The organism is Verrucomicrobiaceae bacterium (genome assembly GCA_016713035.1).
Classification (GTDB): Bacteria; Verrucomicrobiota; Verrucomicrobiia; order Verrucomicrobiales; family Verrucomicrobiaceae; genus Prosthecobacter.
Genome location: JADJPW010000002.1, coordinates 575,978 through 633,648, shown reverse-complemented (window position 1 = coordinate 633,648; position 57,671 = coordinate 575,978). Strand labels below are relative to the sequence as shown.

General features: G+C 57.2%; 54 protein-coding genes (2 of these 54 running past the window's edge). 28 read left to right on the top strand and 26 right to left on the bottom strand.

The window, feature by feature from the left end; all coding sequences use genetic code 11:
- The 4 genes in view from IPK32_09755 to IPK32_09740 are tightly spaced (each overlapping or abutting the next) and all read left to right on the top strand, a layout consistent with a single transcriptional unit that may run on beyond the window.
- On the top strand, window positions 1-290 hold the 3' portion of the coding sequence (locus IPK32_09755) for a hypothetical protein (protein ID MBK8092239.1). It extends 31 nt beyond the left edge of the window; only the last 290 of its 321 coding nucleotides appear in the window; its start codon lies beyond the left edge, outside the window; it ends in the stop codon at window positions 288-290.
- The gene (locus IPK32_09750; protein MBK8092238.1) at window positions 259-441 is read left to right on the top strand and encodes a hypothetical protein; all 183 of its coding nucleotides are present in this window, start codon (window positions 259-261) and stop codon (window positions 439-441) included. The genes IPK32_09755 and IPK32_09750 overlap by 32 nt, the downstream gene beginning before the upstream one ends.
- On the top strand, window positions 438-902 hold the full coding sequence (locus tag IPK32_09745) for a hypothetical protein (GenBank protein MBK8092237.1): 465 nt from the start codon (window positions 438-440) through the stop codon (window positions 900-902). The genes IPK32_09750 and IPK32_09745 overlap by 4 nt, the downstream gene beginning before the upstream one ends.
- Window positions 875-1,429, top strand: coding sequence for a hypothetical protein (locus tag IPK32_09740; GenBank protein ID MBK8092236.1), 555 nt, complete (start codon window positions 875-877; stop codon window positions 1,427-1,429). Before IPK32_09745 ends, IPK32_09740 begins: the two co-directional genes overlap by 28 nt.
- Window positions 1,430-1,492: 63 nt before the next feature.
- On the opposite strand, the gene IPK32_09735 is transcribed toward IPK32_09740, so the two are convergent.
- Complete coding sequence (locus IPK32_09735) at window positions 1,493-2,695, bottom strand: ATP-binding protein (GenBank protein ID MBK8092235.1); 1,203 nt, start codon at window positions 2,693-2,695, stop codon at window positions 1,493-1,495.
- A 248-nt stretch (window positions 2,696-2,943) separates the two neighbouring features.
- On the opposite strand from IPK32_09735, the gene IPK32_09730 reads away from it, so the two are divergent.
- On the top strand, window positions 2,944-4,215 hold the full coding sequence (locus IPK32_09730) for a DUF87 domain-containing protein (protein MBK8092234.1): 1,272 nt from the start codon (window positions 2,944-2,946) through the stop codon (window positions 4,213-4,215).
- A 111-nt stretch (window positions 4,216-4,326) separates the two neighbouring features.
- Here IPK32_09730 and tnpA (IPK32_09725) read toward each other — a convergent pair whose 3' ends face one another.
- From tnpA (IPK32_09725) to IPK32_09715, 3 genes are read right to left on the bottom strand one after another with little or no spacing between them, the layout of a single operon-like run.
- Window positions 4,327-4,767 (bottom strand): IS200/IS605 family transposase, encoded by a 441-nt coding sequence (gene tnpA, locus IPK32_09725; protein ID MBK8092233.1) that lies wholly within the window; start codon window positions 4,765-4,767, stop codon window positions 4,327-4,329.
- A 32-nt stretch (window positions 4,768-4,799) separates the two neighbouring features.
- The gene (locus IPK32_09720; protein MBK8092232.1) at window positions 4,800-5,591 is read right to left on the bottom strand and encodes a hypothetical protein; all 792 of its coding nucleotides are present in this window, start codon (window positions 5,589-5,591) and stop codon (window positions 4,800-4,802) included.
- Window positions 5,588-6,094 (bottom strand): hypothetical protein, encoded by a 507-nt coding sequence (locus IPK32_09715; protein MBK8092231.1) that lies wholly within the window; start codon window positions 6,092-6,094, stop codon window positions 5,588-5,590. The genes IPK32_09720 and IPK32_09715 overlap by 4 nt, the downstream gene beginning before the upstream one ends.
- 371 nt (window positions 6,095-6,465) lie before the next feature.
- Between IPK32_09715 and IPK32_09710 the strand changes: the two genes are divergently transcribed.
- On the top strand, window positions 6,466-7,428 hold the full coding sequence (locus tag IPK32_09710; protein ID MBK8092230.1) for a replication-relaxation family protein: 963 nt from the start codon (window positions 6,466-6,468) through the stop codon (window positions 7,426-7,428).
- Window positions 7,429-7,715: 287 nt separating this feature from the next.
- On the opposite strand, the gene IPK32_09705 is transcribed toward IPK32_09710, so the two are convergent.
- Window positions 7,716-8,081, bottom strand: a complete 366-nt coding sequence (locus tag IPK32_09705) for an SET domain-containing protein (protein ID MBK8092229.1) — start codon at window positions 8,079-8,081, stop codon at window positions 7,716-7,718.
- A gap of 82 nt (window positions 8,082-8,163) precedes the next feature.
- Here IPK32_09705 and IPK32_09700 point away from each other — a divergent pair, with 82 nt between their 5' ends.
- From IPK32_09700 to IPK32_09665, 8 genes are all read left to right on the top strand, one after another.
- Window positions 8,164-8,427 carry a helix-turn-helix transcriptional regulator gene (locus IPK32_09700; GenBank protein MBK8092228.1) on the top strand — a complete coding sequence of 88 codons (264 nt, stop codon included), beginning with the start codon at window positions 8,164-8,166 and terminating at the stop codon, window positions 8,425-8,427.
- A gap of 119 nt (window positions 8,428-8,546) precedes the next feature.
- Entirely contained in the window at window positions 8,547-9,995 is a 1,449-nt protein-coding gene (locus tag IPK32_09695) for a DUF3375 domain-containing protein (GenBank protein ID MBK8092227.1), read from the top strand.
- A gap of 6 nt (window positions 9,996-10,001) precedes the next feature.
- Window positions 10,002-10,634: a DUF4194 domain-containing protein gene (locus tag IPK32_09690; GenBank protein ID MBK8092226.1), complete on the top strand. Its 633-nt coding sequence runs from the start codon at window positions 10,002-10,004 to the stop codon at window positions 10,632-10,634.
- Window positions 10,627-14,013: a hypothetical protein gene (locus tag IPK32_09685; protein MBK8092225.1), complete on the top strand. Its 3,387-nt coding sequence runs from the start codon at window positions 10,627-10,629 to the stop codon at window positions 14,011-14,013. The genes IPK32_09690 and IPK32_09685 overlap by 8 nt, the downstream gene beginning before the upstream one ends.
- On the top strand, window positions 14,010-15,182 hold the full coding sequence (locus IPK32_09680) for a hypothetical protein (GenBank protein MBK8092224.1): 1,173 nt from the start codon (window positions 14,010-14,012) through the stop codon (window positions 15,180-15,182). The genes IPK32_09685 and IPK32_09680 overlap by 4 nt, the downstream gene beginning before the upstream one ends.
- A 99-nt stretch (window positions 15,183-15,281) precedes the next feature.
- Window positions 15,282-16,337 carry a toprim domain-containing protein gene (locus tag IPK32_09675; protein ID MBK8092223.1) on the top strand — a complete coding sequence of 352 codons (1,056 nt, stop codon included), beginning with the start codon at window positions 15,282-15,284 and terminating at the stop codon, window positions 16,335-16,337.
- 4 nt (window positions 16,338-16,341) lie between these two features.
- Window positions 16,342-16,671 (top strand): hypothetical protein, encoded by a 330-nt coding sequence (locus IPK32_09670; protein MBK8092222.1) that lies wholly within the window; start codon window positions 16,342-16,344, stop codon window positions 16,669-16,671.
- Window positions 16,668-16,946 (top strand): hypothetical protein, encoded by a 279-nt coding sequence (locus tag IPK32_09665; protein ID MBK8092221.1) that lies wholly within the window; start codon window positions 16,668-16,670, stop codon window positions 16,944-16,946. The genes IPK32_09670 and IPK32_09665 overlap by 4 nt, the downstream gene beginning before the upstream one ends.
- Before the next feature lie 41 nt (window positions 16,947-16,987).
- Here IPK32_09665 and IPK32_09660 read toward each other — a convergent pair whose 3' ends face one another.
- Entirely contained in the window at window positions 16,988-17,434 is a 447-nt protein-coding gene (locus IPK32_09660; protein MBK8092220.1) for a hypothetical protein, read from the bottom strand.
- A 42-nt stretch (window positions 17,435-17,476) separates the two neighbouring features.
- Entirely contained in the window at window positions 17,477-17,725 is a 249-nt protein-coding gene (locus tag IPK32_09655) for a hypothetical protein (GenBank protein ID MBK8092219.1), read from the bottom strand.
- Window positions 17,726-17,874: 149 nt separating this feature from the next.
- Between IPK32_09655 and IPK32_09650 the strand changes: the two genes are divergently transcribed.
- Window positions 17,875-18,054, top strand: coding sequence for a helix-turn-helix transcriptional regulator (locus tag IPK32_09650; GenBank protein MBK8092218.1), 180 nt, complete (start codon window positions 17,875-17,877; stop codon window positions 18,052-18,054).
- 29 nt (window positions 18,055-18,083) lie between these two features.
- Here the strand turns inward: IPK32_09650 and IPK32_09645 are convergent, their stop codons facing one another.
- From IPK32_09645 to IPK32_09610, 8 genes are all read right to left on the bottom strand, one after another.
- Complete coding sequence (locus tag IPK32_09645) at window positions 18,084-18,578, bottom strand: ATP-binding protein (protein MBK8092217.1); 495 nt, start codon at window positions 18,576-18,578, stop codon at window positions 18,084-18,086.
- Between the two features lie 130 nt (window positions 18,579-18,708).
- A complete protein-coding gene (gene tnpA, locus IPK32_09640; protein ID MBK8092216.1) occupies window positions 18,709-19,143 on the bottom strand; it encodes an IS200/IS605 family transposase in 435 nt (144 codons plus the stop codon).
- 19 nt (window positions 19,144-19,162) lie between these two features.
- Window positions 19,163-20,470, bottom strand: a complete 1,308-nt coding sequence (locus IPK32_09635) for an ATP-binding protein (GenBank protein MBK8092215.1) — start codon at window positions 20,468-20,470, stop codon at window positions 19,163-19,165.
- An 18-nt stretch (window positions 20,471-20,488) separates the two neighbouring features.
- Window positions 20,489-21,523: an SIR2 family protein gene (locus IPK32_09630; GenBank protein ID MBK8092214.1), complete on the bottom strand. Its 1,035-nt coding sequence runs from the start codon at window positions 21,521-21,523 to the stop codon at window positions 20,489-20,491.
- A 7-nt stretch (window positions 21,524-21,530) separates the two neighbouring features.
- A complete protein-coding gene (locus IPK32_09625) occupies window positions 21,531-22,331 on the bottom strand; it encodes a TatD family hydrolase (protein MBK8092213.1) in 801 nt (266 codons plus the stop codon).
- Window positions 22,328-23,686 carry a hypothetical protein gene (locus IPK32_09620; GenBank protein ID MBK8092212.1) on the bottom strand — a complete coding sequence of 453 codons (1,359 nt, stop codon included), beginning with the start codon at window positions 23,684-23,686 and terminating at the stop codon, window positions 22,328-22,330. Before IPK32_09620 ends, IPK32_09625 begins: the two co-directional genes overlap by 4 nt.
- Window positions 23,687-23,690: 4 nt before the next feature.
- Window positions 23,691-24,539, bottom strand: coding sequence for a hypothetical protein (locus IPK32_09615; protein ID MBK8092211.1), 849 nt, complete (start codon window positions 24,537-24,539; stop codon window positions 23,691-23,693).
- A gap of 148 nt (window positions 24,540-24,687) precedes the next feature.
- The gene (locus IPK32_09610; GenBank protein MBK8092210.1) at window positions 24,688-26,472 is read right to left on the bottom strand and encodes an NTPase KAP; all 1,785 of its coding nucleotides are present in this window, start codon (window positions 26,470-26,472) and stop codon (window positions 24,688-24,690) included.
- Window positions 26,473-26,619: 147 nt separating this feature from the next.
- Between IPK32_09610 and IPK32_09605 the strand changes: the two genes are divergently transcribed.
- The 5 genes from IPK32_09605 (at window position 26,620) to IPK32_09585 (ending at window position 32,637) form a co-directional block, all read left to right on the top strand.
- On the top strand, window positions 26,620-27,588 hold the full coding sequence (locus IPK32_09605; GenBank protein MBK8092209.1) for a XamI family restriction endonuclease: 969 nt from the start codon (window positions 26,620-26,622) through the stop codon (window positions 27,586-27,588).
- Window positions 27,589-27,603: 15 nt separating this feature from the next.
- A complete protein-coding gene (locus tag IPK32_09600) occupies window positions 27,604-29,181 on the top strand; it encodes an Eco57I restriction-modification methylase domain-containing protein (protein ID MBK8092208.1) in 1,578 nt (525 codons plus the stop codon).
- 239 nt (window positions 29,182-29,420) lie between these two features.
- Window positions 29,421-31,577, top strand: a complete 2,157-nt coding sequence (locus IPK32_09595; GenBank protein ID MBK8092207.1) for a hypothetical protein — start codon at window positions 29,421-29,423, stop codon at window positions 31,575-31,577.
- Window positions 31,578-31,612: 35 nt separating this feature from the next.
- Window positions 31,613-32,272 carry a hypothetical protein gene (locus tag IPK32_09590; GenBank protein ID MBK8092206.1) on the top strand — a complete coding sequence of 220 codons (660 nt, stop codon included), beginning with the start codon at window positions 31,613-31,615 and terminating at the stop codon, window positions 32,270-32,272.
- 71 nt (window positions 32,273-32,343) lie between these two features.
- A complete protein-coding gene (locus IPK32_09585; protein MBK8092205.1) occupies window positions 32,344-32,637 on the top strand; it encodes a hypothetical protein in 294 nt (97 codons plus the stop codon).
- 211 nt (window positions 32,638-32,848) lie between these two features.
- Here the strand turns inward: IPK32_09585 and IPK32_09580 are convergent, their stop codons facing one another.
- The gene (locus tag IPK32_09580; GenBank protein ID MBK8092204.1) at window positions 32,849-33,952 is read right to left on the bottom strand and encodes an IS4 family transposase; all 1,104 of its coding nucleotides are present in this window, start codon (window positions 33,950-33,952) and stop codon (window positions 32,849-32,851) included.
- Between the two features lie 63 nt (window positions 33,953-34,015).
- Here IPK32_09580 and IPK32_09575 point away from each other — a divergent pair, with 63 nt between their 5' ends.
- Window positions 34,016-34,873 (top strand): IS5 family transposase, encoded by an 858-nt coding sequence (locus IPK32_09575; GenBank protein ID MBK8092203.1) that lies wholly within the window; start codon window positions 34,016-34,018, stop codon window positions 34,871-34,873.
- A 234-nt stretch (window positions 34,874-35,107) separates the two neighbouring features.
- On the opposite strand, the gene IPK32_09570 is transcribed toward IPK32_09575, so the two are convergent.
- Window positions 35,108-36,952 carry a hypothetical protein gene (locus IPK32_09570; protein MBK8092202.1) on the bottom strand — a complete coding sequence of 615 codons (1,845 nt, stop codon included), beginning with the start codon at window positions 36,950-36,952 and terminating at the stop codon, window positions 35,108-35,110.
- Entirely contained in the window at window positions 36,949-38,727 is a 1,779-nt protein-coding gene (locus IPK32_09565) for a hypothetical protein (protein ID MBK8092201.1), read from the bottom strand. Before IPK32_09565 ends, IPK32_09570 begins: the two co-directional genes overlap by 4 nt.
- Window positions 38,728-38,904: 177 nt before the next feature.
- Here IPK32_09565 and IPK32_09560 point away from each other — a divergent pair, with 177 nt between their 5' ends.
- Window positions 38,905-42,057, top strand: a complete 3,153-nt coding sequence (locus IPK32_09560) for a type IV secretion system DNA-binding domain-containing protein (GenBank protein ID MBK8092200.1) — start codon at window positions 38,905-38,907, stop codon at window positions 42,055-42,057.
- Between the two features lie 56 nt (window positions 42,058-42,113).
- Window positions 42,114-43,430 carry a recombinase family protein gene (locus IPK32_09555; GenBank protein MBK8092199.1) on the top strand — a complete coding sequence of 439 codons (1,317 nt, stop codon included), beginning with the start codon at window positions 42,114-42,116 and terminating at the stop codon, window positions 43,428-43,430.
- A gap of 151 nt (window positions 43,431-43,581) precedes the next feature.
- On the opposite strand, the gene IPK32_09550 is transcribed toward IPK32_09555, so the two are convergent.
- The 4 genes from IPK32_09550 to IPK32_09535 all read right to left on the bottom strand — a co-directional run bounded on the left by IPK32_09550 (window position 43,582) and on the right by IPK32_09535 (window position 45,564).
- Complete coding sequence (locus tag IPK32_09550; protein MBK8092198.1) at window positions 43,582-43,941, bottom strand: cupin domain-containing protein; 360 nt, start codon at window positions 43,939-43,941, stop codon at window positions 43,582-43,584.
- Between the two features lie 19 nt (window positions 43,942-43,960).
- Complete coding sequence (locus tag IPK32_09545; GenBank protein ID MBK8092197.1) at window positions 43,961-44,560, bottom strand: hypothetical protein; 600 nt, start codon at window positions 44,558-44,560, stop codon at window positions 43,961-43,963.
- Between the two features lie 140 nt (window positions 44,561-44,700).
- Complete coding sequence (locus tag IPK32_09540) at window positions 44,701-45,084, bottom strand: Hsp20/alpha crystallin family protein (GenBank protein MBK8092196.1); 384 nt, start codon at window positions 45,082-45,084, stop codon at window positions 44,701-44,703.
- 42 nt (window positions 45,085-45,126) lie between these two features.
- On the bottom strand, window positions 45,127-45,564 hold the full coding sequence (locus IPK32_09535; GenBank protein ID MBK8092195.1) for an Hsp20/alpha crystallin family protein: 438 nt from the start codon (window positions 45,562-45,564) through the stop codon (window positions 45,127-45,129).
- A gap of 239 nt (window positions 45,565-45,803) precedes the next feature.
- On the opposite strand from IPK32_09535, the gene cax reads away from it, so the two are divergent.
- On the top strand, window positions 45,804-46,889 hold the full coding sequence (cax, locus tag IPK32_09530; GenBank protein ID MBK8092194.1) for a calcium/proton exchanger: 1,086 nt from the start codon (window positions 45,804-45,806) through the stop codon (window positions 46,887-46,889).
- 4 nt (window positions 46,890-46,893) lie between these two features.
- Here the strand turns inward: cax and IPK32_09525 are convergent, their stop codons facing one another.
- The gene (locus IPK32_09525; protein MBK8092193.1) at window positions 46,894-47,934 is read right to left on the bottom strand and encodes a methyltransferase domain-containing protein; all 1,041 of its coding nucleotides are present in this window, start codon (window positions 47,932-47,934) and stop codon (window positions 46,894-46,896) included.
- 183 nt (window positions 47,935-48,117) lie between these two features.
- Between IPK32_09525 and IPK32_09520 the strand changes: the two genes are divergently transcribed.
- The 3 genes from IPK32_09520 (at window position 48,118) to IPK32_09510 (ending at window position 53,662) form a co-directional block, all read left to right on the top strand.
- Window positions 48,118-48,792 (top strand): hypothetical protein, encoded by a 675-nt coding sequence (locus IPK32_09520; GenBank protein ID MBK8092192.1) that lies wholly within the window; start codon window positions 48,118-48,120, stop codon window positions 48,790-48,792.
- A gap of 77 nt (window positions 48,793-48,869) precedes the next feature.
- Complete coding sequence (locus IPK32_09515) at window positions 48,870-51,290, top strand: c-type cytochrome (protein ID MBK8092191.1); 2,421 nt, start codon at window positions 48,870-48,872, stop codon at window positions 51,288-51,290.
- Window positions 51,291-51,355: 65 nt separating this feature from the next.
- A complete protein-coding gene (locus IPK32_09510) occupies window positions 51,356-53,662 on the top strand; it encodes a tetratricopeptide repeat protein (GenBank protein MBK8092190.1) in 2,307 nt (768 codons plus the stop codon).
- A 14-nt stretch (window positions 53,663-53,676) separates the two neighbouring features.
- Here the strand turns inward: IPK32_09510 and IPK32_09505 are convergent, their stop codons facing one another.
- Both IPK32_09505 and IPK32_09500 read right to left on the bottom strand, forming a co-directional pair.
- Entirely contained in the window at window positions 53,677-54,339 is a 663-nt protein-coding gene (locus tag IPK32_09505) for a hypothetical protein (GenBank protein MBK8092189.1), read from the bottom strand.
- Window positions 54,340-54,401: 62 nt separating this feature from the next.
- Window positions 54,402-55,091, bottom strand: a complete 690-nt coding sequence (locus tag IPK32_09500) for a sigma-70 family RNA polymerase sigma factor (GenBank protein ID MBK8092188.1) — start codon at window positions 55,089-55,091, stop codon at window positions 54,402-54,404.
- A 212-nt stretch (window positions 55,092-55,303) separates the two neighbouring features.
- On the opposite strand from IPK32_09500, the gene zwf reads away from it, so the two are divergent.
- Window positions 55,304-56,845 (top strand): glucose-6-phosphate dehydrogenase, encoded by a 1,542-nt coding sequence (zwf, locus tag IPK32_09495; GenBank protein ID MBK8092187.1) that lies wholly within the window; start codon window positions 55,304-55,306, stop codon window positions 56,843-56,845.
- Between the two features lie 544 nt (window positions 56,846-57,389).
- On the opposite strand, the gene IPK32_09490 is transcribed toward zwf, so the two are convergent.
- Window positions 57,390-57,671 carry the end of a hypothetical protein gene (locus IPK32_09490; GenBank protein ID MBK8092186.1) on the bottom strand. It continues 1,155 nt past the right edge of the window, so 282 of the gene's 1,437 nt are visible here — the last part of the coding sequence; its start codon lies off the right edge, out of view — the gene reads right to left on this strand; the stop codon is at window positions 57,390-57,392.

Here is a 57,671-nt window from a genome sequence, read left to right as displayed (position 1 = left end):
AACATCATCTCTCTGCACGCATCCGCAAAAAACTCGGCGTCGAGCAGTTGCCCGAGGAACTGCGGGCAGAGCCAACGCACCAAGGGCCGCGACGCAAACTTCTCGGTTGGCAACTCATCGCCGGCATGGTCGCCCAAAATCTGCACGCTTGCGGCAGCCTACAGCAGATCATCGGTCGTTATTTTGCTGTGCGCATCAGGCTCCGCGGCGCTAAGCCAGCGTCGTTTGAAGATATCCACCCAAGCTTTCGATGCCTGCATGCGCCACTCCCTGGTGCCGCTAGCCTGTGAGCAGCGGCATCCAGCGTGTTTTTTCGCCGGGCTGCGCTTGGTCGGCATCGACGGTGGGCAGTGGAACCTGCTTAACACCGTGCAGATCAACGCCCAAGTGCCCAAAGCCGCAGTCGTCGTGCGCAGGCAGCCTTTGCCAAGCTCTCCATGAGCACGCTGGTCGAGCTCGGCACCCATGCACCGCTGGCCGTATCGATGTCACTGGGTGCGCTCAATGAGAAATCGCTGGCCGATCCGCTGCTCGCCGCGCTACCAGGCTCGCAGCCTGCTCATCGCCGACCGCTATTACGGGCAGGCTCCGATGCTCAAAGAACTGCAAAAACATTCGCAGCGCACGCAGAGTCACTTTTGGTCCGAGTGCGGCAAAAGCTCTCCGTGCGAGTGCAAAGCGTGCATGCCGATGGCAGTGCGGAGGTGGTGGTGAGTCTGCGCGAGCGTGAGAGCCCATGCGCAGACTCGTCAACAACAGCTCCGTCCAAAGCTGACGAGAAGCAGACACCCGAGGCGAACAAAGCGCGGGGCCGCCCGCGCAAACATCCGCCGATGCGCCAGAGCGAGTTGCCAGTGCGCGAGATCGTGGGCGAGTGCGCAACGCCGCTGGAGAGTGGGTGAAGGTGCGGCTGTGGACGAGCCTGAGCGTGCAGCAGGGCAGTGCGCGTGAGTTGTTGGCGTTGTATGCGAAGCGCTGGGAACAGGAAGTCTTTTACAAAGAACTCAAGCTCGTGCTTCACGGAGGGCATTTGCTCAGCGCACAACGCACCGAGACAGCACAGCAAGAACTCGCCGCGCTCCTCATCGCCAGCTCACTGGTGGCTGAGGAGCGACTAGCCTGCGCACAGAGCAGTGAGGATGAAGAAGTCCGGCAGGCAGGAGCGCTGCGCATCAGCATGAGCCACTGTTTGGAGCACACCGTAGCGCTGCTACTGGTGCTGGAGGCAGCGCAGGGCCTCATGGACGAGGCGGCACAAGGAGTGCTGGTGCGCCGAGTGCGAGAGCAAATCGCCCAAGCCGCGTTGCCAGCGCGACGAAGACGTAGTTGCCAGCGCAAGGTGCGACAGCCCGTGAGCAAATGGCCACGCCTGCTCTCGACCTCTTCTCTCCAAGCCAGCGACGATCTCATCATCGACCCTTTTGCTTAGCGGCATTGGGTTTAACTGGCGCAACGAAGGGTAGACGACGGGTTCGACTACTGGTGAACGAGGCTATGGGTCATTACCAGCGAGCCATTTGCCAGAGTTGTCGTAGCCGATGCAACCGGGGTAGCCACATGCATTCCAAATCGTGTCAAAGTGCGAACGAAGCAAAGCCGCAGGATGATTGGAGGCTTTGGCCTTTGAATTCAATCTCAAGGTTTCTATCACTGTCGGTGAGGTGTGAAGATGGTCTCGGTTGATCGGATGCGCGTCCATTGAAGTGAATCCGATTGGAGTCTTCATTTGATAGCCACGAACATTGAGAAGAGACAACATGATGAGAATCGGGGCACTCACTCCAACTTTACTCATTGCGTCCAACCAAGACGGCAGACGTTCAATCAGCTTGTTCTCTAGCAGACCAGCCTCGATCAATCGCTTGTCGCCGTGTGCCGCAAGCATTCCGGTATCCACTCCCTCGACAGCGCCATTGCGGAAAAACTGCACGAGGCTTGTGACCTCACGTCTTACTCCGCCGTCCGCAACATAGACTCCATCAAACTCGTGGTATGTGCCCCACCCATCTGAATAAAGTGGTCTCACGGTCGTTCTTCGCTTCTCTATCTCTCTAAGGTTGGCCTCAAAACCTGGATCAAATGCCCTGAATGGCACCATGTGAACGACCACAGCAGCTTCTCCACTCAAATCACATGGCGTGGTGTCGGCAAGGATGTCGGCAACTCGCTGGAGTCTCCAAGACTGAACACGCTCACGGATATTGTCAGCCATTGTGAAGGCCGTTCGAATCTCCCCCACATCCATCAGCCGTTTTCCACCGCCGTGACGAACGTAAAACCTGTGCTCGCCATTGTAGGTAACAAGGTGCGGGACGGCCCACGTCTTGGCAATTCGCAGCACCAGCACCTCGCCGCCGCTGTTAAGTCTCACGGCATGGGACTCTGCGGTGTAGAGCGGAGGTTGGATTCCGGTTCGAACCAAGTCTCGAATCTGAAGCGATACGCGATCATAGTTGAACGCAGGGAGCGCCTTCAATGCGATGGGCTGGCCATCCCTTGCCTCCACGCCAAATACCATGTCTCCACCGCTTGAGTTGGCGAACGAAGCAACTCCGGCAAGGAATTTCTTCTTTTGTTCATCACTTGTGAGATTGAGCAGTTCCTTGTATTCGATCCGATCTCCTTCCAGAACTGGCGTTGAGATGAGACGAAGAAGAACTGATTCGTCGATGTCTTGGAGCGGGGTGTCATTCATCGCTTAACATGATGGTTGGAATGACCCGTATCGCAACCTTGGGTAAGCTAGTGGAGACCTTGGGGGGCAGAGCGTTTTGCATGGTAAAATGCTTCAGGCCAGTTCTTCCCCGAAGCCTAGCGCTTCGGGTATCGGCGGCAGCTTCTCTCCTCCCCGGCTCCTCAACACAGGTTTGCCGGTTGTTTTTGTTGTCGCGCTGATCGCACGGGGCGCGATGGCAGGAATTGGCGAGGGCAGCCGCCTCCGATATGACACACATCTACCTCGGCCAACGCGTTGGTTACGCGGGCGTTCTGCTGCCTTGCTACTTCGACACGGCTCATCTCACGCGACACGTTCACGTTCTTGGCAAGACCGGCATGGGCAAATCGACGCTGCTTCGCGCGATCATGTCGGGTTTGCTGGAGCATTCAGGCTTCTGCCTGCTCGATCCGCACGGCGACCTCGCCCGCTGGGCTTTGGATGTGATACCGCCCCACCGGCTTGGTGACGTGATTTTTTTAGATGCAGCCGACCCCGAGTATGCCCCAGCGCTCAATCTCGTCTCCAGCGCCATTCCAGAGGCTCACAGGCCCCGTGTAGCATCGGCCTTGTTGTCTTCGTTTCGCCATCTCTGGGCCGAAAGCTGGGGTCCACGCCTGGAATACATTCTCTACCACTCTCTCCGCACGCTGCTGGATGCTGGAAACGTGAGCCTGATTGCTCTGCCACGCCTTCTTGTAGATGAGTCCTTCCGATTGTCGATCGTGAAGCAGTGTCGTGATCCGTTCATCCGCTCGTTTTGGAGCACAGAATATGACGCATGGGACAAACGTTTTCGGCAGGAAGCCATCGCTCCCATCCAAAACAAACTCGGACAGCTCGCGGCATTGCCACAGCTCCGCCACATATTCGGCCAGGTTAAGCTGCGAGTGGATTTCGCGGAGGTGTTGCGTGAGGGCCGCATCGTGATCGTAAACCTCGCAAAAGGCAACCTCGGCGAAGATGCCGCACGCATCATCGGCTCACTGCTCGTTTCCAGCCTCTGTTCAGCCGCCATGGAGCGCGGCGCTTCAAACACGAATGAACGCCGAGACTTCACGCTCATTCTCGACGAGGCTCAATCTTTCCTCTCCGATGCGCTTGTCTCAGTGCTCTCCGAGTCACGTAAGTTTGGTCTCGGCATAGTGCTCTGCCATCAATATTTCGCGCAACTTCCTCCAGCCATTCAGACCGCTGTTCTTGGCAACGTCGGCAGCACCTTCGCCTTCCGCGTTTCAGGGGACGATGCGGAGGTGCTCGCGAAGCACTACGGCACCGTTTTTTCACCCTCAGGCTTCATCGAAGCAGCACCATTCACAGCGCTTGTCAGGCCAGTGGATAGCGTGGGCTATCCGTTTCGCCTGCTGATTACATCAGCCAACAATGAGACTCGCTCCAACGCGAACCGCGTCCGAGATCGAAGCCGTCAGCAATACTGCTCCCTCCGCTCGGAGGTAGAGCGCAAGCTGTCCAAGTGGATAATTGATTCATGCTTCTGATGTTTCGATGGTGCGGCTACAAGCGCTTGGGCTTTGTTGAATAGTTCACCTGGGTAGTGCAGCCAGTCAGATACCCCCGGCAAAGCCGGGGGCTTGTAATATGTTAACCGCTCAAAGCGGGTTGTTCTGTGCTTGGGGCCGCCAGTAGGCGGGCTTATCCTCCTGCTCCTGGTTTTGAATGTACGCTCGCACCGCCGCTTCATCTCGACCCACCGTTGAGACGAAGTAGCCCCTCGCCCAAAAGTGTTGCCCCACGAAGTTTCGTCGTCGTCCGCCATATGTCCGTGCCAGATGTATCGCGCTCTTGCCCTTGATGTAGCCTACCACCTGCGACACCGCATACTTCGGCGGTACGCTCAGCAGCATATGCACATGATCCGGCATCAGATGGCCTTCCTCCACGCGGCATTCTTTCTGCTCCGTAAGCGATCTGAATACCGCACCCAAATATGGACGCAGCTCTTTGTAGAGCACTTTGCGCCGACATTTCGGGATAAAGACCACATGATATTTACATTCCCATTTCGTATGATTTAGACTTTGTTGTTCCATTGGATTGCTTGGTTTTGTGTCACTTTGAGCGGTCACACATCACCAGCCATCCGGGGACTCCCGGAACTGTCAAACTCTGGGAGTCCCCCAGCAAAGCTGGGGGTTTTCCTGGATAAATAAGGATCGCCTTCCGTCTCGACAGGGTCCAGTCGGCAGATGACCGGTTGTTCCCCGTGCTTATTGCGGACGGCTTCAAACGCAGGCATGACAACGCCGGAAGTGAATGCGGCATCATTGCCGACAGTGAGAAAGCTCTCGAACAGGACCGCATGTCTCAAGAACAATCGGAAAAGCTCAGGGTAGTAGTTGTCAGCACTGCCGCCATGCTTTTGAAACCATTGCGAACCGTCGTGCCTCACCACGTTTCGTGAGAACGCAGCTTCATCCATCAAAGCATGATGAAACGGCACGATCCCCACACCGTTTCGTGTATGCAGTTCTCGGAGCCGCTTTCCGTCGCTGCCATTCATTTCTGCGATGCTCAGACAGCGGATGCGTTCTCCGCCATTGCGCCCGGTCCCCGAGTGAAAGCGCATCTTCAGCAAGGAGTGCTTGGCTGGATTGAAGTGAACGAACTTATCCTCGTGATACTCCAGCACCAACGGCTTCAGTCCGGCGGAGGTAGCCGCTGTAACAAACCGCTGCATTTCAAAGTTCGGCGTCGCTACTTGGCGGAACAGCACGGCGTGCGAATGAGTGGCGAGCAGACACTCCAGCGCGTTCGCTATGGTCATATTTGCCTCACGGCGTCGCTTTTGCAGTATCTCCACTGCTTCGCGTATCGGTGTGTAAATACACGCCAAGTCTGTGCCAGCCGTCTTCATGACTGGAACCGGTGCCAGACCCCGGCTAAAGCGGCGGACACCACACCCGAGCGCAGCGTCCAGTAGAGGTTGGAAACAAGAACGCTGCCGACGAAGATTCGCCTGTCGCGTGCGGTGAGGCCATCGAACCGGCCACGGCGAAAGTATGCCGTGGTGATAAAGGCGTCCTGAAACACACACAAGGCCACGAACACGAAGGCATCACCCTTCTGCACGGCCCATAGGAGCACTCTCTGCCACCATGTCGGCGAGTCCAGATCAACAAGGCGGGTCAGACTACCAGCCCCGACCCAGTCGATGCGCATCCGCTCATAGAGCAAGAGAGTGGCCCCGCATTGCAGACCAGCGAGGAAAGTCATGACGGCTCCGCCATAGAGCAGCCCAAGCCGATGAACGGCATAAACGTAAAGGAGGTTGTCGAAGCACCAGTTGAAGCTGGCGTAGAGCGCGTGACCACTGAACACAGTAGCAAGTCGCAGCGCCAGCCCTTGACGAGTGGGCAACGGCGACGAAACAGTGTTAGGACAAGACTCAGGCGGGAGGCTCAAGGAGGTGCGGCGTGGTGGTTCAGAGTCCACCTCCCTGGGGAATCACTCCCCCACCGACAGGTGGCAGGGGGTGTTAGAAAGTCGCAACAAGACGACCGCTGTGGTCTTTAGCCACAGCAGAAGCCGTGACCTGAACATGCACCACCGCCACCCCCGACCATTTGGTCGAGTTGGCGGCGTCGCTTTTCGGAGAACGCCTATACCGCTTGTTGATGAGACTTTCTAAGGCCCCAGCACTGGTCTCCCAGCGCCATTGTGAACATAGAGGCCCCGGTTGATCTGCAAGTGCGCTCCCTCTACGAATCCAAAAATGATAAACTGGTTATGTGCAGAAACCGAGGCTGAGGAAGCCACGGTTCATTCGCTCGGATGGTTTTCCGCCGCTTCACCTAACGGAGCGGGATGTCAGCATTCTTCGACTGGTCGAGCGTCATCGTTTTGTGTCCTCCCGTCATGTCACGCAAATGATTGGCGGCAGCGCTCAGCATGTGACTCGGCGGCTCGGACGGCTGTTTCATGTTGGTTTTCTGCACCGGCCACGAGGGCAGCTCTGGCTCCCACGAGGCGGAAATGCACACCTGGTCTGCTGCATCACCTTCTCCGGTCAGGCCATCCTGCGCGAGCGCGGACTGCCGACCTATGCCTCGCCGCCACGCTCACGCGGCGAGACGATGGCGCTCTCGTTATCTCACTTTCTGTGCGTGACAGATGTCATGCTTGCGCTTGAGCGCTCCGCTGTTGCTGAAGGCTCATGCTTTCTTCATCACGATGAATGGCGCACTGAGGATGAGGCTAGACTCTTCCAGATGCGCTGGGGCGCAAATCTGACCTACGATGGCAAGCGAGTCCGCACGGCGGTCCTGCCCGATGGTGCGTTTGCCATCGAGAAGAGTGGCAAAAGATCATATTTCTTCGTCGAGGTTGATCGCGGAACGATGCCCGTTTCGCGCGGCGGTTCGGAGCAAACTTCCTTTCGTCGCAAGGTGCTCGCTTACAAGGCGACTCGTGACACAGGCATTCTCTGGAAGCGTCATGAGGTCAGCGGCTTCCGAGTGCTGGTCATCACCGAACACTCAAGGCGTCTTCGGTCCCTACAAGCGACTACCGCAGACTGCTTCCAGCGTGGCGAGTCGAGCATGTTCTGTTTTGCCCAGACCCAGGCGATGCTGCAAGCGCCACTCAGTTCATGGCAAACATGCTCCGGCAAAGACGCTGTCTTGGTCGACTCCTCACCGACGATTCAGCCCTATCGGCTACAAATTCAAGAGCAGCAAAGAAGCGACTCCTAATGCCAGACCGATGACTTCTCTTGTCGTAAGCTGTTCTCCGAAAAAGACGACACCGCATATCGCCAGACTCACGCTCCAGAAGATGGAGAACGATGTTCCCGATGTCGATAGCTTCACGGTTTTCAGCACGATTACCCAACTGAATCAACATAGGCCGTAGATCAGTGATCCCAGAATAAAGCTGGCGGATGTAAATGGCTGCGGAAGCAAGGCGGCGCGTTTGAGAAAAACGTCTCCTGCCGTGCAGATCACGACCAGCCATCCAATGTGAAGCCAAGCGTTTGTCATCATTTGCTGCGGAATGAGTAGCCCAATTGGTTGTAATCTAAGGTGATCTCCTCGCCGGGCTGAATGTCACGAATAGCCGTGATCACGTCACCGTGATCCAGCGCATTCGGAGTGTCTGAATGATTCATGAATCGGTCATCGTCTCCCGTGAGCAGATAGCAGCCGCAGTGCTTCTCGAATGACGAGTAGTAGAGCGCCTGTTGCTGTGCCGGAGGTGGCAATGCCTGGAGTTGCTCTTCGGTGAATCGCACATCGAACGGAGGGTCGAAGGCCCAGATCACCTCCCCAGCAGCGATAAACTGTCGAGCGAACAAGCCATTCCCGTGGATGGCGGAGGGTTGAGCGGCGGCGTGAACTCGGAGCATAACGTCTGTCTGGAAAACCAGACATTTTGTCTGGTTTTCCAGACAATCACAACGAAAAAGGTCCATATTGTCGGGGGCTTCAATGAAGGCCCCTCGCAACAACATCGTAGGACCCCAGGTCATGCGGATTCGGAACGACAAGAACATGTCGCAAGCCGATCTCGCTGTGGCCTGCCAGTTGATTGGCTGGGATGTTTCCAGAGGCGTGATTGCACGGATCGAGGGACGCTTGAAGTGGGTCTCCGACTCTGAATTGCTGCAACTTGCGAGGGCGCTCAAGGTATCTGTGCCGGAGTTGTTTCCGACGAATACCCAGCGTTGGTTCAAGCCTTCTAAAGAGGGGTGAGAAAACCGATTGGAAGGCTTCGGAGGTCATTCCTCCCTCAATTGGCGACGAAGCAAGTTTCTGCCTGGACACTCGCGCTTCGAGCTTCAAAGTGGAGCGTGCGACTTGAGCAACTACATGTGTTTTTCAAGACATCCCCAGCCGTCTCAATGCTGAGGTCGCCGAATGCTCCCTACGTGATCGCATTTCTGCATCGCTGTTTTAAGGAGTCCGGGAATGTTCAGGTGCCGCTGTCAGAGTTGGCCGTGGCTTTGGGACGCTTTGTTGAAGATGTGCGCGAGAGTGAGGAAGATAACCAAATCCTGCCCGACAAGCCAGAACGCTACTTGGCCGAATGGTGTGCGGATGATAAGCGATGGCTGAGGCGCTTGGTTGCGGTCGGAAAGGATGAGCCGGTTTTTCAGCTCACCCCTCACAGCGAGGCGGTCATCGCGTTCCTTGATCGCGCTTTGGAGCAGGATGTCGGGTTCATTGGCACTGAGTCGAGATTGAAGTTGGTGATTCAAACCCTCTCCGATCTGGTCATGAGCGCCAGCGAGGACCGTCAAGCACGGCTGAACCAGCTCCGGCAACAGAGGGCTGAGATTGATGACCAGATTTCTCGCCTTGAGTCTGAAGACGACATGCCACAGCGACCGGCGGCGATGATCAAGGAAGGCTTCGCAACTGCGTTGAGCATGCTGAAGCAATTGCTCGGCGATTTCCGGGGTGTGGAGGAAAAGTTCCGCGAGATTACTCGTCAAGTTCAGCGTCGTCAGACTGACCCCAGGGAATCGCGAGGCACGCTTCTAGGCTTCGCTTTGGACGAGGAAGACCGGCTCAAGCAAGAGGACCAGGGGGTGAGCTTTCATGAGTTTTTGCGATTCATTTTGCAGCCTGCACAGCAAGAGAGACTCCGTGTGGTCATCGAGGAGTTACGGAAGCTTCGCGAGCTGGACGAGATGCGAGATGGAATGGACGTAGTTCGCCGAATGGTGCCTCTCCTGCTAGCCGAGGCAGAGATCGTGATGCGAACCACCCAACGGTTGTCTGCTACTCTGAGGCGCTTGTTGGATCAGCGCGCAGCGCGTGAGCGTCAGCGGGTGGCGGAGGTGCTTCGCGAGATCCGTGGTCTGGCAGCTCAGTGCGCGGCTATGCCGCCTCAGGGTGAAGAAGTAGAGTTGCGCGTCGATGAGGTTCCGGCCATCTACTCGGCGTTCTCGCGGACCTTTTGGACTCAGCCGTCGCGATTCGATGCACCCGCATTGTCCGCTCACGCAGTCAATGAAGACCGCCGCCGACAGGCATTCGCCGACTACGCAAAACTGTATGGCTTAGACTGGAAAGAAATGCGGTCTCGTGTGAAGACCCTGGTGCAACGTTCAGGCAGCGCGCGCCTCAGCGATGTGATTGCCAATCACCCCGTGAGGGCCGGTGTGATCGAGGTGCTTGGTTATGTCCAGATTGCCCGTGATGACGGACACATTATTCAACCTGAATCAACCGAGATGATCGTTCTACCGGGCTCGCGTCCAGACGCTCCTTCTCGCCTACTGGAAGTTCCATTCGTGCTATTCACCAAAGTTTGACCACTTATGTCGGCCGATGCCCTTCCAGAATTTCATGAGTCAAGCCTAGCTGCGGTGAGGTTGCTCCAAGGCGTCGTGTATAGCGAAGAAGAGAAAGTCTGGGCACCCTTGCTGTCGCATCAGACTCGGCTTGAGAACTACTTTGCCCGGCTGGGACTCACTCTCGTCGTTGATGAGCCGGACGGCTTCGCGTATTTGCGGCAACTGGGAGACGATGATTCCCGCCCGCCGGGTTATGAAATGCTGCCGGTGCTCATTCCTCGAAAGAGCCTTGGCTACCCGCTCACCATCCTTTGCGTGCTGCTGCGGGAAAGCCTCCGCCGCTTTGAGGACGAGGAACTGCATGACGAGCGATGTGTTGTAGAAACAGCGGCGTTGTTTGACGACTGGCGTGGATTCCAGAAACCGAGCAATGACGAGGTCAAACAGCAAAAAGAGTTCACAGCGTTGCTTCGAAAAGCGGAGGACGACCTTGGCTTCATCAAAAAGTATGCGGACGAGCCTGAGAGCTGGGAGGTTCGCCGCATCATCAAGGCACGGCTTCCGGCTCAGGAATTGGAGAACCTGCTCACTCAACTGAAATCCTATCTTGGCAGTGGACCGGGCAGGGACAACACACGTAGCCGCGACGATGGATGAGTATTCCTCCAGCCCACCGCACGAGCCTCCTGGCTACCGGCTGCACCGACTGGAGGTGTTCAATTGGGGCACATTCGATAGCACCGACGGGCAGGTTCATATCGTGGAACCACGGGGCAGCACTACGCTCTTGGTCGGGCGGAATGGATCAGGTAAATCCACTCTCGTCGATTCCTTGCTGACGCTGATCGTGCCGAATCAGATCCGCAACTACAACGTTGCGGCAGGGGCAGGAAAACGGGAGCGCGATGAAAAGACCTACATCAAAGGAGCTTGCGGCAGGCAAACTCGCGAAGGTGATGATGAAGGCGTGCGCGGAGCCGCTGTGAAGTTTCTTCGACCTCAGTCATCACACTATTCTGCATTGCTCGCGGTCTTCAAGAACGCCTCTACTGGCGCTGTTTTCAGCGTTGCCCAGGTGCTCCATGTCAACGCCGAGGGGTCGTCGGACAAGGTGTTCTGCTTCCGCGCTGGTGAGGCATCCATCGTCGGTGACTTGTCGGGCATCACGAGCATGGAGCGGTTGCGGGAGCAGATGCAGAAGCGCGGCTTCGTAGCGACCAAGAGCTATACAGAGTATCAGTCCAGGCTACAGAAGGCGCTACACTTCAAGTCCAAGGCCATCGACATCTTCAATCAGACGGTCGCGGTAAAGGACATCGAAAGTCTGAATGGGTTCATCCGTCAGCACATGCTTGAACAGAAGCCCTGGCGCGAGAAGATCGACGCCCTCCTTCAACACTTCACCCTCCTCAGTGAGGCGCACGGCAAGCTGGTCGAAGTGCGAAATCAGCATCGACTGCTTGGCCCCGTCAAAGAGCGTGGCCAGTCCTACCGGGCGATGGAGCAGAATCATCGATCCGTTAGCCAACGGCACGATGCGTTGGACGCATTTTTTCGCAGTCAGACAGTGGAGCTACTGGAGCCAAGGTTGGTATCACACCGCGAGGAATTTGGGCGGGCCAAAGAGCGCTTCGATCAGCTCACCGGTGATCTCAAGACCGCCGAGGAGTCGGTTCGGCAACTGAAGAATGCGATCGAGCAGGCGGGAGGCGAACGATTGAAACAAATCCCGCTTCTTATCGAGAATCAGCGGCTTCAGGCTAACAACAAGCGAACTGCGGCAACAAACTACTCAGCAACGCTTAACCGGGCCGGACTTCATCGGCTCATAAGCGATGCCAGTCAGTTCGAAGCGACACGCGTTGAGCTTAGAGCGGTCAAAGACAGGGCAGGTGTTGACCTGAAACGCCTTGAGGACGAGGCCACCGAGCTTGGCGTCAAGCAACACAGTGACCGAACGCAATACAAGGCAGATGAAGGGGAGTTGGAGGCTTTGAAGAACCGGCGAACAAACCTGCCAGAAAGCCACGTCTATCTGAGGCATCGCCTCTGCGAGGACCTTCGTCTTTCGCCTAACGATCTGCCATTTGCCGCCGAGTTGATGGCTGTGAAGCAGGAGGAATCCGAGTGGGAATCCTCCATTGAGCTGGTGCTGCGTGGGCTGGGTTTGAGTCTCCTCGTCCCCACTGGGCTTTACCGGCAGGTCAGCGACTACATCAACCGGACCCAGATCAGAGACGCAACTGGGCAGGGCCAGCGATTGGTCTATCTCCACGTGAAAGATGAGAAGCGATCTCCTCAACTCGCGTCCCCACACCAGGATTCGATGCTCCGAAAGCTTCATTTCCGCGAGGGACACCGTTTGCTCCCATGGTTGAAGGCAGAGTTGAACGAACGCTTCGACTATCGCTGCTGCTCAACAATGGACGAGTTTCGACAGGCTCATGGGCTCGCTATGACCCGGGAGCGTCATTTCAGGACGGGGCAGATAAGGCATGAGAAGAATGATCGCAGCCAGGCAGTTTCACGCCGCAACTTCGTGCTTGGATGGGACAACGCAGAGAAGCGTCAGGCGTTGCAGGGCGAGTTGCTACGCCTCGGGCAAGAGATAGACAAGCGTGAGCGCCTCATCGGAGACAAGCGTCGGATGATTGATGAAGCGAGAAACCGCTGTGAGGCATCTGAAGCCGCTCTGAGGTTCAGCAGTTTCGCCGACATCGACTTTGTCCCACATGAGGAGGAGATCACGAAGCTTGAACAAGAAAAGCGTTCGCTCGAAGACAAGAATGATGTGGTCCAGGGCCTCAAGCGGAGGCTTGTTGAGGCAGAAGCTCGAAAGGAAGCAACGGACCGAGATCGCAATGAGGCATTGACGGCATCGAAAGACCTCGAGAAACAAATCCAGGGAGCGGAAACCCTGCTTAGAACGGCGAGAAGAAAACTGGATCAACTGGAGACCGAGGGGCGGCTACAAGCAATGGCCTTGGTGTTCGCTGACATCGAAGCGGAACTCGGCGATACGCTCACTGCCGATACTCTCTTCGATCATGAGAACAGCCTGAGGCGCATCTATGGAGACGCCATCGCACAGCATGAAAATGAGATTGCCCCGCTTCGTAACGCCCTGATCACGGCGATGTCCGCCTTTGTCAGCGAGTTCAAGGACATGAAGCATGAGCTGATGCCGACGCCTGACTACCTCGACAGCTACCTTGCTCTCCGCGAATCCATAGAACGCGAAGGCCTGCCCCAGCAGGAGCAACGCTTTAAGGAGCGACTCAACGAGAAGGTCACGCACGAGATCGGTCTTCTGAACGGCGCACTTCAGTCCGAACAGGGCGACATCGTCTCCAAGATAGACATTCTCAACGAATCACTCCGTGAGCTGGAGTATCGTCGTGGCACTTGGATCAGTCTTGAGGCCCGGCAGATGAGGGATGTCGAGATTCATGATTTTCAGCGTGACATCAAGGAGTGCTTGTCGGGGAGCTTCGAGGGAACTCTGGAAGCGGATGAGGCGCGCTATCTCCGCATTGCCAAGCTCATCGCCAGACTGCGGGATGAACCGCGATGGACCGAGAAGGTGACTGATGTTCGTCGTTGGTTCGATTTCGTGGCGCGTGAGATTGATGCTGACACGGGAGCCGAACGCGAAAGCTACAGCGACAGTGGGGGCAAGTCTGGCGGAGAGAAGGCGAAGCTCGCTTTCACTATCCTGGTCGCGGCCATCGCATACCAGTATGACATTGATCCGAGACAGCCCATCAGTGATAGGTTTCACTTTGTCGTCGTCGATGAGATGTTCTCAAAAGTCGATGATCAGTATTCAGAGCACGCACTGGAGCTATTCAAGAAGTTCGGATTGCAGTTGCTGATCGTTGCGCCCCTCGATGCAAAGGCTCGCATCACCGAGCCCTATGTTGGTTGTTACCTTCATGTGCTCAAGGATGACCGGACCAATCTATCTGAAGTATTCAGCATGAGCGCCGAGGAGTTCAGGGAACTCGCCACCTCAGCGCCTGAAGCTGACCCATGATCTCACCGGACGACATCCGCAAGAAAGCGATCAACCTCTACCCCGCCTACGTGAAAGCCTGGCTGGTCGGGGAGTCATTCTTTCCCTGCGTCATTCGGGGCAGCAAGACATTGAATGTCGATGATCCATCTGGATCAATTGCATCCATCCAATTGCTGCGCGATCAGTCAAAGGCGGTCACCGGTAAAGGATACTCTGTGGAATGGGTCGAACGCGCCTCCCGGAGCCATGGGCGAAACGCTTTTCCACAGCGTGTCATCGTTGAGTCCGAAGCGGACTTTCTCTGGCTCAATGGCAAGCGAGAAGATTTTGCGAGGTTCTCCAAAGCCGTCCTCACTCTCCGAGCGGAATTCCCTGAACTAACTCGCTGGATAGCATCTCACACTGCGAAACTCACCGAACTCGCAGATAGCGCGGAGGGTCTTGTGTCCGTGATGAAATACTTCAAGGCCCATCCAAAACCGGGTATGTTCGCTCGCGAGTTGCCCCTTCCAGTTCCCACGAAGTTCATGGAGTGGAACCAAACAGTATTGCGAGAGATGTTGGATCTGGTGTTGGACCCAACGTCGATTGACGCATCTGAAATGCAGTTTGAGCGACGATACGGACTGCGTTGTGTGCAGCCGCATCTGTTCATTCGCCTACTTGATCACCGATTGATGTCGGAGCTGGGGTTGCCCTTTGACGAGCTGTCGCTCCCCATCGACACCTTGGCCACACTCCCCGCCTCTGACCTGAGGGTTTTCATCGTTGAGAACAAGGTCAATGCTCTGACCCTTCCCATGATGAGCCGCTCCATAGTGCTCGGCGGGCTTGGTGATGGCGTCGTGCTGTTCCGACGCCTCCCTTGGCTTCCTGATTGTGATGTGATCTATTGGGGCGACCTAGACGCCGAGGGATTCGAGGCTCTTTCGTCTATCCGTTCGCATGCGCCTGAGGCAAAGACTATGTTCATGGATGTTCAGACCTTGAAAGTGTGGAGCATTTTGGGCAGCGAAGGCACAGGGAAGCGATCACCCAAGCCATTGCATCTTTCACCCGATGAAGCCGATGCCTACCGAGAGTGTTGCGAGTCCAATCTCAGGATTGAGCAGGAACGTCTTCCGCAAGCCGCAGTGATTGAGGCTCTGGCCGCACGCGGTTGGGGGACATCCTTCGTGATCGCGTAGAGCCATGGTAGAATAGCCCACGAGGAAGCCACACCAGCCGCGAACGGCTGGCCGTGGCTCTTTTTGTTCCAACTCCAAATCCAGGCGTTCCTTCACAATATGAGCACCCTTCATTCCCCACCCTCCAATGCCTTTGTGGACTTCAAGGAGGTGAAGTCCCGTGTCTCCATCATGCAAGTGCTGGAGCGATACGACCTCCCTCGTGTCCTCAAACGCAGCGCGGATCGGCTCTCCGGCCCTTGCCCGTTGCATCAGGGCACCAATCCCACGCAGTTCCGAGTGTCTGTGTCGAAGAACTGTTGGAACTGCTTCGGTTCTTGCGGTCGCGGCGGCAACGTCATCGACTTCGTATCGCTGCGCGAGAAGGTGTCGTTCCGTGATGCCGCTCTGCTTCTGCAAGAGTGGTTTATGCCGGAGAAGGCAGGCGGCATCGTTGCTGAATCTGCGAGTCCGTTGCCACGACCTCACTCATCATCGCCACCCACTTCCCCGCCGTCGCCAACGCAAGCCCCGGCGGCGAGCACCGGCGATGATGACGATGAGGCGGGCGACAACCCGCCTCTCTCATTTGAGCTGAAGTCGTTGAAGCAAGACCATCCGTATCCCGGCTCGCGCGGCATCACGCAGGCGATGGCGCAGAGCTACGGTATCGGCTTTTGCACCAAGGGATGTCTGCGGGGATACGTCGCCATTCCAATTCGGAATCGCGAGGGCAAGATCGTGGCCTACATTGGACGTTGGCCTGGCGATCCACCTGAGGACAAGCCGAAATACAAGCTGCCCAAGGGTTTCAAGAAGAGGCTCGAAGTATTCAACCTCGACCGCGCCTTGAAAGAGCCGAGCGATCACCAGTTGATCATTGTCGAAGGTGTCTTCGATTGCCTTCGCCTCGTGCAGATGGGTTACCCGCGCACCGTCGCGTTGCTTGGCTCATCGCTCTCGCAGCGACAGGAGGCATTGCTTCGCGATGCACCAGGCAAAGGCCAGATCACCTTGTTGTTCGATGCTGACGACGCTGGACGACACGGAGCCTCAGATTCAGCGGCTCGATTGTCGCGCTACGGCACAGTCCGCACCGTGGACATCGGCGAGTATCGGCACCAGCCGGAACACCTGGAGAAGCACGAACTCGAAGCCCTGCTTCGCACCCACTGAAACCATGGACGTTTATTGCTCCACCTGCGGCGAGCCGTGGGATAGCTGGCACCTCTACCAAGACGCCATCTATGAGACCGTCCTGCCCGAGGACGAAGCGTATGAGTGGGGGCGGCTGCCCCGCAAAGAGCGGCTATCCCCACGCTACCGCGCCGCCTTCCAGGAAGCCGGATACCAGTTCGGTCCCACCGTTATGCATCTCATTCGATGCCCCGGATGTCCCGATGATGCCAGGGCCAATGAAGGCCGCACCGCCATCAAGCACGCCATCGAGGAAATGCTGGACGACGACCTTGATGCCATCGCCGCCACCTTCAACGACCACCAACTATGAGCTCAAGAGCACCCCTGTTCCCTCTCGGGAATCTCTACTCGACCCCAGGCGCATTGGCCGTGCTGTCCCACGAAGACATCGCCCGAGCCATTACCCGCCATCAATTTGGCGATTGGGGTGATGTGTGCCCCGAAGACAAGCAAACCAACGACGAATCGCTGCAAACCGGAGCTCGCTTGTTCTCAGTCTATCGAGGGCAGAACGATGCCAAGTTCTGGATCATCACCGAGTCCGACCGCAGCGCCACAACGGTGCTGTTGCCGGAGGAGTATTGACCGACAAACCACAACCGCCACGCACGACGTGGCGGCTTTACTTATCTTAACTGCTTCTCCACAAACACCACGAAATCAGGGTCTTGAAACTCACGTATTTCGGTCCAAACTCTCAGCGGCAGTGGCGCGCTAAAGAACACGCAGACATTCCTCTCCATGCCGTGGGGTTTGAGCAATTCGTCCATCTTCACCGCTCGGTAAACCGTGCTCAGATGAAGAATGAGCGAGCGCATGAAAAGCCGCTCCCGATCAGTTGGAGGCTCCTTGACGAGGTCGCGCCCAGCTTCCTGCACTCCTGCCAGTTCAGGCGCATCCATCACTCGCGACCAAATATCCCGATGCTGTTGCGTCAGGCTGATCATGTTCTCAATGCGTCGTGCCTTCGAGTCGCGGTGCAGCCCGATCCCAGTGAAGATCAGGCCGCCAATGATACCGATGCTCTCTAACAGCGATTCACCGTGGTGGACAAGCCAGCGCGCGACCTCCATGCGCCAGATTATACCAAGCCTCTCTAGCGGCTCTATGATGTTCTACACACCGTCAGGAATATCGCGCTTGGCATCGACCAACACTCTCCGGGGAATCCGAACGATGACCTCGTGTGGCCCACAGCCCACACCAGCGGGCAGGTAAGGCTTGGCCGCAGGCGTGATGGGTTCCCCGATAATGGCGAAATCACCGTCGGCTAGCTCGAGGATGTCTGGGCACTCCGAGAGGGCAAGGCACTCTCTGGGGCCGCGCTGCGGGTTCTGAGGGCCGAGTTTGCGAAGGAAGGTCATGGCTGTCTTGGGTTTGGGCACAGCATAATTGCTCTCATTTTGGAAGCAAGCGCTTCTGCTGGGATTTTGCCAGCGTGAAAAAATCTGTGCACAGCAAACTCTCCAAGACCTTCTGCGACCGTATCCGGTCGCTGCGGGAGAAAGCTGGCATGACCCAGCGTGATCTCGCCAAAGCCCTTGGCCGTGAGCATGGCATGGTTGCGAGGATCGAGCTAGGCGAACGCCGAGTGGACCTTGTGGAGGCATTTGAACTCTTCAAGGCTTTGAAGACCGACCCGGCCAAAGAGGTGGCGAGTCTAATGGAAGAGTTTGAGGTGCTAACCAAGTAGCCACATCGATCTGAGACGAAACTTGCGTCTTACGACATGCTCTGCTTTCGCCAAGCTGTGACAGCATCTGAAACATTGTCACGCGAAGTGTCCTTTGCCCATTCATCCCAAAAATCCACCGTGCCGCTGTTCGGATGAGCGTTAGGGGTAGAGATGCGGATGCGACTCGGGAGCAGACTGGCATCTCCTACCACAAGAGCTTCACCTGTATCGAGCACCGGAAGGAGTTCTGCGAAACCGCCCAAGCTGTCAGGCAACATTCGGCGCACAACGTTCTGGTCCTCGGCGTTAGTCAATCTCAGAGCCACGAAGTTGTTGCATTGGCTGAGCACCGTCCGATTCACCTCGGATGGACGCTGGCTTACCACAACAAGGCCAACGCCATACTTGCGTCCCTCTTTGGCGATCCGCTCGAAGTGCCTGAGAGCAGCAGCCCCCACACTACCGCCCTCGCAAGCATCAGGGATATAGAGGTGGGCTTCGTCACAAACGAGCGAGATGGGATGGCGCTTCTCCTTTGGCATCCATTGCTGCACTGAAAAAATGAGGCTAGCAATCCGGGCCACAGTCAGATACCCCCGGCAAAGCCGGGGGCTTGTAATATGTTAACCGCTCAAAGCGGGTTGTTCTGTGCTTGGGGCCGCCAGTAGGCGGCTAGGACCCGTTGAACATCTCTAGTTGTTCGAGACGCTTATCCTCCTGCTCCTGGTTTTGAATGTACGCTCGCACCGCCGCTTCATCTCGACCCACCGTTGAGACGAAGTAGCCCCTCGCCCAAAAGTGTTGCCCCACGAAGTTTCGTCGTCGTCCGCCATATGTCCGTGCCAGATGTATCGCGCTCTTGCCCTTGATGTAGCCTACCACCTGCGACACCGCATACTTCGGCGGTACGCTCAGCAGCATATGCACATGATCCGGCATCAGATGGCCTTCCTCCACGCGGCATTCTTTCTGCTCCGTAAGCGATCTGAATACCGCACCCAAATATGGACGCAGCTCTTTGTAGAGCACTTTGCGCCGACATTTCGGGATAAAGACCACATGATATTTACATTCCCATTTCGTATGATTTAGACTTTGTTGTTCCATTGGATTGCTTGGTTTTGTGTCACTTTGAGCGGTCACACATCACCAGCCATCCGGGGACTCCCGGAACTGTCAAACTCTGGGAGTCCCCCAGCAAAGCTGGGGGTTTTCCTGGATAAATAAGTGGGAGGATGTCGGAGGGCACCTCAGAGCAATCAATGATCTTCACACCACCCTTGCCAGCAGCTTGATCTTTGGAGCCGTTCATTAGCATCTTAGAAAGTTTGGAAAGCCAATCGAATTGGCCCGCCTCAGCCGGAGCCGCCATCATGAATCCGAGCCGTCGATCACCCAGTTTGTTCTCTAAGCGAGCAATGAAGCGACTCAGCTTGCCATGGAAATCGCCCTGCTTATCGCCTCTCGAACCCTGCACCATTTCCTTGTCGAGCCGCTGAAGCTCAGCAAGCACGTGCTGCAAGTCATAAGGAACAGGACTGTCCACCGTGAAGTTGGCAAGCACGTCAGAGTGTCCACCCACCTCAAGGAATGCGCGCTTGGCATCCACCACCGTTCTCGCGAGCACCATCGCTTGGTTAGGGGCATTGTTATCGCTGCGGTCAACGAGCATAGTGGTCATATCATCGTAGCCGAGTAACCAGTAAGGAAAGAAAAGGACACCTTGGTCGAGGCCATTACTCACATTCAAATCACCAGGACCTGCAATCCGCAGATGGCGAATGCCATCGCCGGTAATGGTGCTGTATTCACCGTGAATATCGAAGAGCACAGCGTTCGCATTCGGCAAGAGAGCGACCTGCTCCATGAGCCGTGCCGTCGTCCATGACTTGCCCGATCCAGTGCTCCCCACGATCACCGCATGGCGTTGGAAAAAGCGGTTCGCATCCAGATAGGCTTCGGCGGCTTCATCCAAAGTGTAATGCCCTAGGCTGAGACGTGCGGCATCGCTGCGCCCCTGAAAGGAGACAGCTTTCATGAAGGTGGTCAGTCGCTCGCCCTCAATCGCGAAGCATCTCGCATCAATCTCTGGCACCGTTTCAAGCGTGCGGCGGAAGACGTTCTCCCGGCTGCCGAGCTTGTCGCAGAACGTGCCTATGAGTGTGATCCGAACCAAGTTCTGCTCCGTCGTCTTTGCAGTGGTTTCTTCGCCTTCGCTGTCAGCCAGGATTTTCTCGACCGTAGTGTCACGCGTGATTTTTTGGACAATGCCAACGAGATACTGACCCGCCTTCGAACTATGCAACACGACCAACCGGTTTACCTGGAGTTTGCGCAGTAGTTCCAGATTCTCTACCGACACGATGACGGTCGAGGTATCCACCGCTTTAACGTGGCCGAGCGCTTCTTCGTCTTGGTAGTTGAACAGTCCCATGTGATTTTTGTTTGGTGGTTAATCTCCGATCGTTGATCGCAAAAACTCGTCGAATCGCCAGATGGGGCGATCAAGTTTAATGCCGTCGGGCACGGCGCTTGTGTATGCAGTGGAGCCATCACCTGACTGCTCCAGTCCCAAAACGGTTGAGTGTTTGCACAGCTTCAGGAACGCACGCGCCTCTGGCGTCAACGTCCTAGCTAACACCACAACAGGAACTCGCTCGTTAGTTACGCGCTTTGTGAGCTTTGGCTGGATGTGCATGTCCCTGAACCCATATCCGACGCAGAAAATAGACCTCGCACTCGCAAATGCGCTATCGGAGCAGGCGATGATTGATCTGAAAGGCTCCATGTGGGTTGCTAGATATTTACCGGTGCCCGGAGTGACCATCAAAGGCTTGTGCGTTGCCGGAGCGTTAAGATCATCGGGCAGAGAAAAACTGTTTTCGCTATCGTCCATGAACCAATCCAGCGAACCGTGGACTTTCAGGATGTCCACCTGCCGGGTGCCTTGAGGAACCGGCGAAGTAAGTCGCCCTGATTCAAACGAACGCACATAAGCCCCTGCAAAACCTGTGGAATGATTTATTGCGCCAGCAACAGCCGCATACTCCGCAAGACGGTCATAATTCGTCGTCACCACGGACAGTCTCGTGTGGGTTGAACTGAGCAGATGACGAAACAGACGTGCGTGAGGTAGGTGCACCTTCCCTTGCACGAGTTGGGCTAAAAGTTCTCTGTCGCCTTCGATGACCATTTCACGCGTTGCGGCAACGACCCTTCGCTCCAAAGGCTCCGGCAATTGAACTTGATGAAGTGCTTTCTCCAGATCGCTCGTGTCAGCGAGAGCACTCTTAAAACTGTCCCAAATAGTGGCCTCGTTAGCTTCTGGGGCGACAGTTTTGAGCAGATGCGTTTGCAAGTCCCCCATGCCACCGACGCCATGAGCCAGTGAAGCACCACTGCCGAGAACGGTTACTGGAACACGCCCAAGGCACTCCTGACCAAGTTTCAAGATGTCATCAATTGTCTGGCTATTTGATTCACTCATCGAGGTGCTAGTGCGATTCTGATACAAGAGATTGCCGAACGTATGAACCGATGTGGCCGACGAACCGATCCACTTGCTCCAAGTTCGTGAGGAGTTGCACTCGAACCATATCCTCTGTGAGATTCTTGCGACGGGCAATGATCTCGACTGCGCCATCGACACATCCCGGTTGAAGTGGGGCTCCTTTGGCGTCTTTGGCGAACGGCCCGTCCGATTCCGTGAGCATCCGCTCAATGGGGATGGCGTCGATGATCTTCAGGCCATTCGCGCTCGCAGCCATAGACGGGTTGATTGAAAACCAACAGCCACCATCGACCGCACGGGCCACTTCGGCAGGTGTTCCCGAGAACCAGTGAAGAATGGGGAGTCCTTTTGAAATCGGCAACCACTCCTTCAGCATCTTGAGCACCTCAGGAACGGTTCGCACGGCATGAATTGAGAGCACTTTGGGGCCATACGCTGAGCAGGCTCGCAACACGCGCTCAAACACTCGGCGCTGCGCGTCTAGCGAGCGGTAGAATCGCGGGCCTTCATCCAGTCCAACCTCGCCAATGAACCGTGCCTCTTGAGCTAGCTCCTCGAATCGCTCGATCTCTTCCTCTCGGTCACCCACCACCTGGGGGTGCAGTCCCAGTCCAACGCGGATGAAAGCTGATTTTGCCGCAAGCTCCTGGTTATGCGGCCACGCTAGCGGGGTAGTTGTGACAGCGAGCATATTCACCCCCTGTTCCTCACAATTCTTGAACGCCCTAATGTGATCAGGGTAGAGGTCCAGATGACAATGAAAGTCTATGCTGCTCGGATTCATGCTTTGGATCGTCCTCCTGGATTTAGAAGAGCATCCACCTCGGCCATTCCCCGCGCATACATTGCAGCGTAGTCCTCCCATTCATCAGCGAACTCAGAGAGCGGCCCAGACGCATGGATCATAATTTTCGCCAAGCTGGGGTTCGCTTTCAGCCGACGAATGGACAGCAAAAAAGATCGAATGTTTTTGCCGTTTGCCTTGCCAGAGTCAGTCGCGACGACACCCAAATCCTTAACTCCATAGTATGTGGCATCTTCACCGAATGCGGCCCCCACGGATGCCCGCCTAATGATACAGGGCACACAGTAACCACAGTGCCCGTTTGGTTGCTTCTTCCACCGACCTTTGGTTGGTGATGAGCACGACATTGTGTCCTTGAGTTTTTCCTTGAGGAAAGTGCGGTCTTTGCACCCGCTTGCCATCTCTCCTTTAGTTTGATGCCGGTATGGGTTGTTCAACACAACTCGGATTCCGAGCGCAGAGATCACATTTTCGAATCTGCGCATGAAGTAGGGGTGTGTTGTGCGAGTGCTGAGTGCTCCCACTCTGAGCGGATCAAGCGGCGCATTGATAGCGATCAGTCCATTCTCAGGGACATAGAGTGTCGTGGGCTTGCCAAGTGAACTGGCACCAAGAACCCCCAGCGAGAAAAAGAGAAACGACCGCGATCTCTGCGTGTTCTCCTGCCCGCCTTCATCAATCGCGTCTGACGAAAAGCTTACATAGGCATCAATGGCCTTCCACGATGAGTCGCCATATCGTTCCTTTAGCCACCGACGGCAGATGTCTTGGTGAGTGCTGGTGATGCCGTCAGCGTGGTGGCTAATCAACAAAGGCTGCTCTCCATGCTTTAGCAGATCAATCGCTCCAATGAAGCTATCGAGTCCGCCCGAGAAGAGGCACGCACAACTGAGGCCGTGGAACTGTCCCTGAACCGGCTTGGCTAGAGTTGGTGAGCTTTTGGGCCGAGGACGGAAATAGACGCGCCAACGGTCACCAGTCAAAAAGTTAAGTCCCTTCACCAAAGCACCTTCTGCCGCGCTCCACGCAATTGGGTCAATTACGGGCAAATACAAATCGAACTCCCGAGTCCAACCGTCCTGCGAGTGTTCAGTGCGGGAGACGCGGGTGTCAGAGCAAAAAACAAGCGCGCCAAGAATGGCCAAATCAATCGCTGACTCGTGAGGTGCGATGCCGAGGTGTTCGAGAGTGTCGAGAACATTGCCGATTCCGAATCTGAAGGCACCGTCACCACGGAGGAAGTTGATGGAGGTGATTGTCGAATCCTTTTCGACAACGCCCACTTCCGCGCGGTCTTCATCTCCAAGACGACATACAATGCTGTGGCGTTTCATGGTTCTATTCGTCAGCGAATTGTTCCCAAAGACCGAAGGCTCCTGCATAGACTGACTGCACGGCAGCACTTGTCGCCACGGATGTTAGAGAGCCAAGTTTGGCCAGATTTTCTCCCGTCGATTGTCTCACGCCAGCAATGATGAAGTTATGCAGCGCGGCCTCGGCGGCCTCGACACCACCTAAGGTCTTCGGACCAGCTACCACACGATTGCCGATGTCATTGATCACCCTGATCTCGATGGAGCGGGCGATGAAGTCGAGAAGGAGATCATTCCACATTTCTGATGAAAGCTCCTCAATCAAGATGTCCGAGTGTTGGCAGAGATCGATCACCGCTTCGGTAAACGCCTGCCGCGCAATTGACTCGTCTAGCCCGCCACCAGCCGGACAGACAACATCCATCAATCTGGGAAGCACTTCTGACGCGGTATGCCCGACGCAGTCACCCAAGTGGACTTGAGCCAAAGCCTCCTGAGTGCCCGAAGATTGCACAGCGCCGACGAAAGAGGCGAGCTTTGACGCAGTAGCAGCAGATGATCCCATGCGCCGCACCGACCCAGACGCACCCTTGCCGCTCGACCGCACATAATGTCCCAGGGACCGTTGAAGGCTACGTTGGTCGCCTGTGTTGGCGAAGCGCGTGAAGTTGGCCCGAGCGGCTGTGAATCGATTGTCCGTTGGGGCGGGAGGAATGGGAGGGAGCGGCTTCTTGTTGTCGGGTGTTGGCGATTCAGAAGGCTCCTGCTGTGGCGTTTCTGTTGGGGCTGTCTCAATGGGTTCGGTATCGGGTAGCCAGGAAGGAATCAACGGCGTGGATGATTTTGGCCCGCCAAATGAGTTCGAAGTGCCCATAAATCAGAGTCAGTGCTTTGGCTTCGTGAGATTTGCGACACCTGCCACAGTTCTCGCCAACACGCGATTCTGCGTTTGCGTCCCCCAGGTTTGTTTGAGCGAAGACCAGTCTTGAATGGCGGCAGTCTCGGTGAAAGCAGATTCCCATTTAGACTCTAGACTCGCCTGCAACCCAAGGCCCAATTCGATCAACAGGCAGATCACGGGCAAAAGCAACCAGCATTCGTTGCAGCGGGACGTGGAGCTTCGCGAGAATACCCAAAGCCAAGACGCCTTTTGGCATGGTTTTGTAGTCATCGCTGGCGCGGATCTTTGAAGCAATGGCATCAAAGACGGCCTGAGCATCATCAGCTTTGAGCTGTCTCAGCTTCTCCGTAAACTGACCGACGACAGCCGGAGATGTAGTCGAAGCAAGACTCGCAACCAATTCATCCAGATCACCCCCCGTCACAGAGAATTGGAGTCTTCGATCTCGGGTCAACATCATGTAAGGCCGCAAGTCGATTGTTGCCAGTTTGGGACCGGTCACTGCCCATTGCTTAACGGCGGGGAGAGTTACCCACGCTTCCTTCCCGTCAGCATCTCCCTTTTCGGGCTCACTCTCGAGCTGCTTGATAGCGTCAGACTTCCCGTCACGACAAGCAACCACCGCTTGAACCAGTTGGTCGTAGCCACCTGCGGGCCAGAATCTCTCTGCCAACATGATCTTCGCCAAGACGGGACGCACGATCTCGGACCCAAACCCGCGAATTTGCGCAACCTCAAGCCTGAGCAGGAATGTATTCAGGAACCGCTTGATTTGTCGCGGGTTGCCTTTGGTTCCATCGGTCAGGGACACGGCAATCTGCTGACTCAGATCGATTGCTTCTTGCACCATTGGCGGAATAGTCGCGCCGAATTTCCGTCGAAGTTCCTTTGAGTCGAACGGCTCACGTTCCCAGGGTTTTCGAAGAACCTCCCTGGCCATCTCCCGCATACTTTCGAAGTATCCTTCCTCGGTCCCTTTCTTCTCGGATTGGGCGGCCTCAACCAGCAGCAACGCGAGGTAGAGTTGAGTCTCTGCAAGACCCATCGCTGGAATGCGAAAGGGCACCTGGATAAGCTTCTCCAAGTAGTTGCGAGCGTAACTGACACCACCAGCACCGAGCGGCAAATCTGGGAAATGGCGCTTCACAGCGTATTCGATCATGCCCTCGTCTGCGGCAATCACAATCGCCACTCGTGGCAGCGAAAGGAACAGCTTTGCCGCCTCAAGCGTTTCAATCGCAGTCTCGGGCAGACAACGATCAAGATCGTCGATCAACACGACGAGCCGGGTTATCTTGGCCGACACGATCAGATGCTCAAGCTCTTCCCTGAACTCATGCATTTGCTTGGGCAAGCTCGCGCCGGACTTCTCATCCTTCAGACACTCGCCCGCCGAATCAAGCGCAGCCGTAACGCCTTCCGCCGTGATCTCAGTGCCTGGCGATGTGATGGCCCCCTTGACGCGATCAGCAAGAAACTCGATAGCCGAGCCGATTGGCAATCCGGTGCCAACACTCGCCAACAAGCCCCCCGTCTTCTTCGCAATCTTGAACCAATCGAGCCGCCGGTATAGAGACTTGAACACCTTGCTGACCCCGGCCTTCGCATCACCAGTGAATGGACGTGCTTTTTCAAGCCCCTCCACGATACTTTCAAGAAAGACCGTCTTAGCATCGTCAAACCCCTGGAACAGCCAGCCATTGAATCGCAGGCACACGACGTTCTCGTCGTCTTTCATTCCGTCTTCGATCATCGCAAGGAGGCTCGATTTCCCAGCGCCCCAGTCACCATGTATGCCTATCGAGATTGGCTTTTGTTGATCGCTCCGCACCAAAGCGATGATGCTCCCTGCGATTGGCTCGTAGTAGAGCAGGTCCGTGTTGGTTTCGTTGTCGCTGAGGAACATGGAGAAAATGCGAATATGGGTATGTCGCAGTTCCAGATTATGCCCTACGGAACGAACTAGCAACAACCCATGACCCAAGTGGCAGAAGTTTCCCAAACAGAATACAATCTCATAGCCAACCGTTGATTGCCGACACAGAATCATACGATGAAACAGTCACCCATCAACCGTGCTCAACCCGACCGCTGGAAGGCCGACATTGCGCTGTCGGTGGACCTCTACAACAACTGGTTCATGCAGTTTGCGCCAGTCACGTTCCGCGAGGCCCGGGTGCGGACGACGAAGCAGGTCGAGGACGCCCTCAAGACGACGGCGAACCTGACGGACATCAAGCCGGAGACGTTGGCGGCGAATCCTGGTGTGCTGCCGATGCTGCGGATGGCGACTTGCCCACCTTTGGCTCGGGATCGATTGGTCGGTCTGGCAGGTGTGTCGAAGAACCTCGTGCTGCGAATGGAAGAAGGGAAAATGCCAGTGCGCTTCGGTGCCGAGGCGTCGGCGTCAGACCTCGCAAAGATCTCCACCATCATCCGCAAGATGGCGGACCCGGACATCTTCGTGTGGCTCGACCGCAAAAGCGCCGCGACCGCCGAAGAAGTCCACCGCGCGGCGACGGTGGTGGCGGATCGCCTTTGTGGCGCGGTTGCTGATCCCATTGTGCGCAACGCGCAGGAACGACGGCAGCTTGAGTTGATCGGCAAATGGCTGGAGGCGCGGGGGTACAAAAAGCTGGAAGCCGGTCAGGGGACGAAGTTCGACGAGATGCCGCCAGGAACCTATAGCTTCCGCATGAACGTGCCGGTGAAGCAGGAAGGAAGTGCGAAGACAGTGAACATCCCGATTGATGCGGTCATCATGCCGAAGTCGGCGAAAGCGAAGGAGCTGCCGCTATTGATCGAAGCGAAGTCGGCGGGCGATTTCACCAACGTGAACAAGCGCCGCAAGGAGGAAGCGCAAAAGATGGCACAGCTTCGCGGCACTTACGGGAAACAGGTGCGGTTCGCGCTGTTTCTGTGCGGCTACTTCGACAGCGGCTACCTTGGCTACGAGGCGGCTGAGGGGATTGATTGGGTGTGGGAACACCGCATCGACGACTTGTCACAGTTCGGTCTGTAGCCTAACGCTTCACCCATGACGACGCTGGAACAGAAACGCCTCGATTTGCTCTCGAAGCTCGACGCCGAGCGGTCGCAGGCGGAGCGCAACCGCATGGGGCAGTTCGGCACGCCGTCAGCGCTCGCAGGCGAGGTGATGCGAACGGCGTTGGCGATGCTGCCGCAGGGCGAGCGCGTTCGCTTCCTGGAGCCAGGCTTTGGCACGGGTTCATTCTACTCCGCGCTGCTAGACCAAGTGCCCAGCAAGCGCATCGAAGCCGCCGAGGGCTTCGAGATTGATCCCCACTATGGCGACGAAGCCGCGCGACTCTGGAGCGGCACCCCACTCGCGCTGCACCAGCGGGACTACCTCACCACGCCGCCGCCAACCGAGCGCGAGCGCTTCAATTTGCTCATCTCCAATCCGCCCTACATCCGGCACCATCACATCGAGGCGGAGCGGAAGCCCGAACTACAGCACATGGCTGCGCTACGCGCCGGGGTGAAGCTCAGCGGCTTGTCCGGCCTCTACTGCTACTTCTTGGCCGCCGCCCACGCCTGGATGCGCGAGGGCGGCATCGGCGTGTGGCTCATCCCCTCGGAGTTCATGGACGTGAACTACGGCTCGGAGCTGAAGCGCTACCTGCTGCGCGACGTGACGCTGCTACGCATTCATCGCTTCGATCCCGATGAGGTGCAGTTCGAGGACGCGCTGGTATCATCGGCCATCGTCGTTCTGAAGAAGGAACGCCCTTCGCCGCAGCACAGCGTCGAGTTCACCTTCGGCGGCACCTTGACCGAGCCGCGCATGCGCAAGAGCCTCCCCGCCGCGCAGCTTATGGGGGAAGCCAAATGGACACGCTTTCCCGTCAACGGTCGGCAGGAGCACTCGCGCCACGTCTTGTCCGATTTCTTTGCCATCAAGCGCGGTATCGCCACCGGCGGCAATGAGTTCTTTGTGCTGCCCTCCGACGAGATCGACCGCCGCCAGCTCCCCCGCCAGTTCTTCCGCCCCATTATTCCTGGCCCGCGCTGGCTTCAACAGGAAGTCATCGAGTCTGACGATGACGGTGTGCCGCTGCTCGACCGCAGCTTGTTCGTGCTCGACTGCTCGCTGCCGGAGGCGGAGGTGCGCAGCCGCTTCCCCACTCTCGCCGACTACATCGACGAAGGTGCGCAAAACGGCTACCGAGACCGTTACCTGTGCAGCCGCCGAACGCCCTGGTATAGCCAGGAGCAGCGCAAGGCACCGCAGTTTTTCTGCACCTACATCGGCCGCACCAACACGAAGTCAGGCCGCCCCTTCCGCTTCATTCAGAACAACTCATCCGCCATCGCAGCAAACACTTACCTCTTGCTCTACGCAAAGCCCGAGCTGCAATCTGCCCTCGACGCCAAGCCCGCCCTCAAAGCTGAGGTCTGGCGCATCCTCAACGACATCCCCCTGGAAACCCTCGTGCTCGGAGGCCGCGTCTATGGCGGTGGTCTGCACAAGCTGGAGCCGAAGGAATTGGCTAATGTGAATGCCGACAACCTGGCTGCCCTTGTTCATGGCGATAGCACCGCGAGGCTCAGCGCCCGCTCCGTAGCAGAACAGTTGGAAATGGCTTGGTGAGCGCTTAGTCTCAGCTCGTTTGAGATTGACGGGCCGCGCCTATTTCATGTAGGCGTGTTGCTGTATCAAGCTCTCTCCCACCAATGCCCGCAAGACCGGCATATTCTCAATCGGATGGCTCCGCTACTTGGCTGGGCCTGATGGGTTGTCTTTTCGGAATAGCCGCCATTTGCGCCTCGTTACCCGATTCGTTGTGTGGGCGATTTCTTCCCTCCTTCCCCAGCAAGCTGTTTCCTCCCTTGTTCACCACCGCGTTTGCTGCGGGATGGGTGGTGGGCGTTGTGCGGCTCAAAAGGGGCCAGGATGAGGCGCACGGTGCAATGTGGTCACAAGCCTCCATTGCGGGCTTTCTAACGGCTTTCGTGGCCTGTTTTGCGGCTTACACTGCCAGTGACATACCACTGGCAGTGGTGGCCCCATTCTTTGGACTGGGATTGCTTCCGAGTGCGCTCTTTGCCACTATCGGGGCCAGCACTGCCCAACGCGCCGGTATGCGCGAAGGAAGAATGGCTCTTGTCCTCAGCGCTGTTCTGCCCGCCGTCGCCGTGTTCGTCTGGCCGGTTGTTTACGCTGCGGGCAAGTTCACGGAAAAGCCTCCTGTCGTGATCCCGCCTGGACCCGCGCCGGTAGTAGTTTCCGAACCTCCCAAGCCCCGTTATGAGAAGCCTCCTGGATTCGATGATTCACACGCATGGAAACGTAGCGTCGTGAGTCAGGAGGTGATCCGCAATGCCGACCACAAATCCGTTCGCGTTCTCTCCCGTGACGAGCGCCGTCTCGCGTTCGTGACACATAACGGTGACGACTACCATTTGGCCGTTCGGCATCTCTACGACCCCGGTCCTGACTACGCGATTCAGACGCAAGGCGGGATAAGCGCGCTGGCGTGGTCGCCCGACGACCGCCGTATCATCTTCCTGGCCGCCAATACGGGATTGTTCTGGGTGTGCGAACCGGTGGCCGGCAAGATGGTTCAACTGCCAATTCCGAAGGTTGCCACAGACACGGTGGCAGGTCTTGCATGGTGGAAGGAAGAGGATGTCGTGGTGACACTCCGAAGCGGAGAAACACAGATGCTTTCTCTAGCAACATTAAGGCTGAAGTCCGCCAGCGAGAACGAAGCGTGGGCGAAGCTAACCGAAGCTGAACGCACGACTGTATTGAGAAGGCAAACGCTTCGCCCCAACGGTAAAGTTGGCTATGAGATACGATTCGACGGCCCAAAAACCTCCGTGGCTGCTCAAGATTTTGAGACAGCGTATGAGCAAGTGCTGATAGCGGACTTGGCCCGTTCTGGTGACGCATTTGCCAACCGCGACGGGAGCATCCTTTTTCTCTCCGAAGAAGCGCGTCTTCGAGTGCTTTACATGGACCTCCGAGCCGCGCCCACGCTACGGTTTATTGGCGAGGCGACAGAAGATTTTCCAACAGGGGATGCCGTCAGTGCCGCACTCGCCAAACGAGCCATTCGCGCCGTAGTTGCAGCGCCGATTGTGAATCCCCTCAACGGCAAGACCGTTGCTGGAGATCCGACAAACATTAGAGGCTATGCCCGCTTCACTGCGGCCAGCGGCAAGACCTGCTCGGTCTGGATTGAAAATGAGCTTCAACCGATTCGGGAGGGTGATGTGCTGATCTCACTTTCTGCGATTCAAGACGGAAGAGAATTCTCGGTTTCACCCAGTTGGTGGGCTGTCCTCACGAAAGCAGATAATAACCAATCTATTCCCCGGCGGGCTGATGTGCCGGTATCGCTGCCGTCACCATCTCGCGAACTTCCCCCGCTGCCGAAGCCTATTCCCAGCACCTTAGTGGTGCCAAAGCCAGCGGACCAGCGCAGCGCTCCGAACCCTGCTCCAACGCCCACAGTGGTCACACCTCCAGCAGTTCAACCCGCAGCACCAAACCCAAAGGACAGCTCTCCGAATACGTCTGCTGCAATGCCGGCTGTAGCACCGAAAACAGAGCCCGCCGCCGCACCGACTCAGAAGCGCCTTCCCACCATCGGAGCGGCTGATGTGAAGGAATTTGTTATTGGGCTGCATGAGAGCTACAGCCGCAAAGAACTCACCGCCACATCGCGCGGATACGCTGACACGTTTGAGTTTGAGGGCCACACCATAAACAGGGACAAATACCTGGATATGCTCCGCAATAGCTGGTCGCAATCGGACAGCGTTACCGAGGTGGCACTCGAACCGATCCGGGTAACCAGCCTCGGCGGGGGCAAATTCTCCGTCACCTACCGCACCGTGCGCACCTACCGGAAAGCAGGGTTCGCGCCGAAGATAGCGAAGGCAGGATGGGAAATAGAAATTCATCAAGAGCCTGAAGGGCTGCGGATCGTCAGGCAGACCTTCATTGAGCCAGATCGCTTGGGAGGGGCGGCTCGCTAGCCATGTTCGGAATCTGGAGACATCGAAGGCCGCAGGTGATCGATCACCAAGCGACCTACCTGGAGAACTTCTCCATCTCCCCCGGTGACCTCTACAAGGCCATTGAGAATGAGATTGCCGAGCGCAAGCTGCCTGACATTGAAGTGACTCGCGTGTTCTTCCGAGAAGGCGGCCTTCTCTCCGCCAATCGCGAATATCTGCGCATCCGCCGTGACCGGTTTGCTTATCTCGTGTGCGCCGCGCCGTGGGGCACCTCTTTCTTTTTCAGCACTCGCACAACTGAGATTCCATGCACACTGCGCTGGTGGGAGGCAGTTATTGCGATTGTGTTCCTCGGCGGCATTTTCATGGCTTACTGGCAGCTTCTGGGTTTGTGGTGGGGCATTGCGATCTTCGCCCTCAACGTCCTCGCTGCTTCGGTCCTCTGCCGTAATCTCATCGCGATGGGCTGGAATCGTCTTGATGATCTGCTCCTGCGATTGCCAGTCTTCGGCATCATCTATGAACTCTATCTTCGACCGGGCACGTTCTTCCGCGACGACACACGCGGGCTTTTTCAGAACCTCGTGCAGGCCATTGTGCATCGTCAGATTGCTGCGTTCACCGCGTCATCGGGTTTGAACCTGCTGGAGTTCAAAGACCTCAAACCGGAGCGTCCGCTTGCTGCGTTCCTGCGGAGGGTGCTGGGAGGCTGATGTGTGGGCAAGTTGGACAGATGAGCGGGCACCATGGTAAACAGCGGAGCAAAGCCCCTTCACTGAAAATCATGATCACATTCGATCCACCGACCATCCGGAACCCCGTCGTCCCGTTGGGTGAAGTCTTCCTCAGTTTGCAAGTAATGAAGAATCTGACCGATCATGATCTTGGTCAGGCACTTCAATCCCATCAAGCAGGAGACTGGGGAGTAGCGGACCCGCAGGTCCATCTTCTGAATCTTCAATCTCTCCACGAACATGCCGATGTGGTTTCCCGTTACAGGGCGATCAATGGTAGGCATTTCTGGGTTCAAACAGACTTCCAGAAAAACGAGACCAAAGTCTATCTGGCTCTCGATTGAGCTAGGTTCTCCGCCAGCCCCCTCAGGGCTGGTTTTCTGTTTTAGACCACAGCCATCCCATAGCCCTCGGAAACTGACGGGCAAGCGAGTGGTTTGCGAAGGGAGGGCGGCTTAAAAGCGGAGCAGGGCGAGTTGAGTTTTTACGGCCTAAAGCGCGGTTATGCAGGCATATCACGCGGGTGCTGTCCCATGAGATTGCGTGCCCGCAGGCTCAAACCCTGGCAACCACGAGGTATGCGGACTGCCCAGTATTTTGAAACTGCCACCTGCTGTCCCATAGCTTTGTAAAACGCCAAGCAGATCGAGCCGTTCCCACATCGACGCGCGGGCCACAGCAAAGAGCCGCGTGAAGCTGTGGCCCCACTGGCTCATGTGTGCGGCGAAGCGCAGCAGCACATACACCAGCAGCGCTGTCCACACCTGCCAGCGGATCGCGTTGGCGTTGTGCCCCAAAAAAGTCGCCGAGCTTGAGTGTTTGCTTCACCTGTTTGAAGAACACCTCAATGTCCCAGCGGGCGCGGTAGAGGTCGCAGACGCTGCGAGGACTCCAATGGGTGTTGTTGGTGATGAAGACCATCAGGCGCTTCTCGCCATCGACCTCCACCCATGCCTCGACCCGCCGCACGGTCCAACCGGAGAGCGACTTCCACTTCGTCCCGGTGAGCTTGACGATCTGATCCTTCACAATGCCGCTGCCTTTGACCACCGGCAGGTTGCGAAGGGCGCGGTAGCGGAGGTTGTCCTTGGCGCGGGTGACCCACTGCACGCCGCGCAAATCGAGATCATGCAGGTGGGCGAAGTCCACATACGCCTTGTCAAAGACGACCACTTCGCCCTCTTTCAATCCGGCGCAAAGCTCACGGGCGCGCTTGTTGTCATGCTCGCCGGCGCTGCCCACGATGGCGAAGGTGGGCAGGAAGCTGTTCAAGCTCAGGCGCAGGTGCATCTTGGCGGCGGCCTTGCGGCGGCGGTGCCTGGCCCAGCCCATGCAGTTGGCCACCAGTTCCATCACAGTGGAGTCAACCGCGTGAATCCTCACTTTGAAACGGTGAAGCGGAGCGCGTGAACTGCGGCCGGGCCGCTGAGAGCAAAGCTCGCATCGCAATGATGCAGATGTTCGAGCGTGCGCCAGAAGACCAGGCTCGGTGAAGCGAGCGTCGCGCTCCTTGTTGGCGTGGGAGAGGTTGTTGCGCGAGGGCGGGGTGAGGCCAAAGGCGGCGATGGCGCGGGTCTTGAGCCGCAGCCAGTCGCAGATGTCGTTGAGGCTCAGGGCGTGGGCGAGCTGGGCGAAGATCATCGTGCCGAGGTGGCTCATGACACTAAGAGCCTATCCGGCAAAAAGTTGTAGCCAGTAAAAGCTGAAAGTGGAAGTTGGGCGATGCCAGCCAAGCCCTATCAACCAGCCGGTTACGATTCTGATCTCAGCGATGCGGAATGGGAACTCATCAAGCCTATCATCTACCCGGCTGGCGCGAAGCGTTGTCGAGGCAGGCTGCGAGCTCCCGACTCCGCCCGAATCTGTCTGGACACCATCCGCTATGTGCTCAAAACGGGCTCTCAGTGGTCGATGATCCCCAAGAACCTCGCGCCCCGCAGCACCGCTCACGACGCCTTGAGTAAATGGACCGAGCAGGGCTTGTGGCCCAAGCTCAACGACGCCCTGCGCACCCAGACACGCCTGATGCTAAAAAAACGCCATGCCCAGCGCCGCTGTCATCGACAGCCAAAGCGTCAAAGGCGGGCAGCTACCGGCTGTGGCTGCGGTTACGACGCGGGCAAGAAGATCAAGGGACGCAAGCGCCACGCGCTCACCGACACCAACGGCCTGCTGCTGGGCGTGGTGGTCACGCCCGCCGACGTGCAAGATCGTGACGGCGCAAAGCTGCTGTTGTGCATGTTTTGCCATGGCTTCCTGAGCCTGCTGATGATCTTTGCCGATGGTGGCTATGCCGGGAAGCTGGAGACCTTCGTGCAGAGCATGGGACAACTCTTCGGTCACGGAGCGAGTTTTGCCTTGGGGATCATCAAGAAGCTCGAAGACCAGAAGGGCTTCGTGGTGCTGCCGCGCCGCTGGGTCATCGAGCGCAGCTTTGGCTGGCTGGTGAAGCAACGCCGACTCACACGGGATCACGAGAAGAACCCGCGCCATCACGAAGCCTTTGTTTACCTCGCCTTCATCGGCATCATGGCCAGACGCCTCACCTCGTTACAACCTGTCGAACCTTTTGCCGGATAGACTCTAAAGGTCCGCGCCTTGGCGTCCACGCCGGTCTCCCTGGCAGCGGTGCTGATGATGCTGCGCGGTATGAGCTTGAGAATCTGGCCGAGAACGTTGATGTGATGGCGTGCTGGCTGGGTGGCTTGGGTGTGTTTTGGTTTTGACATCGCAATCCAAATCAAACCACTTCTCGCCCTCAGTCAGCACACTTCACACCCCTCTGCCTAGCCGCCTTATGGGATGGCTGTGGTTTTAGACCAGCCTTCTGGAGAACGGACAAGGCGCGAACTCACGGGCCTGCATACCCCGCTTCCGTGCAAAACTGCCTGGCGAAAGACGGTAAATGTGAAGCTCGGGCTTCACGCTACCGAGTGATGCAACCTCGGCACTGAGATCAATCACATCGCCCGGCTTCGGCTTAATTAACGGGTTTTCTGTCCGTGGCTGAACGACACACGATCCCTGCGGAGCACCACCATTAGTCGCATGAGAATCTGACACCACAATGGTCGAATACAGACGGTAACTATCCGCAATCGCCATGTGTTGAAAGTGTTCGGGCCTGGGATTGTTGGCGCAGACGAAAAGAAAATCTAACTGCTTGGCCCCACGTTGCAGAACATCAAGAGCATTGCTTTCCCTGTAATCTGAGCAGATGACAACCGCAAAATTCCCGATTTCCGTGTTCTCAAACAAATGGATACCGCCCTTGGCGAAGAGGCGGTCATGCTCATACTTCGAAGGGAAGTGTTTATATTGCTCAACGAGCGGCCTGCCAGGGAATTGCACACCTACGGTGTTAAAATCCAATCCGCTCCTCTCGTGACGACCTCCTTCAATACCTGCGATACAAATCACTTTACCTTTCGCGACCTCTTGGAAAAAAGCACCCGAATCCGAAGAGGGAATGAATAATTCAGGCAATACCAGCACATGGGCTCCAGCACTGGCTGCCTGTCGGAGCAATACTGAGGCGGCTGTTCGCAGCTTCCCTCTGCATTCATCTTTGAGCCGCGTCTCATTCTCTCTGTAGCATTCAGGCGGGACACCCACAGAAGCCACCGCAATCACTACCTCTTCCAGAGACCTCTGATCAAAGGAATGATGAGTCAGTGACAGCTCAATGCCAGTTCGTTGCTCGGCAGGTGGAGTTAGGTCGATCTTGAAAATTTTGGGCAGCGGTGGTCTTGCCTGATTGGGGCGAAAATGCTCAAGCAACGAGCAGTGAACATCACGCTGAATGCCATCGAGCATTTTGCCAAAATCCTTCACGATCACCTCGAAATCATCGCTGGATGGTGCCGTCGCAGGCAATCTCAAATGCTGTCCGTTCCAATGATAATGATGAATACCGGCACTACTCCTTTCACCAGTGACCAACTGGAGGTTATCTTTTGACTTCGAGAACGCTCCGAGCACTGTTTCCCATGCGGGGCTGACATCCATCGCATTTGCGAACAGCTCCTCTGCCGCCATCTGCAATTCACGAGCGTAACGCACAACTGCCTGACCGACATCCAGAATGCCGCGAACTCGCAGAGCTGCACAGGAAAGCACACGCTGTTTCTCCAAAAGCGCCGGCACTTCATCGTCGTTTAGCTCCACGTATTTCGCAGGCCAATGATTCCCATCACCGTTAAAATCGCCGTCGCTGGTCTTCACTTTGAACAGCGCATTCTTGATCCGAACTTGGGTGTTACCCGGAGCGGACGCCAGATACCTCACAAGAAACTCACGGCTCTCCTGACGACAGCTCCAACACTCGTTTTTGTCTTCATAAGCAGCAAGGCATTCCCCCAAACTCGAAAGATGTGGGACGATCTCTGCAACACGCCCCCGGACAAACTCATAAGCCACTATGCTTGCTGCGGATGGCATGGAGCCATGACCAAAGCAGCGCTTGATGTCGTAAAACTGGGCGTTGAGAGTTAAGTAGTGATTGCGACAAGTCGATAGCCACAAAACCATTTTGGGAGGGCTGGGGTGCTTCTCCACCATCTCCGCGATTTCACAAAACACTTCTGCAAATTCGGTGTCCTCACTTGTAGGATCCTCCCCGTTGATGGGAGGTGGGCGATCAGCGGTTAGTTTGCTCATGGCTCACTCGAATCGGAATGCACAGGCTTAAGTTTGCCCGTCCTAATCATGTAATAGGAGATTGCCGTTTCGGTGTCATCCAAAATGCTACCAGGCAACGAGGCAACGAATCCTCGCGTTGCCACCTGAGGTTCCAAAAGTTCCCCATAGCTGCTCGAAAAACTGAGCGCGCTGAGCAGCTTGCTAAGGCGCTGAACGCTGAAGGTAATATTTTTCTCTTCTGCCGCCTGTGCCACCGCCCACTGCACACGGTGACAAGCTTTGTCCCATAGCATATTTTCCCCTTTGCGGTAAACCCTGAACCATCTGTCTCCATAGCGGGCGAATGTCGGGACAAGGCTCCCGTTATCCACGGTCATGTCAAGAACCACGCTCAGCGCATAATAAAAACTGTCGCAAGGTTGCTGCTTGAAGCCCGATTCTTTGAGGAGATCGGCAACAAGCAAAATCATGTCGTGGAAAGTCGGCCCTACCTTCAACCGAAGGTAGGGATCTTTGCGGACCGCCTCTCGAGTGTAAGGGAAATCTAATTCGTATTGTTCAGGCGCTTCCGCGCCAACGAGATCTGCTAGTGCTTCAATGATTGCCTTGACGCAGGAAAAACTGTCAAAACCTTCCTCTATTTTGACAGGGCAAAGTTCTTTGAATTTATCACATGCTCTGGGCAGCAACTTCGCTTTAACCCCTTTGTAGAAGGGGGATTCCTGGCTGGGCGAATCTGCTTGACCAGTTTTTCGGGTTGTCGCAACCCGTGCTTCTAATTGATGGACATCCAGTGAGAAAGATTTGAGGGCGTCGCCAAATATCATCTCGCAATCTTTCCCGCCAAAGGAATCAGCCAGATTGAGGGCCAGAACCTGGTCCAACTGTTGACAAAACGGGTCAGTCAGAAGCCAGTCAAGAGCATGGACATAAAGTTTGATGGAAAGCGATCCAATCTCACGCAGGTTCGAGTCGGGGCAGCGCTTTTCAAGCAGCGCGGTTAAGTGTTCTCGGATAGCCAGTGACAGGGGATGCTCCACGCTGAGAGTTTGGTCATTCAATTCCGGCGGAATCGCCATCGGCACTACGAGGCAGGATTTCGTTTCATCATCAAAGTAGAGGCGTATCTTTGAATGCTCTACCCGTGCGCCATCTGTAGAAGATTGGGGTTGAATCAACGAGACACGTTTAGCCCGCGAATTGTGATATGGAGCTGGCAGGGTGCTCAGTCGGCCTTTATAAAGATCGGTGAGGCATCCCATGATCTCAGATGCTGTTGCGTATGGCGCAGCATAGCTTCCCTTGATGATAGGAAAGGCTAGGTCATAAGGCTTGGACAACCGGGAGATCAATACAGGCACCTTGACCACATGATTTGCATACTCAGCATCATCAAGTTCATGCGTTACGACTGTCGTGCTCTTGTCTGCTACTCTGGAGGTTTTCTTGCGGCAAAGTGTAAAGACCTCGACCGCCACCGCCCCACAAACGCGAAGGTCTCGACTGATCTTATCCACAGTGCTGCCGACATTCAGCATATCGTCAACGATTGCCACTCTGGCACCACGAATCTCTTCGTAGCAAAACGGAATCGCAACATCGGAGATGACGAGGACTTCCTCCCCGAAAGAGAGACTGAATAGTTCAGCAAGACGCGGCATCTTGCGCGCAACGAGGATGACCACGTCGAATCCCCCTTCGGCAACTCTGTCCGCCATTTTCTTCCAAAGCCATTCATTCCTCGCATCAAAGTCGAGGGCGCGGCCACTTTTCTCAATTTGGGTATTATTCACAGCACGTTACAAAAGGGGCGAAAGGCTAGCAGGGCTGCGGTTGCCCGCAACCTTCTTGTGACCAACAAAAGGTGGAGATGCTTTGGTTTTCTTAAGCTTTGTATGTCTGGGGCGTGTGGCGGGCAAGAGAAAATCACGGTTTGATTGAATTGCTCGATAGCTGGACAACTTGTGTGGATGGGCTGGCTAGACGAAGCACTAACCGATCAGTTCTACCGCTGGGAGCTTCGCGGGCGTGGCTGGCTGCATTACGATGCACCTGTTTCCATCGAGCCGCCTTTCCGCCCGTTCTTTGGTCACTTCCTGCCGCAGCGCGGTGTGCAGCGGGTGGACGATGGCAGGCGTGCGACTTTCGGCAGCAGGCTGTTCGAGGGTGTGGGCAAGATGCTTTCACCGCAATCATCCACAGCAAAAGCGGAGGACGAGCCAGACGAAGAACCCGGCCCGTTCTACGAGCAGCGAGGCGAGCTTGTCGAGCTTCAGATCAACCTGCCGGACATCAAAGGCGTGAACCAGGACGCGATGGAGTCGTGGCTACTCTCGCTCTCATCGTGCCGTGAACCCATCGCTTTCGAGCTGATCGGCACAGAGCGTGAGATCGTGGCACAGTTCGCCGCAGGCCAGGGCGATGCGGCACTGTTGGGCCAGCAGATTGCCGCTCACTTCCCCGGAGCGGAGACCGTTCAACAGGCCAGCTACCTGCACGACCAGTGGCGCGAGGCCGGAACTGAAACGGCAATCGTTGAGCTTGGGCTGGCGGAGCCATTCATGATCCCGCTCGCGAAGTCGCGCGGTGACATCTTCGTGAGCATGGCGGCAGCGATGTCCGACCTCGCACCCGGCGAGCTGGCAGTGTTTCAAGTCATCTTCGAGCCGACGCGTCACGCTTGGGCGGAAAGCATCCTGCGTTCGGTGACGGACAACACGGGCGGCGCGTTCTTTGCCAATCGCCCCGATTTGGTGCGGCAGGCACGGGAGAAGATTCGGTCGCCTCTCTTCGCCGCCGTCGTGCGCATCGCCGTCTTTGCCGATGACCAGGAGCGCGCCCGCGAGCTGTCCCTCAACATGGCCTCGTGTCTCCGGGCGTTCACGCAAGTCGGTGGCAACGAGCTGATGCCGCTGTCCGCGAACGAATACCCCGCCGACGCACACGAGGAAGATGTGTTACGCCGACAGAGCCGACGCGCGGGAATGATGCTGAACGCGGAGGAACTCACCGGCTTCGTTCACCTGCCCACGAGTGCCGTCGCCACATCCAAGCTACGTCGTGACACTGGTAGCACGCGCCCAGCGCCAGCACACCTTACCGAGCAGGCCGACCTGCTGCTCGGCATCAATCAGCACTCAGGCCAGGACGCTGCCGTCTGGCTGCGCATGGATCACCGTGTCCGCCACACGCACATCATCGTCGGCTCCGGCTACGGCAAAACCACTTTCCTTTTCAACTGCATCCGCCAGGACATCGAGAACGGCTTTGGCTGCGGGTTGCTCGACCCGCACGGCGATCTCGCTGACCGCTTGCTCGATTTCATTCCACGCGACCGCCTTGATGATGTGGTGATCGTCGATCCAACCGATGAAGAAGCATCCGTCGGTTTCAACATCCTCGCGGCGCACAGCGACTTCGAGAAGGACCTCATCGCGTCCGACCTTGTGGCGGTGTTTCGTCGCCAGTCATCGAGCTGGGGTGAGCAGATGGAGAGTGTGCTCCATCACGCGATCCTCGCATTTCTGGAAAGCTCACGCGGTGGCACCATCGCAGACTTGAAGAACTTCCTGCTCGATGCCGGAACACGGAACGAGTTCTTGAAGACTGTGCGCGATCCCGATGTCGTCTTCTACTGGAAGAAGGGCTTCCCACAGCTTGGTGGCACGCGATCCGTTGGCCCCGTGGTCACTCGGCTAGAGAAGTTCCTCGCACGCAAACCCGTGAAGCGCATGGTGTCGCAGCGTGTCAATAAACTCGACTTCGCCGACATCCTCGACAGCGGGAAGATTTTCATCGCTAAGCTCCCCCAAGGCCAGATCGGCGCGGAGAACGCTTATCTGCTCGGCACACTCCTTGTCTCCAAGTTCCAGCAGATGGCGATGGCTCGTCAGCGGATGCGCGAGGAAGAGCGTCGCCCGTTCTTCCTGTATGTGGACGAGTCCGCAAACTTCCTTACGCCCTCAATGGCGGAGATTCTGTCCGGCGCACGCAAGTATCGCCTCGGACTGATCCTCTCGCACCAGAGCCTCAGCCAGCTCAAAGCTGAGCCTGAAGTCACCGGAGCACTCGATGCCAGCGCCTGCACCCGCATCGCTTTCCGCGTAGGTGACCAAGATGCGCGAGCACTGGCTGATGGATTCTCGCACTTCGACGCCCGTGCCTTGCAGAACCTCAGTATCGGCGAAGCCATCTGCCGCGTGGAGCGCAGCGATCTTGATTTCAACCTCACCACGCTCCCCGCGATGGAGCACTTTGAAGAGACGACCTATGCAGGGCGAGACGAGGTGACAGCGCACTCCCGCGCGGCTTACGGAACGACTATCGCCGATCTGGACGAGTTGCTGCAACAGACGATCAGTGAAGCCGAAGTGGTCGAGGCTGAGACAGACGAAGGTCTTGAGCCAGCGGCCGCACCACCCAAAGCGGAAAAGACCCGTCCCATTGCAGACGAACCCGCAGTGGTAAACACCCCCACAGAAGATGCCGTCGCTGTAACGGCCAACGCTTTCGAAGCACCGCCCAGAGCGCCATCCCCGAAGCCTTTCGCCCCAACCGAAGTTCGTGCTGACGTGGCAGAGCTAGGACGCGGCGGCGACCTGCACCGTGCTGCGCAGAACGAACTGAAACTCGTAGCAGAGTCACTCGGCTTCCGAGCGACGATTGAGCGACAGCTACCGGGAACCCAGGAGACCGTGGACCTGCACCTCCAGTTCAACGAGCAAGTGATCGGTTGCGAGATCAGCGTCACCAACACACTGGACTACGAAGTCCGCAATGTGGCGAAGCTGCTTCGCGCTGGAATACAGTCGGTGGCGATGGTGGCACTTGATGCGGCGAAACTCGCGAGGCTCGAACCTGCGATCCGCAACAGCCTGTCTCCAGATGACAGCCCAAAAGTCCGCTGCTTCCTCAAGGCGGATTTCGTGGAGCTCCTGCAATCACTGATCCTCGAAGCGCCCCCAACACCCCCGAGCGAAACCGAGCCGCGAAAAGTGAAGGGATGGACCGTGAAGCGCACCACTGTCCAGCTCAGTGCCGACGAGCTAAAGAAGCGTGAGGGTGAGATCGCATCGGCGCTTGCCGACAGCGTGAGGCGCAGAGCAGGCCAGAAGAAAAAGTGAGTCACCAAGAAGGAGTTACTTGATGACCGAAAACGGAGCAGTATTTTCAAAGCGCGATGAATACTTTGCCAATTAGTGATCAATCCGCGAAGCGTGTCGGCATTTGGATTCGGGTATCCAGCGAAGAGCAAGCGCAGGGCGACAGCCCCGCACACCACCGCGCCCGTGCCGAGATGTATTGCACGTCACGAGCCTGGAAAGTCGTCGAGGTCTATGACCTTGCGGGAGTCAGCGGCAAGAGCGTCGTGGACCACCCGGAAGCGCAGCGCATGATGGCTGACGTGAAGCGAGGCCACATCCAAGCACTCGTTTTCTCCAAGCTCGCCCGACTCACGAGGAACGCCAAAGAGTTGATGGACTTTAGTGAGTTCTTCCAGCAGAACCACGCCGATTTGGTTTCCCTCAGCGAGAGCATCGACACCAGTTCGCCCGCAGGCAGGTTGTTCTACAACCTCGTCGCCAGCATGGCGCAATGGGAGCGCGAGGAGATCACCGACCGCATCAAGAGTTCCGTTCTGGTTCGCGCCAAGCTCGGCAAGCCTCTCAGCGGCAAAGCACCCTACGGCTACATGTGGAAGGACAAGAAGCTCGTGGTGAACCCCGACGAAGCCCCAATTCGACGCCTGAGCTACGAGTTGTTTGACAAGCACCAGCGCATGAAGACCGTGGCCCGTATCCTCAACGAACGCGGCTACCGCACCCGCCTCGGCAAGCAGTGGTCCGACATGGCCGTGCGCTTCCAGATCAAAGACCCGACGGCGAAGGGTATCCATCGCCGCAACTACACGCGCAACCTCGGCAAAGGCAAAACGTGGGGCCTCAAACCAGAGGGCGAGCACATCTTCAATGAGGTTGAGGCGATTGTGTCACCAGAGCTGTGGGAGCGCTGCAACGCCGTCCTGGATGATCGCTACATGAAGCGCGAGCGGCCCGCGAAAAAGCCCGCACACCTGTTCTCCGGCTTCGTGGTCTGCCACTGCGGCAACAAGATGTATGTGCCGATGAAAACGCCGAAATACACCTGCCAGAAGTGCCGCAACAAGATCGCCTGCGCCGACCTGGAAGAGATATTCCTGGAGGAGGTGAAAAGCTACCTCGTCAACCCGGCCAACGTGCAAGGCTACCTCAGCAAGTCCGGCGAGGTGCTGGGCGAGAAAGAAACCCTGATCGCCCAACGGCAACGAGAATCCGCGAAGCTCAAGAGCGACACCGACCGGATGCTGCGGCTCTACCTCGATGGCAGCGTGACATCGGAAGACTTCAAACGGTTCAACGACCCACTCGTCGAGCAGAGGCAGCAGCTCGACGACGAACTCGTCCGCCTCCAGGCCGAGATCGATGTGCTGAAAATCGACTCCCTGTCCGGTGAATAACTCATCTCCGAAGCGCTCGACCTACACTCACGATGGCCGTCCATGAGCGAAGACGAGAAGCGCCGGATCGTCGAACAAATGGTCCGAACGATCCAGATCGGCGACGGCGAAATCGAGTTCAACCTCGTCCAGCTACCCTCCTATAAAGAAATCACAAATTGGCAAAATACGTATCCTCGTGGCTGTAAGGCGGAGCGCAGCAGCAGAGGAAGCGGAGGGGCTGGGTGGCGGTAATTTGATGCCAGGAGCCGGGTGGGATGAGGATCGCGTCGCCGGGGCGGATGTGGCGTGTTTCGCCATCGATTTCCATGATGCCTGCCCCCTCTAGGATGAAATAGAATTCCTCGCTGAGCCGGTGGTAGTGCCGTGCGGTTGGGGAGCCGACTGGGACGCTCGCTTCGGCGAGGCTCTGGTTTTCTACCGGAGCATTGGTGCGGTCGAGGAGGCTGCGGATGGTGCTGCCGTCTTTGGTGGTGAATGGCGCCTGCGCAGCTAGGGCATTGATGGTCATGCGACGTGGCAGTGAGAAATCACGCGGCGGCGAGGCTACCGAGCACGGGAATGGTTTTCTCACGACGCAGTGTGGCTTCCGTATTGTATGCGGCTAGTAGCATGCAGGAGAAGGCCAGATCACTCAGCAGGGACTTGTAGAGGAAAATGGTGGTGGGTGGGAGTCCTGGAAGGCCGCTCGTCAGGGCCTGCATCCAGCCAGAGAGGTTTTTCACATAACCTGGATCGACGATCCAGGAGATGGTGTTGGTGATCAAATAGAAGCCAAACGTGCAGCCGATGACGCCCAGGAGGCTACCGAGCAGGCCCAAGCGCCCACGCTGACCACTGGCGATCCATGCTGCGAGTGCGTAGCAAGCATAGACGGCGATGGCTTCCCCGTGGAGCACGGTTTGTAGCCCACGGGCACTCAGATCGACGAGGATGAGTAAGGCTGGCGTGAGCCAGAAGGGCATCCGGCGGGAAATGACCAGCGTGCCGGTGAAGGCTAGAGCCATCCACGGAGCGAAATTCGTCCATACATCACTGCTGACCCATCCTGCGAGCTTGAGGTAGCGGAAAATGCCAGCGGCGAGCACCAAGAAGAGCGGCAGGATCAGGAAAAGTCGGTTTTTGGTCATGGGCGGTGAAGGTAGATTCCAACTGGGATGTGCCAAGCTCAAAGTTCAGCCGATTGCGGTGCCCGAAAGAAAACCGCGATCTGAGGGTGAGCTCAGATCGCGGTCCTGGGGGGGGCGTGGCAGATGGCTGCCGGGTGGTTTTAGTTCACGCTGAAGGTGCGGGGCTTGGACAGGGCTTTGAGTGGTAGGGTCACGCAAAGGACTCCGTCTTCGAGCCTCGCGGCCAGTTTATCCTCATCCAACGGCGTGTTCAGGCGTAGGCGGAGCAAGTAGTCCTGTCGGAGGAGCTCGCGATGCAGGGGTTTCATGCCTTCCGTGTCGGAGGGGGCACGTCGGCCATGGATCGAGAGGATGCCGTCTTCCAAGTCGAGCTTCACGCCGCTTTTGGGCACGCCGGGCATTTCCACACGGACCTCATAAGCCTCTGCGTTGTCGCTGACTTGGTAGGTCGGTTTGCGGGTATTTTCCGCGTGGCTCGGTGGGGAGGCGGGAGTGCAGGTGGTGGGTGTACAGGTGGTGTTCATGATGATTGAAGGGATTGGTGGGTGTGGAGAGGGGTTTGGGAGTTAGTTCAGTTCGATCTGGCGGGGTTTGCGGTGTTCGGCTTTCGGCAGGGTCACTCGGAGGAGGCCGTCTTCGAGCTTGGCGGTGATGGCGTCGATGTTGATGCCTTCTGGCACCGATATGGTGCGGCTGAGGGTGAGTGAGTTCTCGGTTTCGCCGGTCTTCATGCGCTTTTCTGCGCTGATGGTGAGTCGGCCGTCATTGAGCTCGATTTTGACGTTTTCTTTCTTGATGCCGGGGACTTCAAAGCTGGCGTGGTAGGCGTCTTTGTCCTCATGCACATCGACCGCGAGGCGGTCTGGCTGCGAGCGGGGGAGGGCCTCGCCTAAATTTGACCAAAAACGCCCCAGCGCGGGCATGCTGACGTATGGCTGGCGAAACCACTCGTTGAGGTCGGAAACACGGGCGAAGGCGGCAGGGTTGGAGCAGATGAGTTTCATAGTCGTATGGATTTGGGTTGGGTTTTTCAGTGGGAATCACTTCCGGGACCTAGTTGTGCACTTGCCGTGCCAAAGAGCTCTTTTGAGCCTGGAGGGCTTATAAATAGGTCATTCCAGCGAATGGGGCGCTTTTCGGCTGGGGGCTGAATTGGGCCAAAAAACCGCATTTTGTGCCACGCAGTAGAGACAGAAGTGCCAATCTCTTGACCCTATCTCAAGCCGCCGCCAACATGCCGGTCATGCGAAATCTTTTTGCCGCTAAAAACCTCCTCAACTGGTTCCTCATCTTTGTCCCCATCGCTACGTATCTGGAGTTCACCCACGCCAGTCCGGTCGCTATTTTCATTTGTTCAGCCATCGCCATCATTCCGCTCGCGGGCTGGATGGGGCGTGCGACGGAGCATCTGGCAGAGCGGCTCGGTGAAGGCATCGGTGGCCTGCTCAATGCCACCTTTGGCAATGCTGCCGAGCTGATCATCGCCATCATGGCGATGAGTAAAGGGCTCCACGGCGTGGTGAAGGCCTCCATCACGGGCTCCATCATCGGGAACATCCTCCTCGTTCTCGGCCTCAGCGCACTCTGTGGGGGGCTGAAGTTCAAGACACAGCGCTTTAATCAAACAGCGGCCTCGATCGGCTCGACCATGCTCGCACTCTCTGGCATCGCCCTGCTGCTGCCTGCGGTTTTCCATTTTGTCGCTGGAGCATCCGCTCACACGAAGGAGCTGGATCTCAGTCTGGAGATCTCTGTTGTGCTATTCATTGTTTACATTTTTAGCCTCTTTTTCAGCCTCAAAACCCATACGCATCTCTACGTCGGTGAGCCGAATGCGGAGGAAGAAAAGGCCCTGGGCACGCACGGATGGAGCAAAGGCAAGTCGATGCTCGTGCTCTTCGTCGCGACGGCATTGGTGGCGGTGATGAGTGAGTTTCTCGTCGGCGCAGTCGAGGCAGCCTCACATACGCTCGGCCTCACAGAGGTCTTCGTCGGCGTCATCCTCGTCGCTATCATCGGTAATGCAGCAGAGCACTCCACGGCGGTGCTCATGGCGCTGAAGAACAAGATGAATCTCTCCATCAACATCGCAGTCGGATCGAGTCTCCAGGTGGCCCTGTTTGTCGCTCCGGTGCTCGTTTTTGTCAGCTACGCTTTCGGCAATCCGATGGACCTCATCTTTACCCCCATGGAGGTGGTCGCTGTGGGTGTATCCGTCTCGGTCACGGCGCTCATTTCGCAAGATGGTGAGTCCAACTGGATGGAAGGCGTGCTGCTGCTCGCGGTCTATGCCATCCTGGGACTCACTTTCTTCGAACTGCCAGCATGATGGCTCAGCGCTTTACGGCGGTCATGAATCCGCGATCCGCCACCGTGGGCTGATAGTGTCCAGGAGCCAGTCCTGCCGCACGCATCATCTCTGCATACTCCGCTGCGGAGTAGCATTTCCCCTGAGTGATGTGCATCAGCAGGGCGGAGTATTCTGCGGCTGGTAGCGGGCCGCATTTGTCATCTGCGATGAAGGCATCATGCACCACCAGCAGCCCACCAGCGGGCAGAGCTGCGGCAGCGCGGTTGACCAAAACCTGCGCCTCTGGCCAGTCCCAGTCATGCAGCACATTCGAAAGCAACACCACATCTGCCTGTGGCCACTGCATGGTGAACATATCACCGCTGCACACATCCACGCGGCCCTCTAGCCCATGCTTCGTGATCTCTGCACGCACGATGCCATCCACGGGTGGCTGCTCCAGCACGGTCGCCTGGATATGCGCATGCGCTGCCACCAGCGTCGAGGAATAGATGCCTGAGCCTCCCCCCACGTCCAGAACACGCGACCTCCCCTCTAAATGCGGCGTCAGAGCCCGCGCTAAATGCTGCCCAAAGACCAGCCCACGGCAGTTCATCAGCTCCGTAAAGCTCCGCGCGAATTCCGCATCCTGCATCGAGGTATGCCAGTCTTTCCCATCCGACTTCGCCTGCCAATTCGCCGGCTTCCCCGTGCGCAGCACACGCAGGAATCCCTGCACGGCGGGTGTATCACGGATCGGCGCATAATACGGCCCCAGATACCAGGGTGAGCCTACGACTAAATGCTCACGCCCCTGCACGGTGAGGGTATTTTTCCCCGCAGCATCCGTCTGCACTAAGCCGCTAGCACGGCACAGCGTCAGGAGCACATCCAGCGGCCGCGCATGCAGCTCTAGTTCTCGGCAGATCTGCGCATCATCCGCGCCTGCATGCTGAGCTAGCCAGGTAAATAAATCCAGGTGCAGCAAAGCCGCCGCCAGCAGCTCCGCAGCGAACTGGCGATCACGAAATCTCAAAATCATCGCCGGGTCGGACTCTGGCAGCATCTTTAGGATAGGATTCATCCCGCTTCATGACTCAAGATGCAGCCTCTGTCAGCCCAGAAATACACGCACTGTGCACCGCATGCAGCGCGGGGCAAAGCGGGTCTCTCACAGGCACCGAAAGCTCGCATTTGAGCAAAAACTCCATTTGTGAGTCCCCTCCCAGGCGCATATCCTGGATGGGAAAGTCCACCTCAGCCATCCATGAAAGCCAGCCTCGCCCTTTTCGCCATCCTCGGGTCCTCTGCCGCATGCCTCTGCGCTGCGGATGCCCCACAACGGCGCTCCTCCATCTATGCGAAGTCCCACTACCATGAGGACAACTCCCACACAGAGAGCCGACTCGACATGACCCTGCGTGAGCTGGAGGAAAAGACCTATGACTCCAACGGCTCCCTGCAAATGCGCAAGCACTACCTCGTCGACGAGCAGGGCCAGCCGATCCGCGGCAATGTCTATGATGGCCGTGATAACCTCGTCGCTCGCTCGCTCATGAAGTTCGATCAATTCGGACGCCTCCAGGAAATGCAGACCGCCAATCTCCAAGGAGAGGTCTTTCAGCAGATCATTTACAGCTATGATGCCTCTGGCAAGGCCCAGAAGCCCAAGGTGATCAACCACGACACCAAAGCGCCGATGATCAAGCCTCAGACCGTGGACTTTACCAAGTCCATGCCGCCGCCAGAGCATCTCCAGAACCGCTTCCAGCCAGCAGGCGTCGAAATGAATGCTACCAATGCCGCATCCGCTCCTGGCCAGCCTCAAAACAACGTCCAGCAGCGTGGTGCTCCCATTTACGCTCCCGGCACAGAGCCCACCGCCGCACCCGCAGAGGCTCCGAAAAAGAAATCCTTCTGGAAGCGTCTCTTCAGCAAATAGGCCGCTCGTGATTCGCCCATGAAGTGAAATGCCATGAGAGGAAGGGCCGCGCGGCATCGTTGTTCGCCGCCCTAAAAATGATCCGTCCATTCGCCGCCCTGCTCTGTCTCACCCTCGCGCCACAGGTGAGCGCTGTTCACTCGAAAAATGCTGGCCCTGAAAAGGTCGAGCTCAAGCACAAGCTACCGCCTCCCCTGCCCCTCAGCCCAGAGCAGGAGGCAAAGACCTTCAAACTCGAAAAAGGCTTCCGCATCGAGAACGTCGCCAGCGAGCCCCTGATCGAGACCCCCATCGCGATGAGCTGGGATGATCAGGGCCGCCTCTACGTCTGTGAAATGCGTGGCTACATGCATGACCTGAACGGCGCTGGCGAAAAGGAGCCCACGGGTCGCGTCTCCTTGCTCGAAGACACCGATGGTGATGGGCGCATGGACAAAGCCACCGCCTTTCTCGATCACATCGTCATGCCGCGTGCGGTGATGGCCGTGAATGGCGGCGCACTGATCGCAGTCCCGCCGAATCTCTTCTTCTGCAAAGACACCAGCGGCGACGGCGTCGCAGACGTGAAGGAGGTCATCACCAGCGACTTCGGCAGCCTCGGTGGACAGCCAGAGCACATGGCGAACTCGCCCCTATGGGCTATGGATAACTCGATCTGGTGCGCAGGCTATAGCTCACGCTTCAAGCTACGCAGCGGAGTGTGGCAAAAAGATGTCGGGCTCGGTCGTGGCCAGTGGGGCCTCTGCCAAGACGATCACGGCAGGCTCTACTTCAACTACAACTCGGACATGCTCCGCGCCGATCTACTGCCAGCGGATGCCTTTGCGCGGAATCCGCTGCTGCGAAACGCCACCAGCATCAATTCCAAGCTCGCCAGCGATCAGACACTCTATCCCGCGCATCCCACGCCTGGCGTGAATCGCGGCTACGACGCGAAAACACTGCGCCCAGATGGCACCCTGCAAAAACCCACTGGCACCTGCGGCGCACTCGTTTACCGCGGCCATGCATTTCCGCCGGCCTATCGCGGCAACGCCTTCGTGCCAGAGCCCTGCGCCAATCTCGTGAAGCGCTTCACCATGAGCGAGACAGATGGCAGCCTAAAGGCCACCAACACGGCCAAAAACAGCGAATTTCTCACCTCCACCGATGAGCGCTTCCGCCCCGTGAATGCCTACAATGGCCCAGATGGTGCACTCTACATCGTGGACATGTATCGCGGCATCGTGCAGCACCAGAGCTTCCTCACGCACTACCTCATCGCGAACATCCAGGCTCGAAAACTTGAGACACCCTTCAATCAAGGCCGCATCTGGCGCATCGTGCCAGAAGGCGCTCAACCACAGCCCGTGAAGGTCAGCAAAGACCCCAAACTCCTCACCCATGCCAGTGGCTGGGTGCGTGACACCGCGCAGCGACTCATCGTCGAGTCTGGTGATGCCTCAGCCATCCCCGCACTGAAGGAGCTGCTGCAAAATGAAAACGCACTCACTCGCGAGCATGCACTGTGGACGCTCGATGGCCTCGCCGCCATCACGCCCGACATCATCAAAGCCGCTCTCGTTGATCAAAGTGAGCACGTCCGTGCCGCCGCCGTGCGTGTGGCTCCACGCGACTTCGTCTTTGATCTCAGCGCTGAAAAACATCCGCTCGTGCTCGCACACCTCGCCATCAAAACGCTCAACGATGCCGCTTTAGCCCCGCTCATGGCCACCTACGGCAAAAACACGCTCATCCGTGAAGCCGCGCTCACCGGACTGCGTGGCAAAGAAGCCGCTTTCGCCAAAATACTCGCCCAAACGCCCTCAGAGGGCTCCAAAGCCGTCATCGGTGCCTTGGCCGAGCTGATCGCGCTCGCGGGAAAAGCAGGTCCAATCGCTGAAATGCTCGATCTAGCCGCCGCATCACCCGAAAACCGCGATTCCATCCTCAAAGGCCTCGCAAAGACCGATAGCAAATCAAAGACCGTAAAGCTCGTGTGGTTGGACAAAGAGCCCGAGCACCTCAAAAAGCTCAAAATCAGCTCCAGCCTGGAAAACCGCCTCGTTTGGCCCGGCAAACCCGGCGCACCTACTCCGCCCGTCATCAAACCACTCACCACAGAGCAGATCGCACTCTTTGAAAAAGGCAAAACCATCTACGCCACACTTTGCGCTGCCTGCCACCAGCCGCATGGCTTTGGCCTTGATGGACTCGCGCCACCACTCGTCGATAGTGAATGGGTGCTCGGAAAGCCAGAGGTTCTGGCCCGCATCGTCATGCACGGCCTCGCAGGCCCCGTGAAGGTCAGTGGCCGCACCTACAACCTCGCCATGCCTCCACTGCCCCAGCTCACCGATGAGGACATCTCCGGCGTGCTCACCTACATCCGCCGCGAGTGGGAGCACACCGCCTCCGCAGTGGAAACGAAGAACATCACCAAAATCCGCACCGAGAACCAGGGCCGCACGATGATGTGGACAGAGGAAGAGCTGAAGAACCTCGGAAAGAAGAAGTGAAGCATCAGCCACCTAGCTGCTCACGGGTTGCGCCGGGCATCGCCGCTGCCTAGGCTCACTCTTCCATGAAAAAAGCCCCACCAGCTCCCCAACCGCCCACCTCGCCACTCCAGGCCTGGTTATGGATCGGCGGGATTTGCCTGGGGCTCATCGGATTGATCGTCTGGATGCTCCAACCGGCGAAAAACTACACGCCGCTGCCCGTGGCAGCCGTGCAGAAGCCCACAGCGTATGCGATGCCAGACGAAAAAGTCGCCTTTGCGCAGTATGCAGGCTCACAGAGCTGCCAGGAGTGCCACGCAGATCAGTTCACGAAGTGGCAAAGCTCCCACCACGGCCTAGCCGAGCGCCAACCAGATGCGCAGCTCGATGAAGCAGCCTTTGTCCCCACCAAGAGCTTTACCCACGGCACACAGACCACGGAAGCATCGAAAAAAGGCAGCGACTACTTCCTCACCGCACTCGGCTTCGGCAATCAAACGGCGCCATACAAAGTCGAGCGCGTCATCGGCCATGATCCACTGCGTCAATTCCTCGTCGATGGTGGCAGCGGACGCTTGCAGGCGATGGAGGCCTGCTTTGATCCGAAAAAGAGCGACTGGTTCAACGTCTACGGCTCAGAGGACCGGAAACCAGGCGAATGGGGCCACTGGACCGGACGCGGCATGGTGTGGAATCAAATGTGCGCCACCTGCCACAACACACGCCTGCGCAAAAACTACGACACAGCCAAAGACAGCTACCACACCACCATGGCGGAGATGAGCGTCAGTTGCGAATCCTGCCACGGTCCCATGAAGCTTCACAACGAGTGGCAGCACACCCATCGCGGCCAAAAAGGCGATCCCACGCTCACCAAATGGACACGGGATCAGCACACGGAAAACTGCGCTGGCTGCCACGCACGGCGCGGAGAGATCACCGGCGACTTTGTGTTTGGAGAGCCCTTTTTCGATCATTACCAGCTCACCATCGTCGATCACACAGACACCTATCACGCCGATGGCCAGATACGTGATGAGAACTACGAATACGGCAGCTTTCACAGCAGCCGCATGCACCACGCCGGTGTGCGCTGCATGGACTGCCACGACATGCACAGCATGAAGACCATCCTCCCCGGAAACCAGCTCTGCATGCGCTGCCACACGCAGGGAGGCTACGCGAATGCCCCCGTCATCACGCCCGAAGCACACAGCTTCCATGGCACTGCCAGCAGCGGGAATCAGTGCGTGAACTGTCACATGCCACAGACCGTCTATATGCAGCGTCATCCGCGTCACGATCACGGATTCACCATCCCAGATCCATGGCTGACAAAGGAGCATGGCATCCCAAATGCCTGCAACAAATGCCACACGGACAAAACGACCGATTGGGCTCTCCAAGCCTCCAATCAATGGTGGGGCCCGAAAATGGAAAAGCGCAAAACTCGGCTCCGGGCGGATCTCATCGCCAAAGCACGCAAAGGAGATGATTCCGCCCGCGATGGCCTCGTTTCACTCCTCAGCAGCGATGAGACACCGTATTGGAAAGCCAGCTCCACATTGCTTCTGGAGCGCTGGATCCATGAAAGCGCCGTCCAAAGTGCCGTCACAGCCCAACTCGGCCACCCCAGCCCGCTCGTGCGTCAAAATGCGATCCAGGCACTCGCCCCCATCTCAGCAGACCATGCGGTGCGGAAGCAAATCGAGCCACTTTTGGATGACCCACTGCGCAGTGTGCGAAACGCCGCCGCGTGGGCCCTGCGTGACACTTTGGACCTCGAATCCACCGCTGGGAAAGACCTCCTTCATTCGCTGAGTCTGAATTTGGACCAACCCAGCGGCCAGATGCAAACGGGTCAATTCTGGTTCGCTCGAGGTGAGCATGCCAAAGCCATCGACCACATGCAGAGAGCCATTTTGTGGGACCCCAATAGCCCACCCTTCCACCATGATCTGGCCATGGTTTACAGCGTCACGGGCCAGAGCAAGCTCGCCCTGGAAAAAATCCGCGATGCCATCCGCGTCGCTCCCAAGCATGCGGCGTACCACTACGATCTAGGCCTCGCTCTCGGTGAAACGGGCGATCTCCCAGGCGTAGCCGCCGCGATGGAGGAGGCCGTGCGGCTCGATCCACAATTCGGCCGCGCCTGGTACAATCTCGGCCTCGCAAAAAACAGCCTCGGGGACACGCAGGGAGCGATTGCCGCGCTACTGCGTGGCGAGGCCGTCACTCCGACTGACCCAGCACTCCCCTATGCCCGTGCGACGATCCTCGCCCGCCTGAACCGCATCCCAGAGGCCATGCAGGCCGTAGAGCGCACCCTGAGCATCCAGCGAGATCACCCAGAGGCACTGCAAATGAAGATGATGCTCATGCGCCGATGATCTGCACACACTGCCTAGCTGATGAGTAGCAGGCGTTTTTGCCCAGGAACAGGATCAGGCGCACGGTGAATGCACGGCGGCACTGGACAGCCTGGATACTGCGTGGCGATGCGCCATAGATGCCCGACGCCGAAGACGAAAGGCACCGCTCCAGATACCGGCGCATAATGCAGATCATAGAAGTGCTCTGTCAGAAAGTCTGCGAAGCCCTCATCATCCGCCCCGCCATGCAGCCTGAGCAGCGCTGCACGCGTCTCTGGCACATCGACGCGGCATACCGCGTCTTCATTGCGCAGTCCCTCTGATGAAGCTCCGTGGTAGGTGCATAAAAATGTATCCGCCTCTGCCGTGGCGCTATCTGCATGAAAGGAGCACACATCCGTCCGCACAGGCCCATCCTGCTCGCCATGGGTGTAGCCATGGATGCAGTCGAGCACTGGATCGAGCCCATGTGCCTCCAGCAGCGCCACATCATCCAGCATGGTGAGCACCGCCTTGTGCCCATCTGCGCTCAATCGCAATGCGAGCAGCTCCTCCGCCACAAGATGCGTAATGCCGGGCCCCACCTCCAGATGGGCAATCACTTCGCTAAAATCCCCCTCCAGCACCCTCGGCCAGCACATGGCATTCACCCCATCACCAAACGGTGTGCTCATCAGCTCCTCAAAACTCTGCACCAGCCGGACTCGCGGGTAATCCTGCGGCAAGTCAGGAAGCAGCATGGATCGAAGCGGGGAACTCACAGCATCGTATGCTCTAGCGCCTGCACTTCCTTCTTCACCAGGGCACCCACACGATGCTTCGCTAGATAAACCTGAGCCGCATTGATGCCCAGAGCCTCCGCCGTCTTTTTCACGCCCCAGCCCTTCATGACGTAGCAATCGAAGATCTGGAACTGACGCGGCGAAACTTTTGCCTTCACACGCTCCAGAGCGGCCGCAGTGATGTTATCACGCCATTCGCGGTCCCAGATGCTCTCCAGCATGTTGTCCTTCTCATTGGTCAGCCGCTCGATGATCAGGCCAGAGGTGTCTTCACTATCAGCGCGGCCTTGATCAGCCAGAGAGGGCTGACGCTTGCGGGCACGGAACACATCCAGAATGCGCCAACGCGTCATTTGCAGCAGCCAAGCCTTAAAGGAGCCTGCTCGCGGGTCATACTGGCCTTTTTGCACCTGCCGGGCGATGGCGATGATCGTCTCTTGGATGACATCAAAGCTCTCCTCGCGTGTCAGACCGGCTTTGGATGCGACGGAATAGATCAGCCTCCAATAGGTTTGGTAAAACTCATTCCAAGTCCGCTGGTCCTCCCAGTTATTCAAACGCTCGATCAGGCTTTTGCGGGTTTTTTCCCACAAGCCTTTTTCTTTTTTGACTTCCTCGGGGACGATGTCGTCCACGGGGAGCTCTTCTGACTCCGGTTTGATCATTGAAGTGCGATTTTTCGGCGATTCACGCGATCTGTCAAACCATTGAGCCACGCAGGGGAATTCAGCGATAGAAACCGCGCTCGCGTGGCGGGGTGTGTAGGTGATTCATGAGACCAATGACCACCTTTCATGCCCTAGGTGCCCTAGTAGGCGCATCGTTTGTTGCGCGGAGGGTGCCTGGGGCTACTGGTGTTGCCCTTCACACCCCGCAAATGCCCGATCTGGAGAATCCCTTTCAAGAAACGCTGCTCTCACGCCACCGTGCAGAGCCCTGCACCGTCGTCATCTTTGGTGCCACTGGTGACCTCACCAACCGCAAGCTCATCCCCGCTTTCTACAACATCGCCGCCTGCGGCGACCTACCACCGCAATTCAAAGTCATCGGCTTTGCACGTCGTGAGAAGACCGATCCAGTCTTCCGTGAGGAATTGAAGGCTGGGAACCGCAAGAATAGCCGCCAGGGCCACAACGACGAGCTATGGGCAAGCTTCGAGCAGTGCATCCACTACCACCGCAGTGAGTTCGAAGACCCTGCTGGCTACGTGCAACTGAAGCTCCTCCTCGATCAATTCGATGCCGAGCGCGGCGAGCCCGCGAACCGCCTCTTTTACCTCGCCTCCGCGCCAGAGGCCTTCAAACCCATCCTAGAAATGCTCCGCGCCGCAGGTCTCAATGAAGGTGTCGGCGGCAAATGGGCCCGCGTCGTCTGCGAAAAGCCCTTTGGCAAAGACCTCGCCAGCGCCCGTGCTCTCAATGAGGCCGTGTCCCACACCTTTGAAGAAAAGGACACCTACCGCATCGACCACTACCTCGGCAAAGAAACGGCGCAGAACATCATGGTCCTGCGCTTTGCGAATTCCCTCTTCGAGCCGAACTGGAACAGCCGCTACATCGACCACGTCCAGATCACCTGCGCAGAGAATCTCGGCATGGAAGGCGGCCGCGGCGGTTACTACGACACCGCGGGTGCCCTGCGTGACATGGTGCAAAACCACCTCTTCCAGCTCCTCACCCTCGTGGCCATGGAGCCGCCCACCGATCTCAGCGCTGACAGCGTCCGCGATGAAAAAGTGAAGGTCATCCGTGCCCTGCGGCCACTCGTCGGCCCCCAGGCAGTCGGTGCGAATGTCATCCGTGCTCAGTACACCGCTGGCAGCGTCGATGGTAGCGCCCGTGTAGGCTACCGTGAGGAAGACCGCGTGAATCCGCAGTCCAACACGGAAGCCTACGTCGCCCTACGCCTCTATGTGGACACCTGGCGCTGGCAGGGCGTGCCCTTCTACATCCGTGTCGGCAAGCAGCTCCCGAAAAAAGCCACCGAGATCAGCATCCACTTCAAAAAGCCGCCGCAAGTCCCCTTCCCCACCGCTAGCCTGCTAAAAAACAGCGAAAACACCCTCGTCATCCGCATCCAGCCGGATGAAGGCATCGCCCTGCGCATCCTCTGCAAGCAACCCGGCCAGGCCCTCAACATGCAGCAGGTGAAGATGGACTTCCGCTACTCCTCCAGCTTCGGCAAAGCCAGCCCTGAGGCCTACGAGCGCCTCCTGCTCGATGCCATGGCCGGCGACGCCACCCTCTTTGCCCGCCGTGACGAAGTCGAGAACGCCTGGAAATTCATCGACGAAATCGAGCACGCCTGGCACCAATCCGCCACGCCACCAACCATGTGCGAATACCCCGCCGGTAGCTGGGGCCCCAAAGAAGCCGATGACCTCCTCCGCCAAGACGGCCGCGAGTGGCGCCTGCTTTGACATAAAGAACCAAAGTGCATACGACTCGCAGCCATGCTCATCATCCACGGCTTACAATTTCTTTGAACGCCGAGTCGCTTGCAAAAATGCTTACTGCACCTGCTGCTCAAATTCAGTCCTAGCAGTGGGATTTCGCAGACTCGTCATTCACCATCTCTATTTCATCATACCCCTATTTCTACATCTACAGATACGTTGGATCTGTACTCTGTGCAAAAATGAAGTGAACGCTCGTCGCCCGAGCCACCCTGGTTACTTGATCGCAGGGATTGTGGCTGGCTGCGTATTAACCCTTATGGGCATTGTGATTCTGCTCGTGACCATGCAGCCGATTTCGATAGCTATGATTACTGTCGGTTTAGCGATGGCTTTGGTGCTAGCCTACCTGCGCAAGTCCAATCGCTATGCCGACTACCGAACAGCCGCTCAGTCAGTCACACCTCTAGAGAACAACTGTTGTCCAATTTGCCAGCGAGAACTTCTACCACTGAACCCTCCTCGCTGTCATGACTGCCGCATTAAAATTGTCACTAGCTGATCTGCGCTATTTCCGGCGATTCAGCGTGTAATACGCCATGCGGTGCCACAGCGGCGTGCCGTCCTTCGCTTTGAGCTCTGGCAGCTCAAACTCATGCACGTAGCCCTCACGGAGCTTGGCGATGGTGACTTCGAGAGTCCGTCCGTCTTCACTCAACTTCGTTGTGGTGATTTGCAGTGGCTTGGCGTCGAGTTCTTCGCCGCCGTATTTGCTTTGAAAGGGATAGGTATAGCTCTGGCCGGTGAGTGTGCCGACGGACTGCACCGGCAGGGTGAAGGTGAAGCGGAA

Bases quoted from the DNA above. Each gene is read 5' to 3' on its own strand.
- IPK32_09670 (MBK8092222.1), top strand. From the start codon at position 16,342: ATGGACGTTTATTGCTCCACCTGCGGCGAGCCGTGGGATAGCTGGCAC.
- IPK32_09515 (MBK8092191.1), top strand. From the start codon at position 48,870: ATGATCCGTCCATTCGCCGCCCTGCTCTGTCTCACCCTCGCGCCACAG.
- IPK32_09585 (MBK8092205.1), top strand. From the start codon at position 32,344: ATGATCACATTCGATCCACCGACCATCCGGAACCCCGTCGTCCCGTTG.
- tnpA (MBK8092233.1), bottom strand. From the start codon at position 4,767: ATGGAACAACAAAGTCTAAATCATACGAAATGGGAATGTAAATATCAT.
- IPK32_09575 (MBK8092203.1), top strand. From the start codon at position 34,016: ATGCCAGCCAAGCCCTATCAACCAGCCGGTTACGATTCTGATCTCAGC.
- IPK32_09600 (MBK8092208.1), top strand. From the start codon at position 27,604: ATGACGACGCTGGAACAGAAACGCCTCGATTTGCTCTCGAAGCTCGAC.
- IPK32_09655 (MBK8092219.1), bottom strand. From the start codon at position 17,725: ATGACCTTCCTTCGCAAACTCGGCCCTCAGAACCCGCAGCGCGGCCCC.
- IPK32_09730 (MBK8092234.1), top strand. From the start codon at position 2,944: ATGACACACATCTACCTCGGCCAACGCGTTGGTTACGCGGGCGTTCTG.
- IPK32_09745 (MBK8092237.1), top strand. From the start codon at position 438: ATGAGCACGCTGGTCGAGCTCGGCACCCATGCACCGCTGGCCGTATCG.
- IPK32_09700 (MBK8092228.1), top strand. From the start codon at position 8,164: ATGAAGGCCCCTCGCAACAACATCGTAGGACCCCAGGTCATGCGGATT.
- IPK32_09690 (MBK8092226.1), top strand. From the start codon at position 10,002: ATGTCGGCCGATGCCCTTCCAGAATTTCATGAGTCAAGCCTAGCTGCG.
- IPK32_09580 (MBK8092204.1), bottom strand. From the start codon at position 33,952: ATGAGCCACCTCGGCACGATGATCTTCGCCCAGCTCGCCCACGCCCTG.
- IPK32_09560 (MBK8092200.1), top strand. From the start codon at position 38,905: ATGGGCTGGCTAGACGAAGCACTAACCGATCAGTTCTACCGCTGGGAG.
- IPK32_09540 (MBK8092196.1), bottom strand. From the start codon at position 45,084: ATGAACACCACCTGTACACCCACCACCTGCACTCCCGCCTCCCCACCG.
- IPK32_09660 (MBK8092220.1), bottom strand. From the start codon at position 17,434: ATGGAGGTCGCGCGCTGGCTTGTCCACCACGGTGAATCGCTGTTAGAG.
- IPK32_09675 (MBK8092223.1), top strand. From the start codon at position 15,282: ATGAGCACCCTTCATTCCCCACCCTCCAATGCCTTTGTGGACTTCAAG.
- tnpA (MBK8092216.1), bottom strand. From the start codon at position 19,143: ATGGAACAACAAAGTCTAAATCATACGAAATGGGAATGTAAATATCAT.
- IPK32_09510 (MBK8092190.1), top strand. From the start codon at position 51,356: ATGAAAAAAGCCCCACCAGCTCCCCAACCGCCCACCTCGCCACTCCAG.
- IPK32_09535 (MBK8092195.1), bottom strand. From the start codon at position 45,564: ATGAAACTCATCTGCTCCAACCCTGCCGCCTTCGCCCGTGTTTCCGAC.
- IPK32_09525 (MBK8092193.1), bottom strand. From the start codon at position 47,934: ATGAATCCTATCCTAAAGATGCTGCCAGAGTCCGACCCGGCGATGATT.
- IPK32_09735 (MBK8092235.1), bottom strand. From the start codon at position 2,695: ATGAATGACACCCCGCTCCAAGACATCGACGAATCAGTTCTTCTTCGT.
- IPK32_09665 (MBK8092221.1), top strand. From the start codon at position 16,668: ATGAGCTCAAGAGCACCCCTGTTCCCTCTCGGGAATCTCTACTCGACC.
- IPK32_09645 (MBK8092217.1), bottom strand. From the start codon at position 18,578: ATGCCAAAGGAGAAGCGCCATCCCATCTCGCTCGTTTGTGACGAAGCC.
- IPK32_09605 (MBK8092209.1), top strand. From the start codon at position 26,620: ATGAAACAGTCACCCATCAACCGTGCTCAACCCGACCGCTGGAAGGCC.
- IPK32_09520 (MBK8092192.1), top strand. From the start codon at position 48,118: ATGAAAGCCAGCCTCGCCCTTTTCGCCATCCTCGGGTCCTCTGCCGCA.
- IPK32_09685 (MBK8092225.1), top strand. From the start codon at position 10,627: ATGGATGAGTATTCCTCCAGCCCACCGCACGAGCCTCCTGGCTACCGG.
- IPK32_09750 (MBK8092238.1), top strand. From the start codon at position 259: ATGCGCCACTCCCTGGTGCCGCTAGCCTGTGAGCAGCGGCATCCAGCG.
- cax (MBK8092194.1), top strand. From the start codon at position 45,804: ATGCGAAATCTTTTTGCCGCTAAAAACCTCCTCAACTGGTTCCTCATC.
- IPK32_09545 (MBK8092197.1), bottom strand. From the start codon at position 44,560: ATGACCAAAAACCGACTTTTCCTGATCCTGCCGCTCTTCTTGGTGCTC.
- IPK32_09635 (MBK8092215.1), bottom strand. From the start codon at position 20,470: ATGGGACTGTTCAACTACCAAGACGAAGAAGCGCTCGGCCACGTTAAA.
- IPK32_09705 (MBK8092229.1), bottom strand. From the start codon at position 8,081: ATGCTCCGAGTTCACGCCGCCGCTCAACCCTCCGCCATCCACGGGAAT.
- zwf (MBK8092187.1), top strand. From the start codon at position 55,304: ATGCCCGATCTGGAGAATCCCTTTCAAGAAACGCTGCTCTCACGCCAC.
- IPK32_09630 (MBK8092214.1), bottom strand. From the start codon at position 21,523: ATGAGTGAATCAAATAGCCAGACAATTGATGACATCTTGAAACTTGGT.
- IPK32_09680 (MBK8092224.1), top strand. From the start codon at position 14,010: ATGATCTCACCGGACGACATCCGCAAGAAAGCGATCAACCTCTACCCC.
- IPK32_09550 (MBK8092198.1), bottom strand. From the start codon at position 43,941: ATGACCATCAATGCCCTAGCTGCGCAGGCGCCATTCACCACCAAAGAC.
- IPK32_09555 (MBK8092199.1), top strand. From the start codon at position 42,114: ATGAATACTTTGCCAATTAGTGATCAATCCGCGAAGCGTGTCGGCATT.
- IPK32_09500 (MBK8092188.1), bottom strand. From the start codon at position 55,091: ATGATCAAACCGGAGTCAGAAGAGCTCCCCGTGGACGACATCGTCCCC.
- IPK32_09720 (MBK8092232.1), bottom strand. From the start codon at position 5,591: ATGAAGACGGCTGGCACAGACTTGGCGTGTATTTACACACCGATACGC.
- IPK32_09570 (MBK8092202.1), bottom strand. From the start codon at position 36,952: ATGAGCAAACTAACCGCTGATCGCCCACCTCCCATCAACGGGGAGGAT.
- IPK32_09650 (MBK8092218.1), top strand. From the start codon at position 17,875: ATGACCCAGCGTGATCTCGCCAAAGCCCTTGGCCGTGAGCATGGCATG.
- IPK32_09615 (MBK8092211.1), bottom strand. From the start codon at position 24,539: ATGGGCACTTCGAACTCATTTGGCGGGCCAAAATCATCCACGCCGTTG.
- IPK32_09625 (MBK8092213.1), bottom strand. From the start codon at position 22,331: ATGAATCCGAGCAGCATAGACTTTCATTGTCATCTGGACCTCTACCCT.
- IPK32_09610 (MBK8092210.1), bottom strand. From the start codon at position 26,472: ATGTTCCTCAGCGACAACGAAACCAACACGGACCTGCTCTACTACGAG.
- IPK32_09620 (MBK8092212.1), bottom strand. From the start codon at position 23,686: ATGAAACGCCACAGCATTGTATGTCGTCTTGGAGATGAAGACCGCGCG.